This is a genomic window from Thermoleptolyngbya sp. PKUAC-SCTB121, assembly GCF_016919485.1.
Lineage (GTDB): Bacteria > Cyanobacteriota > Cyanobacteriia > Elainellales > Elainellaceae > Thermoleptolyngbya > Thermoleptolyngbya sichuanensis.
The window spans coordinates 5,258,044-5,315,179 of sequence record NZ_CP070366.1; the positions used below are offsets into that span (position 1 = coordinate 5,258,044).

Sequence of the window (57,136 nt, forward strand, 5' to 3'; positions counted from 1 at the left end):
TTTCCGCCGCTGCAATGGAAGCCTGGAGCCGCCGCTTGCGTCGTCCTCGCCGCCGGAGGTTATCCTGGCAGCTACGAAAAGGGGAAACCCATTAGCGGCCTCGCCCAAGCCGCCGACACGGGCGCGATGGTCTTCCATGCAGGCACTCGACTGATCGGCGACACGATTCTCACCGACGGCGGCCGAGTGCTGGGCATCACTGCGCTGGGGGAAACGGTGAGAGAGGCGATCGCCCTCGCCTACGAAGCCGTAGATTGCATCCAGTTTGAGGGTGCTTACTGTCGGCGGGATATTGGGCATCGGGTGCTGACTTGAACGGCGCTATCTGGACACCATCTTATCTTAGCTATCTTATCTAGAGTGGCGCGGGTCGCGTTTTGGTCACACTTTTTGGTCACACCTTGGAAGTTGCTAAAGTTACCGCTGGTCGAGATGGCTGGCGTTGCTAAACGCAGATATGAACGACGCATCCCCAACCCTTCTTCTCGTGTCCCCTCTCCTTTGGGAGAGGTCTAAGGTGAGGGCTGCAAGACGCTCAGGCACGAGAATCACACTTCTCTTCAGCAAAGCCCAATGGCTTATCTGATTCTCAATTTTGGATGGGCGATTTTGGGCAGGCTGTCAAGGATCTGTCGGTCTTCCAGCCATTCCAGTCGTAACGTGCCTTAGAGAATGTTTGAAAAGTCCTACTGTTTGTAGCAAAGCGTGCAAGATCCCCCTAAATCCCCCTTAAAAAGGGGGACTTTAAGGCGGTTTCCCCCCTTAAAAAGGGGGGCTAGGGGGGATCTCTGAGAGAATGTTTGAAAAGTCCTACTGTTTGTAGCAAAGCGTGCAAGATCCCCCTAAATCCCCCTTAAAAAGGGGGACTTTAAGGCGGTTTCCCCCCTTAAAAAGGGGGGCTAGGGGGGATCTCTGAGTGCTTAACATTACAGGCGATACCTTTTCAAACACCCTCTTAGAAGCATTGACAGTAGAGGTAAAAATTTTCGGTCGCTCGCTCAGCGGCTTCTGGAATTGCTGCCTGAGACGGTGTGGATCGTAGTGTGTAGGAGTGAATCGTAGATCTGTGGCAGGGTTGCTCATTTCGGTTAATTTTTGTCTCGATATTCTCCAGGCAAGCCGAAATTTCCGGTATCAAACATATAAGACAGCTTGAGCATTTCCACTTGCTTCAAAAGGTAGGCTCAGATGCGATGAAAATAGCCAAACAGCACGGTGTGCCCTTGAGTGTCGCCTATCAGGATTCCGAGCAACTCATCTTGAAGACTCGTTCGTTTCGGAGCCTTCGAACAGTGGGGTTCTTGATTATGTCAGGCGTATTACTTCCTTTTTTATCCGTCCTTATACCTTCAATTCCAAGCAATACGGAACTAGCGTGCATCGCCCGACTTTGGAGACTACGCGCTGCCAGAAAACCCAATTCATTGGCTCCCTCCCAATTTTTTATCGACATTCTGTTGAACTTCAGTCCTCGAATCAGCTAGAAGCCCAGATTACTGTTTTGCAACTATCGGACAACTTTAACTTGGAAATGCTAAGCGACTTCTATGAAGTCCGGATTTCGATAGGGGAGATGAGTTCAGGCACAGAAACCCGGGTTGATTTAGAAACTTCACCAGCCTTGAAACTCACTGACTCCCATATAGAAATGCGAGTTGGACTTTGGAAAAATCCTGACGAAGCAAGAGCGATCGCTGACAAGATTCAGCGATTTCTCAAAAATCCCGCTCAATCATCCCTACGTGATGTCCATCCTCCCATATCTTGGATGGAGCGAGATATCGAATACTTGCAACTTGCATTACTTTTCCTGTATCACCTCTTCTATCCTGTTTGGGGAATTCTAATATGTGCTTCAACACTACTCCTTAGCCTTCGTCAGGGATATTGTAAATTCGATCGATTGACAGGTAAGTTATCTTTCCGACCCTTATTTGGAAAAGCTACTAAAACCGTACCTCTGTCAGATATTGAATCAATCGCCATTGAAGAGTTTCAATGGGTCTCATCCAGCAGGGGTTATCGTTATCGAATTGTTGCCCTGACCAAAACAGGCAAACGGCTGCCAATAGAATTGGCTTTTGTAGATTCAAATCTTTCGAGCAGACAGGAAACGACTAAGGCAATTCGAGATTTTTTAGCCCTGCCTCCTGTTCAGATTATAGCCCCAGGAAGTAATTCACTTTATGTAGGGCAATAGGAAGGGCTTAACGCCAGAAGTGTTGAACGCAATGTTAGCAGGGCAAGTTCATAGCTGAATCCAGTACAAAAGATCTATAATTCTGCCTGTAATGACCTACTTATTGCTTCCATTCTCAATAATCCGCCTCTTGAGAGTGCTTTTTGTAAAGTTTTACCATCAAGATTCAACACTTCTGGCTTAACGCGAATTGATCGATGTAAGCTCTTGCAGTCCTGCTTAATTTTTCTTTCCAATTTCTAATATAGACTCAAAGATCTCTTCAGAGAACTCAGAATTGCCAATGGGCACCTCGAAAAATTCAGATCCTCTTGAGAATGGTTGCGAGAAAACAAGGGTTTCAGGCTCCTAAGATTCTCAATAAGGCAATTAATCGAGGTGCCCCAATATAAAAAGCACAAGAAATCTCGATCATTCTCGTTTGCTTCAAAAGGTAGGCTTAGATGTAATGACAGCAACTAAAAAACAAGACGGTCTGCTAAAAGTGACTCGCAAGAATTCCCAGCGACTAGTCCTGAAAACGCAGCCATTGCCGCTTCTGCGGATATTAGGATTCTTGCTTTTCTCAGGTGGAATTCTGCTGGGTTTATCCACCGTGATGTCTCCGAACTTAGGTAAAACCGAGCTGACGTGCGATCGCCCAAACTTAGAAACGACCCGCTGTCAGAAAACTCAATCTATCGGCTCATTTCCGATTTATCAGCATTCTGTTGAGATTCAATCCATGAGTGTGTCGGGGATTGACATCGCGATTTTAACAACATGGGATTCTCTCTACAAGACTCACATTTGGCTGTCCGGTCGTCATTCTAGTAAAACAACTTGGCTTGGCATAGAAAGTATGCCAACCTTAGGCTCTGATGGCTCTAGTCTGGAAATGCAAATCGGATTCTGGAGAGATTTCTATGAGGCTGAGGCGATCGCCAACGAAATTCAGCGTTTTTTAGGAAACCCGGCTCAGCCCTCTCTTAGAGTCATTTCTCCCTCTATATCTTGGATGCAAGCATATAATCAACGCTTACGTAGCCTAGCATTTGCCCTGCAACCAGCATTGATCGTCCTATTCAGCACTATTGGACTGGCATTCATGAGTTTTCGCCAGGGGTATTGTAAGTTTGATCGATTGACCGGTCAGCTATCTTATCAATCAGTGTTTGTGTGGCAAAAAGAAAAAACGCTCCCGCTGGCAGAGATTAAATCAGTTGCCATTGAGGAATCTACTGCACCATCGGCAGATGGTACTTTTAGAAAGAAATCGTTGTAACATCGATTGGTATTATCGAATCGTCATTCCGACCAAAACGGGTAAGCGATTGCCAATAGAATCCGCAGGGCTAAACCTTGAGCAAAGGCAGGAAACGGCTGAAGCTATCCGAGAGTTTCTGGCCTTGCCTCCAGTCCAGAGCTTGCCTCGGATCAGATCAGGAAATATTCGCAACACCTGAAGCTTTTTGCCAGTAGAACGCTGCACGTATTCAGTTAGGTTTAAGCAGTTCTACGCCATCGCGCCCGTCAATTTCTTGCAGAAAGACCTTCACTTTTTCATCCTTTGCAGTGGGCAATTCCTTCCCTGTGAAATCGGGGTGAATTGGCAAATCTCGATGGCCCCGATCGACCAGCACGGCCAGCAGGATCTTCTCAGGGCGGCCATATTCCGTTACGGCATTTAGCGCGGCGCGAATCGTGCGTCCCCGATAGATCACGTCGTCTACTAGCACGATGACCTTATCCGTCAGGTCGAAAGGAATGTCGGTCTTTTCTGGCGTTCGCAGGTCGATCTGGTCGAGGTCGTCGCGCCAGAAGGTGATGTCCAGATGTCCTACGGGAATCTTCACGCCCTCCAGGGCCTCGATTTGTCGGCCCAGCAGTTCCGCTAGCGGCACGCCCCGCGTAAAAATGCCCACCAGCACCAGCTTCGACAGGTCGCCAGCCCGCTCTACAATCTGCGAAGCAAGGCGGTTGACCGTGCGGCGAACTTCATCGGGCGAGAGGATTTCGATGACTTCGGGGGGCATGGGCTGGAGAGTGAGAAAGAGTGGACAGGGGTTAGACGATAACTTAAACGATTCACTTAAACGATTACACGGCTAAAGCCTAACTTCTGAACCCTAACCCTTGTTCTCTGAAGAGGCAAGCGGGCAACAGGCGATCGCCCAAAAATCGCCCCACATCGAACACATCGAGCCTCAGCCCAGCCTGCAACCGTGACACCGTGACCTGAATGTGACCTGAATGTGACCTGAAGTGACCTAACCGCTAGCGGCTGTCGATCTTTGCTTCCAGAAATTCCTCGATTTCGTCGGGCAAGACGGAGAGAAAATCATAGCCCGTAATATTTTCAATCGTGTCTACCGATTCGCGATAGTCGCGCCAATTGTTGTCCTTAATGCCCATGTCATTGGGCATGATGACCGTGATGACGCGAGTATCTGTGCCGATGTCTTCGAGGGTTTGCCCTGGATTCAGCACTACGGCAATTTTCCAGGTGGCGGCGGGGACGGAGATGGGGTTGCTGCTCCGGCCAATGGTGTTGCGGGGGCCGTTGCGGGCTGTGCCGCCTTCGCCTGCGCCGCCTGCGATAATGTAGAGCGTGTGTCCCCGGCGGGCCAGGGTGCGGCAATAGCTTTCCAGTCCTTCCCAGGGGCCCTGGTTGTTGTCGGGGGATTGGGGGATGATGTTGGTCATCCAGAAGACAGACTGGCTATCTTCGGGGCGGGCGTTGCGGTCGGCGGCGGGCAACAGGTGTCCCCGGTCAAACCCGCTGCCGGTGTAGTCGTTGGTGGTGACGCGATACCAGCCTTGGGGCAAAGAGGGATCGGGCATGAAGGGCGATCGCGGCAATCGGCCCAGCCAGCTTGCGTCAAGCTGCCAGCTCACCCAATTGGCGATATTTTTGCCCCGGTTGTAGGACAGGGCGTATTGCGGCCGCACGATCAGGTAATTATTTTCATTCCGAGTTTCGGCGGTCGCTTCGCTGGGGTTCCCCAGCGCCAAGTGTACCGAGTCGATGGTGGGAGCGGGCAGCAACACCTGCGCCGCCAGTTGGGCACAGCCCGCCGCCAGAGAACCTGCCAGCAACAATCCCAGTCCGGCACTCACGGCTCGTTTAAGTCGTTTTCGAGGCTTGAAGATTGTGTTCCAATTCAGCATGGCGTTTCCCCCTTGGTTGCCCTGGTTCTGCATCCCGCCTGTATCCGCCTGTATCCGCGTCCTGTTTGTTTCCCTGGCTTCACAGTCCAGAATACCCAGGGCAGACGGCGGGCTAGCGCCGGGGTGGGTCTGGAGACGAAGCCGGAGCCGTGGCAGTTTCCAAAGCCGTCAGGTAGGCGATCGCCTCTTCTCGGCAGGTGCCACACATCTCCTCTAATGGCTGCAAGTGGTTGCAAAAGGCAGGGCGCTCTGGCTTGCCAAACAGCTTGCAGCGGTTATCTTCGGTCAACTGTACACAGCGTACTCCGGCGGGTTTGCCGTTTGGCATACCCGGCAGGGGACTATTGATCGAAGGCGCGATGCAGCAGGCACCGCAGTCGGGGCGGCAGTTCATGGTGTCGAGCTTGGCGGCAAGGGCTAAACGGTCCTCAGCGCAGCAAGGGGCGGGTCGGGGGCGTCGGGCGGTGGGGCAGTGGGGGGGCAAATCGGAATTTCGAGGATGAACGTGGTGCCTTTGCCCAGCGTCGAGTGGCACTCCAGCGTTCCCTGGTGCTGCTGCACGATGGTCTGATAGGCAATGGAAAGCCCCAGCCCGTAGCCCTGGCCAACGCTTTTGGTGGTGAAGAAGGGGTCAAAAATCTTGGGCTGGAGGTGGGCAGGGATGCCGGGGCCCGTGTCGGCGATCGCCACGCGCACCCAGGGCTGCTCTAGGGGCGAGTGCCAGAAGGATTCGGTGGTGAGGGTGATGATCCGAGGGCGATCGCCAACGGATTCCATCGCCTCCAGCGCGTTTTTAATAATGTGGAAAAAGACCTGATTCAGCCGACTAGGAAAGCATTCCACAGGCGGCAAATCGCCATAGCAACGGCAAATTTCCACATCTGCGGGAATGGAATGCTGTAGGAGCTTAAGCGTACTTTCCAGACCCTCTTGCAGATCCACCACCTTGCGGTTTGCCTCATGCACCCGCGAGAAATTGCGAAGCGACAGCACAATTTCCCGAATTCGACTGGCTCCCGCCCGCATGGAGTCGAGAATTCGGGGCAAGTCTTCTAGCACAAAGTCTGGCTCGATTTCCTCCAGCAAGTCTCGCAGCTTTTCGGTGCTTTGGGGATAGCTGGCTTGATAAGCCGTCAGCAGCCGCAGCAGGTCTTTGACGTAGCGCTCCACGAAGGGGATATTGCCGTAGATGAAGCTGATGGGGTTGTTGATTTCGTGGGCGATCCCCGATACCAGTTGCCCCAAGCTGGACATTTTCTCGCTCTGGATCAGGTGTGCCTGGGTTTGCTGGAGATTCAGCAGGGCCTCGCTGAGGCGCTCGGCCTGGGCGGCGCTTTCCTGGGCCTGCTGGCGGGTTTTGGCGTAGAGGTGGGCCTGCTGGATCGAGATCGCAAGCTGGTCGGCCACGGCCTGGGCAAGCTTTTGGTCGTCTCGCGTCCAGTAGCGGATATGCGAACACTGGTTCAAATACAGGATGGCCTGAAGCGTGCCGTTTGCCTGGACGGGCACCACCAGCGACGACTGAATCTGGGCTAGGCGATATTCCTGATTGTCGGTTCCGATGCGGGGGTCTTGGGTAATGTCGGAAATGACGACCTGCTGACGGTTTTCGATGACCCAGCGAGTAATCGGGCCGTCGGTGTCAAAGTCTGCAATGGTAGACGGGAAGGGTTCGCGGCAGACCTCAAAGAGATGCTTGCGGCGAAACCTGTTGTAGCCTTCCCCGCGATCGCCCAAGGAGTCGCCCAGAGCATCAGGATGGGAATTCCCCAACTCCTCTGCAACATCGGTTAGCTCATCGGGCGCTTCCACCAGATGCACCAGACAGCGATCCACCTCCAGCGCGTTTAGCAGTTGGGCGATCGCCCGTTTCAGGATCTTTTGGACATCTAAACTCTGGCGCGTTTGTGCGGTAATCTGGTTCACCAGTCGCTCGCGCCGCGCCTGCTTTTGTAAGCGGTCGTATAGCTGCGCTTGGCGGATTGCCATCTCAAGCGGCTGGGCGATCGCCTGCATCAGTTCTACAGTGTTTGGCGACCAGTGCCGACGGGTCGAGTCTAGGCAAACTAGGTAGCCCCGCGAGTGTTCCAGCCCTTTGACAGGGATCATTAGCACTGCCGAATCGCCAAACAGAGGCCCGGGGGGGTCGATAGGGCAGCTTTGCATTCCGGGTTGCAGACCCAGCAATCCATTGGGTCGATTGCTGGCTTTGCCGGGTCGCAGGATTAGCTCACCGTGGTCGATGGCGCTGACCAGGTCGCCAAACTTCGTCAGGGGAAAATGCCCGATACCGCCGGATGGCGTGCCGTTGGATAGCGTGCTGCTAGACAGCGTGCGATCGCCCGCTTCACAGACGACCTGTACCCGCTGAATGTCTTGAAAGTACCAGAGGAACAGACAGCACTCGACGGGCAATTGCGCCACCACTTCTTCCACTGCGGTTTGCAGCACCACAGACAGTTCCAGAGAACTGCGGATGCGATCGCCGATCTGGCGTACCAGAGTGGTCTGCTGAATAAACGATGAATCGTAATGAGAAGCCTGTGGACGAAAATAGCGCAACCAGACCACGGTTTTTCAGGGAATACAATAATTAGGGTTTAGAAAAAAGCACCCAGAAATTCCAAGCGCTGCATGGATTTCAGCAAAAACCTGGAATCGACCGTCTATAAACAAAAACCCTATCCATACTAAAGGGTTCAATCTATGCGCCAGAACCGTGTTTCTACGTCTTGTCTACGGCTCTGACTGACAAAGCCAAGATGAGCCTTGGGTCGGCACCGCCTTCCTGCGCGAAAGTTTGGAAGCGGCTACCATCTTCTTAATAGCCGTCACAATACTTTCACAATGCTTTCCAGATGTGGCTAAGACACACGCTCTTGAAACTCAGATTGGAAACCAATGACAAGTTTCTGTGCGACGGCTTGCCATACAAAAAGCTGACAGGCGCTTCCGCAAAACTCAACTTCCTGGAAACGCATCGGAGAAAGATTGTTGAGAATTTTCCAGCGTAAATTCTGTGAAAGCACAGGCAAAGCTAAATCCAAATCGAATCCAAAATTCTGGATTATGCCAGGTAGGCGTTACCAGAAATTGCCTACTAATCAAGCCGGAACCCAACCGGAGCCTTCCTGCGATCGCCGGATAGTGCAAGCCCTGATGTCTTTAATGTATCGCAGGGGGCGATCGCCTCTGTGTATCTAATGTGGCAAAATTCACAAGATTTGTTGATCTGGATCACCGCGACTCAGGACTTAGATCAGTGCTACGCGATGGCAGCGTCACCCCAGACCTTTCGCAAAATCACGCAAAACTGCCCGGACTATCACCGTAAAAACCAGGGATTCAACTGATATTTAGAAGAGTAGATGTTCCCCGCTGCCTCATATGAAATCGTCCACCCCTGCACCCGACCTTTCCTCTAACCTGCTTGAGCAAATCGTAGACCACATCTTTGCCACCCGCTGTATTTCTCGGCGAGATCAGCAGAGCTTCATGCGCGTGGCGCTGGGAGAAACGATGCTCAATCCCAAGGATCGGGCCCTGGTAGATCGGGTGTTTGAGGCGCTGCGTCGGGGAATGCTGCGAGTGGTCGATTAGCTCTGGCAGGTTTGACCCAGGCGTGTCCGCTCTTGTCAGCAGCTTGGCAATTCTGGTGAATCGCCCAGAGTAGACTGGGGAAAGTTTCGCCACATGACTTTCCTGCTATGCCTGAATCTGCTTCTGCGTTGCTGTTGCGCCGGGGTCGGTTGCTGCATCCCGATCGCCCCGCTGAATTGGTCGATATTGCTATCGAAGACGGCACCATCACGGCGATCGCCCCACAACTCCCGCCCGCCGCTCCGCATCAGACCGAGCTAGCGCTACAGGAACAAATTGTCAGTCCACCCTTTGTGGAGTCGCACATTCACCTGGATTCGGCCATGACGGTGGGCGATCCCCGCTGGAACCAGAGCGGTACGCTGTTCGAGGGGATTGAAATTTGGCGGGAGCGCAAGCAATCGCTGACGCTGGAAGACGTGACCGAGCGGGCGATCGCCACCCTGAAGCAGCAGGCTCAGCAGGGCGTGCTGTTTGTCCGCAGCCATGCCGACGTGAGCGAACCCACGCTGACGGCACTCAAGGGGCTACTGGCGGCCCGCGAGGCCGTGAAAGACTGGATGACGCTGCAAGTGGTTGCCTTTCCGCAGGATGGCGTGTATGGTAGCCCGAAAAACGAGACGCTACTGGAAGAGGCGCTGCTGATGGGGGCCGATGTGGTCGGCGGCATTCCCCACTACGAGCTAACGCGAGAAGACGGCGTGCAGTCGATTCACAAGATTTTTGAACTGGCCGTCCAATATGACCGCCTGATCGACGTGCATTGCGACGAAATTGACGATGAGCAGTCCCGGTTTCTGGAAGTGATTGTGGCCAATGCAATTCGCACGGGCATGGGCGATCGCGTCACCGCTAGCCACACCACCGCGTTCCATTCCTATAACAATGCCTATGCCTTCAAGCTGATGGGCTTTTTGCAGCGAACCTGCATCAACTTCGTCGCCAATCCGCTGATTAACATCACCTTGCAAGGACGCGCCGACACCTATCCCAAGCGGCGCGGCGTGACGCGGGTCAAAGAACTGTGGCAGCAGGGGCAAAACGTCAGCCTCGGCCATGACTGTGTGCAAGATCCGTGGTATCCCCTGGGCACGGGCAATATGCTCGATGTGGCCAGCATGGCGGTTCACATTTGCCAGATGACGGGCGTTCCAGAGATCGACGCTTGCTACAACATGGTGACGTGGAACGGCGCAAAGACACTCCACCTCGAAGATCAGTACGGCATTGCGGTGGGCAAACCCGCGAATTTGATTGTGCTAGATGCGGGCGATCGCTACGATGCCATTCGCCGCCGCGCCACGATTCGCTACGTCATCTCACGGGGCAGGCTCATCGCCCAGACAGAACCGCCGCAACCGCAGTGGAAACTTTAGGGGCAACTTTAGGGACAACTTTCGCCTGGATTCACCAAATCACCAAATTTGTAAGAATTGCTCTCGTCGAACTGAGTTTGGGGTGTCAAGATCGTAGAGCAGGATGGATTGTGGAACGCTACGGTGGAACTCATGCCAGATCAACGCCGCTCGATCGCCCAGCACTTTCACGATCGCACCAAATATGATCCCACGACGCTGGCCAGCAAGACCCAGCAGCTTGACTGGCGCAACCAGCCTATTCCCTTTAAGGAATACAAAATCGGCACAGCCTATGACCTGAAACCCTACCTCAACGCCGAACCCGCCCTAGACAAGGGCGACAAGCAGTGGCATCGGATTGCTCGCTTCCTGTTTTGCAGCTACGGGCTAACGGTGAAAATGACCATGCTGAACGGGGAAGCGGTCTATCTGCGGGCGGCTCCATCGGCGGGCGGGCTATACCCGGCCGAGGTCTACCTGATTTCGCGGGGCACGCCCCAGCTTCCAGTAGGGCTGTATCATTACCAGACCCAGACCAATTCGCTGCTGCACTTTTGGGAAACGGAAGCCTGGAAGCCGCTTCAGGAAGCCTGTTTCTGGCATCCGGCGCTGGACGCGACCCAGATGGCGCTGGTGGTGACGGTGGTGTTTGGACGATCGGCCTGGCGCTATCAAGACCGGGCCTATCGCCGAATTTTTTTGGATGCTGGGCATTTGTTGGGCAATATTGAACTGGCAGGGGCCATCAACGACTATCGCCCCCACCTGATTGGCGGCTTTCGCGATGAGGCGGTGAACCAGTTGATGTATCTGGACGCGGCGCAGGAAGGGGCGATCGCCATTGTTCCCCTAGCCGACCTGTGGGATATCGACCAAAACTTGCCGCCCACCTCGACGGCGCTCCCTTCCGCCATCCAGACCGACTATCCCGACATTCCCGACGGCAGGCTGCTGAGCTACATGCACCAGATGACACAGATCAGCGGCGATCCGATCCCCGATCGCCTGCCCGCCGCCCGCGCCGACAGCGAGCCGGATCAATACAACTTTCCGTTTTGCCTGAAGGTGTCAATGGAAAGCGGGGCGATCGCCTGGGGCGACCATCTGGCAGAGCTAGAAAAGACCATGCTCAAGCGTCGCTCCACCCGCGCCTACAGCGGGACCGACCTGACGCTGGAAGAACTGCGTCTGCTGCTCGATTTTACCTACCAGCCCGCTCACTATCTAGATCAGGGACTCGACCGATCGCCCGACTATTTCGACCTCAGCCTGATCGAAACCTTCATCGCCATTTCCGGCGTGGAGGGGCTGGAAGAAGGCTGCTACTACTACGCACCCAGGGCCCAAGAACTCCGCCAGATTCGCTTCAAAAACTTTCGGCGAGAGCTGCACACCCTCTGCCTAGGGCAAGACCTGGGCCGCGATGCGGCGGCGGTGCTGTTTCACACGGCAGATTTGCAGCGGGCGGTGGCCCAGTATGGCGATCGCGCCTATCGCTACCTGCATATGGATGCGGGACATTTGGGCCAGCGCCTCAATTTGGCGGCCGTGCGACTAGGGCTAGGAGTCAGCGGCATCGGCGGATTTTTTGACGACCAGGTGAATGAAGTGCTGGGCATTCCCCCCGATGAGGCCGTGCTGTACATTACGACACTCGGCCGGGGTCGGGCCAGCGAGTAATCCAAAGAGGAATCCAAGAGAGGAATCCAAGTTGGTCGCAAAGGCTATCACAAAATGCTTTTGCACAGCGAGCCTTGGCATAGTAGAATAAGAGACTGGACTGCGGCAAGTTTTTGTGAATTACCCCAGGAGCAAATAGTTCAAGCATGGTTAAGCTGCGTTTAAAGCGGTACGGCAAAAAGTTTGAGGCAAGCTACCGGATCGTTGCGGTGAAGAGTACCTCTCGTCGCGATGGTCGTCCGCTAGAAGAGTTGGGCTTCTACAATCCCCGGAGCGATGAAGTAAAGCTCAATGTGCCTGCTATCATCAAGCGCCTGAAAGAGGGCGCTCAGCCGACGGATACCGTCCGCCATATCCTCGAAAAGCAAAACGTTTTTGAACAGCTTAAGGCTCAGTGAGGTCGTGTCCGACGCAACTGCTCCCGATTTGCCAGATTCTGCTGCGACTCCTGATTACGTAGGAGTCGTGAAGTTTTTGCTGGAGCCATTCTTGGAATCGCCAGCATCGCTAAAGGTCGATTGTGAGGTGCTGCCTCGCAACTCTAGAGTCTTGGTGCGTGTCGCGTTTGACGGCGAAGATCGGGGGCGGGTGTACGGTCGTGGCGGACGGAATATTCAAGCCATTCGCACCGTGTTGCAGGGAATTGCACGAGCCTCTGGCTACTCTCTTCATCTAGATGTGTTTGGTGGGCAACCTGCTGGACGAGACGAAGGTGGGCGGGAAGCTCCAGTTGACCGTCGTTCTGGCTCTGCCAAGCCGATGCCCCGTCGATCGCGCCCTCGATAATGCCCAATAATTGTCCGAAATTGCCTGACAATGTCCGACGCTGCGCCTTCAAATTTCTTCAAATTTTGAGGCGCGTTTTGAGTTTTGAGCCTAACTTCAATCCTCTCGCTTTCGCCTATGCCCTTCTATCCTGACCCGCTGCATGGGTAACTCTGCCATCGTTCCGTTTCCCAGCCCCGAAAGCGCGATCGCCCTTGCGGGCTACCAGGAAGAAAACCTGAAGCTGCTGGCTCGTCAGACGGGGGCAACGGTTGTGATGCGGGGACAGGAGCTCCTGATTTCAGGAACCGAGAGCCAGGTTGAACTGTGTGAGAAACTGGTGCGATCGCTCGAGCCCTACTGGGGAGTAGGGAAAGCCGTCACCCTGGCAGACATTTTCACCGCGCGTCAGGCGCTCGACACTCGTCGGCAGGGGGATCTAGAGGAACTCCAGCGAGACGTGCTGGCCCGCACGCGCCGGGGTGACGAGATTCGCGCCAAAACGTTTCGCCAGCGGCAATATGTCCAGGCTATTCGCACCCATGACCTGACCTTTTGCATTGGCCCGGCGGGAACCGGGAAGACGTTTCTGGCGGCAGTGCTAGCGGTGCAGGCGCTGCTGTCTAGCCAGGTGGAGCGGCTGATTCTCACCCGCCCAGCAGTAGAAGCCGGAGAGCGGCTCGGCTTTTTGCCGGGCGATTTGCAGCAAAAAATTGACCCATACCTGCGTCCGCTTTACGACGCGCTGTATGAACTCATCGACCCCGAAAAAATTGCCGGACTGATGGAGCGCGGCGTGATCGAGGTTGCGCCCCTGGCCTACATGCGCGGACGCACGCTAAACAATGCTTTTATCATCCTCGACGAAGCGCAAAATACCACGCCTGCCCAGATGAAAATGGTGCTGACCCGGCTGGGCTTTCGTTCCAAGATGGTGGTCACGGGCGACGTGACGCAGACCGACTTGCCCATGAATCAGCAGTCTGGATTGGCGATCGCCGAAAAGATTCTGCGCCATGTCGAGGGCATCGCCTTTTGCAATCTTTCCAAGGCGGACGTGGTGCGCCATCCCCTAGTGCAGCGGATTGTGGCAGCTTACGAGCAGCATGAAGCGTAGTGGAGCGTAATGGAGCGTTGAGGTCGTTAAGGTCGTTGAAGTAATCGAGGATTGGCATCATCCCCCTACACCCTACAACTCCGTTTCCTTTCGCGCCCGCTTCGCCTGAATCTTCCGCAGTTCTGCCAGGGTAGACGCTGGATCTGGCAAGGACTCTGCCTGGGACTGGGGCGGCTGGCTCAGGTTGAGCGGCGGCTGGGTGGCAGCGGGCAGTGTGGGCTGGGCAATGGGAGCAGGCAAAAAGGCGTTTTCTGGCAAAGAATGTGCTGAAGGCAAGAGAAACGCGACGGGCAAAGCCGGGTTGGGCGCGTAGGGGGCAATGGTGTGCGGGCTGGCAGGGTCATTCTGGGGTCTGGAGTTTTGGGGACGAGAGGGCGATCGCCCTTCGGTTCGAGCGAGCCGCTGGCTCTGCGCCCTGGACTGGGCATGAACGCGCAGATAGCTCAGGTAATCCTGCGATTGGGGCGCTTGCAGGACTTGCGGTAATTGAGAACCCAGAGAACCCAGAGAACCCGGAGAACCCAGAGAACCCGAAGCGTGGCTAGTAGGGGGCACGGGCGCAGACTCGGCGTTTGCAGCGGAGAGGGCTGCGTCCATCCAGGGCTGGCGGCTGGGCAGGGGTGGCAAACGCTCTGGGTCTTGGATAGAGTCAGAAGCGAGGGTGGCGATCGCCTCCAGTTCTGCGGCGATGGTGCTTCTGGCAGGCGATCGCAGTTTTCTGCGGCCCATTGGCTGAGCAAGCGACTGGGGCTGCTGAAACCGCCGCGACAGCAGCAAACAGCATCCCGCACAACTCACCGCCAGCAGCCCAAAGGAGACGGACGGAGACGCAGATCTTTGCCGATCGAGCCGGGTCGCCCGCAGCACGGCTTCTACCCCGGTCGGGTCGGGCTGCTCCTGCTGGGACGACAGTTCTGGATTCATCAGGCCCGTGACGGCAATGCCTGCACAGAGCAGCGTGATCACCCAGACCCCGCTCCAGAAGATCGTGGGATGCTGATTTAACAACTTCCCCAAAAACCGGACAGGGAGTAGCGCAAGCACCGCAGAATTTCCTGAAAGGGACGCTGGGGGGAATAGCGGCAAGGTCGGGTCGGGCGGCTGCACTGCACTCGCGTCTTTGGTGTTCGGGCCTTCGGACGGGGGTGGGTCAATCGCCGCAGCGCCAGCAGACCACCCGACCGCAGACCACTCTGGAGCCGAGGAATTCAGAAACCCTGAATCTGCGGTTTGTCCGTTGCCGATTTGCACGTCATGACCTTCTTCAGGCTGTTCTGCAAATTGTGCCTCGAATTGTGCCTCAAATTGTGCTTCAGGTTGTGCTGCAAACTCTGGCGCTGCTGAGCCGTGCGGAACCCTATTCATAGCTGTTGCGGAGCGCTACCGCTCTGTGGGGGAAATCTGCCTGCGGCAAACGCTATACAGGCGTATTGATTACCCGCTATTTTAAGCGCATCCCGCAAATCTCAGCAGCAATTTTGCTCTGGCTTCTGCGTTTGCGATAGGGAGCCAGCAGGGGGACGAGAGGCGCAACACTCGTTCAAACCCAGACACGTTAGGCAATAAAACTTAAACCTTGATCTCGCCAGATGGCTACGTGGGAGTAGTACGCTGAAAATCAAACTATGAAAAGTCATTTCTCCTGCGCCCAAAAGGGTCGGCCCTGACCGCTCACGCTGGGACTGCATCTGTAGAGATGGCCTCCAGGATGATTAATCAGCTAAGGAAAAGCACTCATGGTTGAACGCGGTTCAAAAGTTCGGATTCTCCGCAAAGAATCTTATTGGTACAACGATGTCGGCACGGTTGCTTCGGTCGATCAAAGCGGCATCAAGTACCCGGTGATCGTCCGGTTTGACAAGGTGAATTACAACGGCTTCAGCGGCAGCGCTTCTGGTGTGAACACCAATAACTTCGCCCTCAGCGAACTAGAAGAAGTTGCGCCTGCACCCAAGTCTGCCAAAGCAAAGACGGCTGCGGTGCCTCCCAAAGCGCCTGAGCCGACCGATGCGCCCCACAAGGCCGAAGGCGAAGGCATGTCCTGATTACCAGGCACGGCCTGAAATTACACAAGTCCTGAATTACCCTAAATTACCAGGGCAGTTTCGGGTTTCCGAGAGGGGTTAGGTCGCTAATCTGTCTGGGAAACCCGAATTTTTAGCAGGACTCGGCAGCAGCAGGACTCGGTAGCAGCAGGACTCGGCAGCAGCAGGATTCGACAGGAAAAGATCTCAGGATTCGGCAGGAAAGGATCTGTGAGTAGGACACCTCGCTTTTTTGCCCCGCTTTTTCGTCAGAGTTCGCTAGAGTTTGAGAACTAGGCGCGATCGCCCTCCTCCCGTTTTCTACTGGGCATCGCAACGGTTCTCCCCCATGCCCGAACTTCCCGAAGTAGAGACAGTCCGCCGAGGGCTAAACCAAACGACGCTCAGCCAGCCCATTGTCGGGGCGGATGTGCTGCTCGATCGCACGATCGCCCATCCCGCTTTACCCACTGAGTTCGTTGCAGGGCTACGGGGGCTGGCGATCGCCCAGTGGCGGCGGCGCGGCAAGTATTTGCTAGCAGAATTGGTGGACGCAGCCAACCAGCCCGCTGGCTATCTCGGTGTGCATCTGCGGATGACGGGGCAGTTGCTCTGGGTGGCGCAGGATGCTCCATTGCAAAAGCACTGTCGAGTGCGGCTGTTTTTTCCAGAGAACCGAGAACTGCGGTTTGTGGATCAGCGCACCTTTGGGCAACTGTGGTGGGTTCCGGGCGATCGCCCGCCGGAATCCGTCATCACCGGACTGCAAGCCCTTGGCCCAGAGCCGCTTTCCGACGATTTTTCGGTAGACTATTTTGCCCGGTGGCTACGCGGCCGCCAGCGCCCCATTAAGAATGCCTTACTAGACCAATCCCTCGTCGCAGGCATTGGCAACATCTACGCCGACGAGGCCCTGTTTCTCAGCGGTATTCGCCCGCAGACCCTCTGCGCCCGACTGAAGCCGAAGCAAATTCAGCGGCTCCACCACGCCATTCGAGACGTGCTGCAAACGGCGATCGCCAACAAGGGCACCACCTTTAGCGACTTTCGTGACGTGCAGGGCATCAATGGCAACTACGGCGGCGTGGCCTGGGTTTACAACCGCGACGGCGAACCCTGCCGCGTATGCAACGCCCCGATCCTGCGGCTCAAGATGGCCGGGCGATCGGCGCACTATTGCAAGGCGTGTCAGCGGTGATGGTCGAGTCTGGCTTGTTAAACGGGCGATTCGCTCAGCGTCTCAAACAAATCCGACAGCACGACATTGGAGAATAGGAAGCCCTCTGGGTCGGTCAGGCGAATACGGGAGGGCGTTTGATCGACCCAGCCGCGCTGAACGTAGGGTTGCAGGCAAGTGAGAATGCGGGCGATCGCCCCCTTGCCAAACTCCAGTTCTAGCCTAAGCAGATCCAGCCCGTCGGCCAGGCGCAGCCCCAGCATCAGCGTATCGAGTAGCCGTTCTTGGGGGGGCGTGGTGGGATGCGCCAGCCTGCCGCCTGCGGCCTCTAGCGTTTCCACCCACTGGAAATATTCGCGGCGGGTGCGGGGACGGCTAAAGCGCTGATGGTTCACGTAGCTGGCCGCGCCCATGCCAAAGCCGTAGTAGGGGCGATTTTCCCAGTAAACCCGGTTGTGGCGACACGAGTAGCCGGGGCGGGCGTAGTTCGAGATTTCGTAGTGCTGGAAGCCGCGCTGGGTCAACACCTGCTGGGCGAGGCGATACATCTGGGCGGTGGCTTCGTCGGTGGGGAGGGGCGCTTCGCCGGGCCGATAGCGCTGGGCAAAGGCCGTGCCCGGTTCCACCGTGAGGTCATAGATAGACAGGTGGGCGGGATCGAGGGCGATCGCCCGATCTAGGTCTTCCTGCCAGCGCTCCAGCGTCAGGTGCGGCAATCCCGAAATCAAGTCCAGGCTGTAGTTATCTAGCCCAGCGCGACGAATCAGGTCTACCGCCAGGGGAATGTCTTCTGGCCTGTGGGTGCGGCCGCAGGCTTGCAGCGAGTCTGCCTGAAACGACTGCACGCCCAGGCTGATGCGATTGACCCCAGCGGCCCTATAGCCCTGGACATAGCTCAGGTCAAAGGTTCCAGGGTCCATTTCCACTGAAATTTCTGCCTGCGTCGCAATGCCGAAGTGCTGATCGAGCCTCGTCAGCAGCCGATCGACCTGCGCCACCGACAGCAGCGAGGGCGTGCCACCCCCAAAGAAGACGGTTTCCAGCGGCGATCGCCCGTCTTGCCCAGTGATCAGGATTTCTCGCTCCAGCACCTCGACATACTGGGCGATGGTTCCCGATGTTTCGCCACGAGCGCGATCGCCCACCACCGAAATCGGGAAGTCGCAATAGAAACAGCGGCGACGGCAAAAGGGAATATGGAGATAGGCCGCCGTTGGAACTTCGTCTTGAGGTTTGGCTTTAGAAGCAGCAGGCGAAACTGTTGCGATCTGTTGGGCTGCCATTGCTAGAGGAATCTTCCGGTGTAAAATCGGGCGATATAATGGGCCTGTGAATGGGCCTGCGCGTGACGTGCTAACCCGCTGCATCGAGCTTACGACAACTTCCAGGCTGGCTATCCTGACGAGTCTCTCATCTGGCGACCGCCCCTCCGTGCGCCCCTCCGTCCGCTCGTCCTCTTCACTCTCCCCTCACCCGCAGTTCTCTCGTAACTTCGTGACCGCGACCTCTGACCGCGCCGCCTTTTCTCCAGCGTTTCACTGGAACCTATGCTTGACGCAATCATCATTCTTTCATTCATTGTAGCGGGCGCAGGGATCGGCTATTTCAGCGTCGATTTGCTGCCGATGGACGCGCTCGACCAGGTGACGAACCGCGAGGGACTGGGCTTGGTGACGGGTGGCTTTGGCGGGCTGCTGGGGCTGGCACTGGGGCTGGTGGCGCAGACATCCTATCGGCGCGTCGAGCGGCAGGTGCGCGAAATGCCGGTGGATATGCTGCTCAGCCGTTCAGTGGGGCTGGTGCTGGGGCTACTGGTGGCGAACCTGCTGCTGGCTCCGATTTTTCTGCTGCCCATTCCCACAGAATTTGCCTTTATCAAGCCACTGGCCGCGATTTTGGGCAGCGTAATTTTTGCCTTTTCGGGGGTAAATCTGGCGGATGCTCACGGGCGATCGCTCCTGCGCCTGATCAACCCCAACAGTGTTGAAACGCTGCTAGTGGCTGAGGGTACGCTCAAGCCCGCTGCGGCAAAAGTGCTAGACACAAGCTGCATCATCGACGGACGCATCGAAGACATCCTGGCGACAGGCTTTATTGAAGGGCAAATTCTAGTACCGCAGTTTGTGCTGCAAGAGCTTCAGCAGGTGGCAGATGCCTCCAGCGACCAGAAGCGGGTGCGCGGGCGGCGCGGGCTGGATATCCTCAACCGCATCAAGGAAGCCTATCCCGACCGCATCGCCATCCACCCGGCCGACTATGACGACATTCCCACCGTTGATGCCAAGCTAGTGCGGCTGGCGCAAGATATCAACGGAATGCTGCTGACCAATGACTACAACCTCAACAAGGTCGCCAGTTTGCAGCAGGTGCCCGTGCTGAATATCAATGACCTGGCCCAAGCGATCCGCCCGACCTATCTGCCCGGAGACACCTTCGACCTAAAGATTTTGAAGCAGGGCAAGGAACCCGCGCAGGGCGTGGGCTATCTCAACGACGGCACGATGGTCGTGGTGGAGGAAGGGGGCGACTATATTGGCGATGAAATCTGCGTACTGGTGACGGGGGCGCTGCAAACGTCGGCGGGGCGCATGATCTTTGCCCGCCCGGAGCAGTCTTCGGCGGTGCCACGCGGATAGCACAGGACGAAAGTTTCGCTGCAAGTCTCGCTGTCAAAGGTTGATCGAGTGAGTGAATAATGGCAAAAGATCGAGCGGCTGGGTCATCGCCAAAGGGCCCGTCAGGAAACAGTCTGGCGAGCTTTTTGGGCGATCGCGCTGACGAATGGCAGCCCCAGCTTGCGGCTGTTGCCCGCCGATTCAACCAGGAATATCAGCGAGAGCCGTTTGACCTGCCCGCCGAAGTGACCGAAATGCCCATTTACCAGGAGTGGCAGGCGGGTCTGCTCACTGCAAAAATCGCCTCGCCCTTTTGGGACGTTGCCCAGCCCAAAAAGCAGCAGCGCTGTCTGGACATTGGCTGCGGCGTGAGCTTTCTGATCTATCCCTGGCGCGACTGGGAGGCTGTGTTCTATGGGCAGGAAATCAGCCAGGTGGCGCGAGACACGCTCAACGCCCGCGGTCCCCAGCTCAACTCCAAGCTGTTCAAAGGCGTGCAGCCTGGCCCGGCGCATCAGCTTCAGTACGAAGCGGATCAGTTTGACCTGGCGATCGCCACTGGGTTTAGCTGCTACTACCCGCTGGACTATTGGAAAGCCGTCCTGACCGAGGTGCAGCGCGTCCTCAAACCCGGCGGCATGTTTGTGTTCGATGTTATTGATCCCGATTCACCCCTGGCCGAAAACTGGGCCATTTTGGAAACTTATCTGGGAGCAGAGGTGTTTCTGGAACCCCTCAGCACGTGGCAGGACTTGCTGAAGACCCACAAGGCACAGGTGATGAAAAAACAGCCCGGTGAACTCTTTTATCTCTATCGGGTCAAGTTTAGCTAAGGGTTTTTGATCAGCAGGTGCAAAAACAGAGGAGTTTGCGTATGATAGCAGTGATTGATACACTAACATTTGATTTGCATATTAAAAAGACTGACTACCATAACTTATGCCAATGAATAAACGAAGAAACTTTATTTAGGGGGTGACACCCCTCATCCCTGAGATGGCATAATGTGATAAGTAGATGCACCCTGATGGTTGGGAGGGCTACCCGTAGTCCCTCCCTTTTTTTGCGTTTTTTGCATTTTTTGTGTTTTTTGCGTTTTTGCCCTTGAAGCCCCTTGCCGCAAAGCCCTGACCCGGTCAGCAAAGCATACTCATACCGAGTTCGATTTAGCTAGAATAGAGGCAAGTCGATACAGAGGTTAAAAAGGTTAACGCAATGGTCAAAATCGTGGGGATTGCTGGGAGTTTGCGTCCAGGTTCCTATAGTCACAAAGCACTGGCGATCGCCGCCGAGCGAGTCCGGGCGTTAGGAGCCGAGGTAGAAATTCTGGATCTGCGATCGCTCCATCTCCCTTTTTGCGATGGCGGCGACGACTATTCCGACTATCCCGATGTAGCCCGCTTACAGCAAGCGTTTCGTCAGGCAGACGGCATCATTCTGGCAACCCCGGAATATCACGGCAGCGTCAGCGGCGTGCTGAAAAATGCCCTCGATTTGATGGGCTTTGAAGAATTTACCGACAAGGTAGTGGGCAACATCAGCGTCCTGGGTGGACAGCCCAATAGCAACGCGCTCAACGACCTGCGAACCATCCTGCGCTGGGTTCACGCCTGGGTGATTCCAGAGCAAGTGGCGATCGGGCAAGCCTGGAAAGCGTTTGATGCTGAGGGCAACCTGAGTGATGAAGCCCTCTCCAAGCGCTTTGATGCCTTTGCTAAAAGCCTGGTCGAAAACACCCGAAAGCTCCGCTCCGTCGCTGTATCGGCTTGAGCCAGTCCCTCAGCAAGTTTCTGAGCCAGTTTCTGAGCCAGTTCGAGATGGGGGGTCAGGTTCTGGAGCAACGTCTCACTCCTCACCCCGGCCCCCTTGGCATCGGTCTAAGAGGATGTTTGAAAAGTCCTACTGTTTGTAGCAAAGCGTGCAAGATCCCCCTAAATCCCCCTTCAAAAGGGGGACTTTAAGGCGGTTTCCCCCCTTGTTAAGGGGGGCTAGGGGGGACCTCTGAGTGCTTAACATTACAGTCGATACCTTTTCAAACACCCTCTAAGCCTCACTGCTATTGGAGAAGTATTCCGACACTCTGAAGGTCGGCGTGGCTTCCAACTGCTTCATCATGGAGCGAGTAATCAGCTTGCCCTCTTCCACCAGCACTTGACCCGTAATCGGGTGCAGCAGGTTTTGCTCTGCCCGTCGCCCGATCAGCACCTCAATGTCTTGCAGCGAGTTGATATACATCCCGGCCGGTAGCTCGACGGTGACCCCGTTGCCCTGGACGCGGGCCTGGCAGGCAAGGCGGGAGTTTGGGCGGCAGGTGGTAATGACTTCCAGGGTCCGCTGTTCTCGGCGGTTGATCGGCGAGAGCTGGTTCATGCCTTCAGTGACATAGACATGGCAGGTGGCGCACATGCCCCGTCCGCCGCATTCACGTAAGACATCCAGATCTTTGTTAATTAAAACAGAGAGCAAGTTGCCGTTGGTTTCGACTGAGGTTTCTTGAGCAATCGGTTCCAGGCGGACAGTTTTAGCCATGACGGGGTCTCCAGAGGTTAGCGATCAAAACGGAAAGCAGAGGAAAAAAGTACACAGAAAGTCCGCAGAAAGTCCGCAGAAAGTACACAGAGCTAACACAAGGTTAAAGGGGCTATGCTGAGGCAGGCATCGCTCTGAGTCAGGGAAATTAAGGGCGATCGCCCTTCAGGAATATCGCATCTCTCCAGCGAAAAGAACCTAGAGGGATGACAGCGCCAGAAACGCCTTTTGGCGATTGTCCAGCACGCCCTGATCCAGCAGCGTCGAAAAGTCCCGCATCACGCGAGAACACCGCTGGATAAAGGCGCGAGTCCAGTCTTGAACTCCCTGCTGCTGCTCATCGCTGAGGGTCTGCAACAGGGCGGGCACGTCGCCTGTGTAGGTGATCCGGGCAGTGCGATCGATTTCAAAATTGCCAAGCCACTCCATCGCCGGACGGCTCGATCGCCAGTAGTTGGCCACGACCGTCGGCCCCAGATAGTGCGTGGTGAACTGGCTGATTTGATTCACCGCAGTCAGCAGTTCCTTGAGCGTGGGCGCAGGCGCATCGGGGAGCAACGCCGCAGCACCCGCAGCATCTTCAGAAACAGGCGACGACAAAACCGGATCGCGGGCAATAGACTCTGAAGAAACAGGTGGGGGCGCGGGAACTCTCTCAGGCTGAACAGGGGACGAAGGGGGACTGTGCCACGGGGCAGCAGGAAGGGGAGCGGAGGGAGCGGAGGGGCCGGTTGGGCCAGTGGGCTGCCAGTAATTTTGGTTCGACAGAGAGAGGTTGCCTGCGAGTAGGCGAAAGGTGGCGATCGCATTGGTCAGATCATGCTTTAGCTCTGCCCGCAGTTGATGAATGAGCGGCGCATAGGTTGCCAAGACTAGCTCACCAGTCGCCAGCACCAGCAAAATCATGCCGTGATCAAATTTGTAGATATAGGCACGATGCCCGCTAAACTGAAATTCAAAATACTCAAATCCAGGGGGTGTCGTTTGCACGACTTGCTGAATCCCCTGGGCTAGCGCCTCTTTCTGCTGAAAGTTGAGGGTTTGATCAACCCCAAAAAAGTAGGGTCGCGATCGCCCATCCATCAGGGCAATCCCAGCGACACCGGGTTGATTCAAAAACTCTTGGACGACCTCCCGCTTCATAAGTTGCTCTAATGCTGCTCTAATACTAAAGGATTCCTAAAGTGGCGCTCTCAGGCAGCGCAGGTCATCAAATCGATACGTTAAGGTTCATTAAAAAATCTAGCCTGATTTAGCTTGCCTCAATTTGCCCAACTTTTTCGCCTTTTTCTCACAGGATGTTGTTTACTGAATGTTTATCTACGCCGATGCACTAGAAAGGGACATTCTGTAGTCCAATGATGTCAGGTGTGGTCAAACGCACAAGACCCACGCTCCACGCTCAGGCTATCTGGCTGCGGACTAGCGCTCAAGCGTTTGTCACCCCAAGAGCCAGACGCGCCGCCAAAATCAGGATTTCGGAGAATGCTGTCGGTTTGATCACGTTGCAGAATTGACCCATAAGTAAGGCAATGCTGCACCGCTGAGAGGTTGATATTTGAAAGGGTTGATCATTTTTTCATGCTTCAGGTTCAGACTCCCGGTTCATTCTTTTGTTAGGCTTAGCAGTCATGGCTGACCTTCCTTTCACACTGGATCAGTTACGGATTCTCAAGGCGATCGCCGCCGAGGGAAGCTTCAAGCGAGCGGCCGACAGCCTCTATGTGTCGCAGCCTGCCGTCAGCTTGCAGGTGCAAAACCTGGAGCGCCAGCTAGATGTACCGCTGTTTGACCGGGGCGGTCGGCGGGCCCAGCTCACAGAAGCGGGGCATCTGCTGCTCAGCTATGGCGATCGCATTTTGTCCCTTTGTGAAGAAACCTGCCGCGCCATCGAAGACCTGCAAAACCTCCAGGGCGGGACGCTGATCGTAGGGGCCAGCCAGACCACCGGAACTTACCTGCTGCCTCGCATGATCGGCGTGTTTCGCAAGCAGTATCCCGAAGTCGCCGTCCAGCTTCACGTCCACTCCACCCGACGCACGGCCTGGAGCGTCGCCAACGGGCAGATCGACCTAGCGATTATCGGCGGAGAAGTGCCTCCCGAATTACAGGAATCTTTAGAAATTATTCCCTATGCCGAAGACGAACTAGCACTCATCCTGCCTGCCTATCACCCGCTGGCTCGCCAAGGCATGGTGCAAAAAGACGACCTCTACAAGCTCCAGTTCATCACCCTCGATTCGCAGTCCACAATTCGCAAAGTGATTGATCAGGTTCTCACGCGCAGCGGCATTGAAACGCGCCGCCTGAAGGTGGAAATGGAGCTAAACTCTATCGAGGCCATCAAAAACGCGGTGCAGTCGGGGCTAGGCGCTGCCTTTGTCTCGATTTCAGCGATTGAGAAAGAGCTACAAATGGATGTGCTAAAGCGCACCCGCATCGAAGATGTGGTGGTCAATCGGATGCTGTCGGTGATTGTGAACCCCAACCGCTATCGCTCCAAGGCGGCCCAGGCCTTTATTGAAGAAGTGTTGCCCCAGTTTTCCACCCATGTCCCCAGTCCTGCCCATGACGGTCATGGATCGATGGCAGCAGCGGTGTTGCCCGTCGAAACCTGAGCGTGGGCTGAGGGCGCAGGACAAGAGCCTGCTTTGCCGATTGGACAGGCTGGCAAGTATTCTGCAAATATTCCGCAAATATTCTGGCGGCAGTTTGGCAGGCTGCTTGTCAAGGTTCGGTTTTACCTATCCGGGTTAACCTATAGCTGTAGGGTTCGCGTGTGTTCACCCCTGTCAGCTAGCCGCGCCGTATGGAAGTTTATTGCACCCGTTTTGGCTGTCCCCGCCCGCAAAATCACTTTATGGATCTGGACGATTCAGCAACCCTGCGGACGGTGCAGCAGAAGTTTTGCACCACTTGCGGGATGCCACTGCTGTTGCAGGGGAGATACATCCCGCAAAAGCTGCTGGGCAAGGGCGGCTTTGGGGCAGCATTTTTGGCGCGCGATCGCTACACGCCCGCTATGCGCCAGTGTGTGGTGAAACAGTTTCAGCCGTCGGGCGACCTCAGCCCCAACCAGCTCCAAGTCGCGCAGACGCTATTCCAGCGTGAGGCGGAGGTGCTGGAGCAGCTAGGCAGCAACCATCCCCAAATTCCCAACTTGCTCGCTTTTTTTGAACTGGAAGTGCCCAGCCTAGTGCCAGGAAGGACGGATCGGTTCTTCTATCTGGTGCAGGAATTTATCGATGGCAAAGATTTAGAGCAAGAACTGGAACAACGGGGGGCATTTTCGGAGTCTGAAGTGCTGGAGGTGTTAGAGGAAGTCCTCAAGGTGCTTGACTACGTTCATGCCAACGGCTCAATCCACCGCGATATCAAGCTGTCGAACATCATGCGGCGGCGGGATGGGCGGCTGTTTTTGTTGGACTTTGGCGCAGTGAAGCAGGTGACAGCGGCCGCAGCCAGTACAGGCGGAAAGGCTTCTACAGGGATTTACTCGATGGGGTTTGCGCCGCCGGAGCAGATGCGGGGCGACCAGGTGTATCCGGCGACGGATTTGTATGCGCTGGCGGTGACCTGTATTACGCTGCTGACGGGCAAACAGCCCAACGAACTCTACGATGCCTACAGCAATAACTGGAACTGGCGATCGCACTTGTCCACACCAGTGAGCGATCGCCTAGCCGACGTACTGAACAAAATGCTGCTGCCCACGCCCAGCCAGCGGTTTCAGTCGGCCCAGGAGGTGCAGGATGCACTGGGAGCCGCGTCGCTGGCGCACCATCCCGTGCAGATTACGCAACCCAGCCAGGGCTTCCCGGTTACCGCTGCGCCGCCAGCTACGGGGCAAACGTCTCTGCAATCGGCTCCGTCTACCCCGCCTGCGCCCGTTTCTCCGCCCTCTGCCTCACCTGCGCCCGCTTCTCCGCCCCAGCCTGCTGCCGCCCCGCCCCCCGCGCCGACGGTTGCGCCGTTTTCGCTCATGGAGTTTTTGGGTGGGGCGCTGTTCACGGGTTTTGAGGGCGGGCTAGTGGCGATCGCCCTGCTCAGCCTGCTGGGGACGACGATTGTCAGTCCGGTATTTTGGGTGCCGCTGCTGGGAATCGTGGTGGGGCTGATTTTTGCCCAATCGCGCCGCTGGATCGAGCGCAACGATCTGCTCATCATTGCAGGGATCACGCTGGCGCTGGTGGCGTTTACGCCGCTTAGAAGAGGGCTAGCGATTATTGCTGCGCCGTCGCTACCCAATATTTTCATGTTGGCCATTTTTGCCGGACTGCTGGCCGTTTTCGTCGGAATTATATTCAGACTGGTTTATCTGGCGCTGTCGCGAGTCTTGTAGCGGCGGGTGCATCGCCCTTGTGAAAAAGTATGTCTAGCCAACGGGAAACGGAAACACCGGCATTTGTCCTTTCACTGTTAATCACGCTGGGCGTGGTGATGATGGGGCTGTGGTGGTCGGCAGATCATCTGAAAACGGCGCATTTGCTGTCGGTTAGCACTCGGCCGCGTCCTACAGAGCCAGACGGACTCTCGCCCAACGAGGTGCTAGGGCGCATCAGCAGCGGCGAGCGGCTGTTGATTCAGGCGGGCGCGTCGCCAGAGAAGCATCAGGGCGTGCAGGCGATCGCCGCTGGAAATTCTCGCCAGGCCGCTGCCTACTTTGCCGCCGCGCTCCAATCCACGCCCAACGACCCAGAGGCGCTGATTTACCTGAACAACGCCCAGATTGGCGCAAACCCGGCCTATGTGATCGCCGTCTCCGTGCCCCTCAGCCAGGACTTGAACAGTTCGCTGGAGGTGCTGCGGGGTGTGGCCCAGGCGCAGCAGGAAGTTAACCAGCGGGGCGGCATTGGCGGCGTGCTGCTGCGGGTGATCATTGCCAATGACGAAAACCGTCCTGCTGTGGCAAGGGCGATCGCCCAGGCCTTGGCTGCCAATCCTGCCGTGTTGGGTGTGGTTGGCCACGCCAGCGCCGAGGCAACTCTGGCGGCTGCGGAGATTTACGAAGCGGAGCAACTGGTTGCCATTTCGCCCCTCAGCACCGCCGTTGAACTAGCCCATGCTGGAGCCTATACCTATCGCACCGTGCCCAGCGATTTTGTGACCGCCCGCGCCCTGGCCGATCACTTACTCAACCAAATGAGGCAGCAAAAAGCCGCCGTCTTTTTCGACTCGCGCAGCCGCTACAGCCAGTCGCTCAAGGCAGAATTTGGGACGGCACTCTCTCTCGGCGGGGGGCTAGTGGTGCGAGAAATCGACGTGTCGCAGTCTACCTTTAGCGCCGCAGACAGCATTCAGCAGGCAACGTCCCAAGGCGCGACGGCGCTGGTGCTGCTGACCGATGGCGACCAGCTTGACCGGACGCTGCAAGTGGTGCGGACGAATGGCGGGCGGCTGCCTCTGCTGGCGGGCGGCGATGTATACGCGCCAAAGACGCTGGAGGTGGGCGGGCCGGAGTCTGTGGGCATGGTGGTGGCAGTGCCGTGGCATATTCTGTCTGCGTCGCAGGCGGCGTTTGTGGAGCGATCGCGCCAGCTTTGGCGAGGCGACGTGAACTGGCGCACCGCCACGGCCTACGATGCGGCCCAAACGCTGATTGCTGCGCTGGAGCAGGCCCCGAACCGCGCGGGTGTGCAGCAGGCGCTCCGATCCCCTGACTTTTTTGCTAGTGGCGCGACAGGAACGGTGCGATTTTTGCCAACGGGCGATCGCAACCAGGGCGTGCAGTTGGTGACAGTGCAGCCTGGCCTGCGATCGGGCTTTGGGTTTGACTTTGTGCCACTGGGCCACGCCCTGCCTGCTGCCCTGCCTGCGCCAGTCCCCCAACCAGTTCCCCAACTAGCCCCCGACTCTATTCCCGTCTCAGCGCCCAGCCCAGCACCGCAACCTTTCCCTGTACCCGCGCCGCCGTCCAATCCTGTAGAAACGCCCGCCTCCGATGCGCCTCCAGCGCCCAATGCCGTCGGTTAGGATACTTCCACACCAATCCCTATGCCTTGGCATGGCATGATGGTGGCATGATAAAGGAGGGGCAGGGCGGCTGTGTCCGCTGGGATGCCCTACTGTGATCCAATAAAGTGATCCAAGAAGATCTTAATGAGTTGGAGCGTTTAGCCTTGCCTACGCTGGGTGTCAATATTGATCACGTCGCCACAATTCGGCAGGCGCGGCGCACGGTGGAACCCGATCCGGTAGCGGCGGCCGTGCTGGCAGAGCTAGCCGGGGCCGATGGCATTACGGTTCACCTGCGGGAAGATCGGCGGCATATTCAAGACCGGGATGTGCGGCTGCTGCGGCAGACGGTGCGGACGCATCTGAACCTAGAGATGGCAGCCACAGACGAGATGGTGGCGATCGCCCTCGACATTCGTCCCGATTACGTAACACTCGTACCAGAACGCCGCGAGGAAGTGACCACCGAAGGCGGCCTCGACATCGCCGGACAAAAAGACCGGATGCTGCACGTCGTCAGCACGCTGCAATCGGCGGGCATTCCCGTCAGCCTGTTCATCGATGCCGATGCAGCCCAGATCGACGCTTCCGCTGCTGTGGGGGCGCAGTTTATCGAACTGCACACAGGCCGCTATGCGGAAGCCCATGACGAGCAAAGCCACGCCCACGAACTGGCGATGCTGGCGCGGGGCTGTGAACGGGCGATCGCCGCTGGGCTGCGGGTCAATGCAGGGCATGGACTCACCTACTGGAACGTGCGCCCCATTGCCCAGTTTTCCGGCATGGAAGAACTCAACATCGGCCATAGCATCATTAGCCGTGCTGTCCTTGTGGGTATGGATCGGGCCATCCGCGAGATGAAACAGGCCATGCTGGGGCTGCCGGGATGAGAAAATGAGCGATGGAGAACAAAGCTACAAGTGCCAGTTTCCTTCTCTTAACCCAATCCCAACCCTTGCTCCAACCCTTTATTCTTCAAATATCCCAATACCTCTCATGACCACCTATCACTTCATCCTGGCCAGTGAAAAATTTTTGCTCCAAGAGGAGCCGCTCGATGAGTCGCTGCGCGAGCGCACTCGCCACTATGCCGAAACGGGCAAAGAAATTGATTTTTGGCTGGTGCGTGAGCCTGCGTTTCTAGAAGCACCGGAGATGAGCGAATTCAAGGCAAAGTGTCCCCGCCCTGCGGTGGCGGTGATTTCGACGAACCCGCAGATGATTACCTGGCTCAAGCTGCGCCATGAATATGTGCTGGTTGGCCAGTTCGAGGCTCCTTCGGCGACGATTCCCGATCCGCTGGCATCGCTGTCGGCGGTCTAGAAGCCGTCTAGAGAACGTTCAAAATTCGATATGAAAAGCACAAAAAACCCCGGATTTCTTTGAAGAATCCGGGGCGATTCACCGTTTTGGAAGGGAACGGATTTCTGTAAAACGCTGTGAATAAACCGCGAATAAACCGCTATGAAGAATAAACCGCTATGAAATAGAGCGATGGCTCAGTCCCTTGGGATAGCTGCTGACCGTGCTCACTGCCATCCGCAACGCATCTGTGCGGTCGGTAAACAGGTGATCGTGGGGCAACAGGTTAAAAACACCGAGCTTTTCCAGACGGCGCTTGACCTTCCCTGCTGCGCCGACCAGATAGACCTGCCGACCCTTATCCACTGCGTCGCGAATCGCATTTTCAATTTCCAGCGAGGCAGTCACGCCCATGTGAGGCACATCGCTCAAATCCATCACCAGCGCGTCGCAGTCTCCCAGAGCGTTGTGCTGGCGGGCGATCGCCTTCGACACCCCAAAGATCATCGGCCCGCTCAGGTAGAACAACTGAACTCGACCGTTTGCCTCGTCCAGCAAGCGCTTTTCTTCATCATTCAGCACCACATCATCATCCGTGTCGCTGATAACCTTGACTTCCTGAGAATGCAGCTCGCTAAGACGCTCGATCGTCAGGATATTCGCAATAAACACACCCACGCCAACCGCCACAATCAAATCCACAAACACGGTCAGCAGCAGCACACCATACATGATGATGGAGCCGCGGGTCGAAACCTTGTGCGATCGCTTCAAAAAGCTCCAGTCCAGAATATCAAGACCGACCTTGAGGGCGATCCCTGCCAACACAGCCATCGGGATTGCGCGAGTGTACTGTGCTGCCCAAAGAACCACGATCAGCAAAATTGCCGCTCGCGTCAGTCCCGACAAGGCCGTTCTTGCGCCCGTTTGAATATTGACCACCGTGCCCATCGTCGCGCCCGCACCCGGCAGCCCGCCGCACAGGCCCGACACCAAGTTGCCAATGCCCTGACCAATCAACTCCTTGTTAGAATCATGCTCGGTACGGGTGAGGCTGTCGGCGATCACCGCCGTCAGCAGCGTGTCAATGCAGCCCAGCATTCCCAGCATGGCTGCGTCCACAATCATCGTGGTGATCAGCCCAGGGGTAAACGTCGGCATCCGCAGGGTAGGCAGACCCATAGGGATCTCACCGATGCGGGGAATGTCGGCATCTGGAAACAGCATCAGCGATGCCAGTGTGCCCACAATCAGCGCTACAAGCTGTGGCGGGGCATAGCGCTTGAGCTTGCGCGGCCATAGAAAAATGATTGCCAGAGTCAATCCACCCAGAATGGCCGCTGCGGGGTTGATGTTGGCCAGCAGTGTTGGCAGACTTGTGACCGTACCCAGCACCCCTCCTTTGGGGGCACGTTGCCCCAGAAATGGCGCAATTTGCAGAATCACTAGAATTACGCCAATGCCCGACATAAACCCCGAAATGACGCTGTAGGGCATGAGCGTAACATACTTGCCCAGCTTGAATATGCCAAACAGGATCTGAAAAATGCCTGCCAACATGACCACCGTAAAGGCCATCGCCAGTCCGTTGTCTGGGTCAGTAGCTACCAGCGAGGCGATCACGGATGTCGTAATCACGGTCATGGGGCCGGTAGGTTCTGAAATCAGCGTCGGCGTGCCACCAAACAGCGCTGCGAAAAAACCCACACAGACTGCGCCGTAGAGTCCGGCAACGGGGCCAGCACCAGAGGCCACGCCGAACGCCAGCGCCAGAGGCAAAGAGACGATAGCGGTAGTCAAGCCGCCAAAGAGGTCACCCTGCAAGTTCCTGAAGTGGATGTGATTGATAATTTGCATAGGGATAAAAATGAGGTAGCTGAAGCAGCAGTTGCAAATTCAATTAATAACATAGCCTCTAGTCTATACTACATATTTCGTTCATAGACTTTGGACTATGAATCAAGCGTATAGCGTTCAATGCTCAACGTAAAGCGCTGACCGATAAAAATTCTTGAGTGTCTCTGAGGCAATGAATTAATAAACAAGATAGACCTAAGTCTATGAACTGAGACTTTTTAATAGAATTAGAACTATGAGTATAAGCGTATAGTGTTCGCTGGATAACGTAAAGCACTGATTGATAAGAATTCCTGAGCATTTCTAAAGTGGTGGGTGAATTCACCAAATCTCTGTCCCTCCAACATCTCTGTCCCTCTAACATCTCTGTCCCTCTAAGCTGGCAACTTATCCTGAGTCGTCGCTGCCCCTTTTATGGTGAAAACGACTATAATTAATTCATGCCTGCTATCCAATGACTACCTGGAAAGTCCGTAAACTGTGCTACAAACTGTTTTTTCTTACCAAAATTCTGAGACTCTGCCCAGGGATTTGTTTGGGGCGATCGCCAATCTCAAGCGCGAACTCAATGCGGTCATCCTGGCGCACTACTATCAAGATCCCGATATTCAAGACATTGCCGACTATATTGGCGACTCGCTGGGGCTGTCGCAGCAGGCCGCTAGCACCGATGCAAACGTGATCGTGTTTGCAGGGGTGCATTTCATGGCAGAAACGGCGAAGATTTTGAATCCGCACAAGCTGGTGCTGCTGCCCGACCTAGAGGCAGGCTGTTCCCTGGCGGATAGCTGCCCGGCCGATGCCTTTGCGGCGTTCAAAGCGGCGCATCCGGATCACCTTGTCGTGTCCTATATCAACTGCACCGCAGACATCAAAGCCCTCAGCGACATTATCTGCACCAGTTCCAATGCGGTGAAGATCGTGCAGCAGATTCCCCCAGATCAGCCCATTCTCTTTGCCCCCGATCGCAACCTGGGGCGCTATGTCATGCAGCAGACCGGGCGCGAGATGCTGCTGTGGCAGGGAAGCTGCATGGTGCATGAAACCTTTTCGGAACGCAAGATTGTGCAGTTGCAAATCGAGCATCCCGAAGCAGAAGTCATCGCCCATCCCGAATGCGAACCCGCCGTCCTGCGCCATGCCCACTACATCGGCTCGACTACTGCGCTGCTCAGCTATTGCCAGAAAAGCAAGAGCCGCGCTTTCATCGTGGCGACGGAACCGGGCATTATTCATCAGATGCAAAAGGCGGAACCCGGCAAGACCTTCATCCCTGCACCGCCGCTGAACCAGTGCGCCTGCAACGAGTGTCCGCACATGCGGCTGAATACGCTGGAAAAGCTGTATCTCTGCATGAAAAACCGCCGACCTGAAATTACTCTATCCAAGGAGATTCAGGCGGCGGCGCTCAGACCGATTCAGCGCATGTTGGAGATGAGCTAGAGATGATGGGCTGGGAGATGATGAGCTAGGGTCGGTGGACAAGGACGCTTAGTGACCAATGAAGTCGCCCAAGTGGCGGGTGAGGCGTTCGATCAGCCCTTCGCTTTGCGACAGGTCGGCGATCGCCTCTTCTTCCACACGCTTCACCGTTTCTGGCGCAAAGCCCAGGAGGTTAACAAGCCGCTGGTAGGCTTCGGCTTCTTCAGCGTTGACGAGTTCTTCATCGGGCGTGCGGGCGCTGGAGTTGATCACGGCATAGCCCAGGCGCAGCACCAGTTCCCGCTCCTCAATCGTTTGCAGCTTGGGAATGAGTTCCTCTAGCGGAATATTTTGCATGACATAATCCCGCAACTCCTTCCGCAGTTCTTCTTTTTGGGGCGCATCGGCTGCAAAGAGTCCGCTAAAGCTGTCGAGCATCACGTCTACTTCTTCTTCGGCGAGGTTGCCATCGGCCCAGGCCATCGCCGCAACGACGCGGAGCAGATTCATTTGACTGGGGCTGATGGACGGTGGCGGCGGTGTCTGTAGCGGCATAGAGATCTCCTCAAGTGTGATGGAGGAATTTTTTCAGACAGTACCACACCCCATTCAGAGAGCCTTGGAGCTTAAGCTTCTTGTCCAGAGTTGGTTACATGGCGTTACACAGCGTTTCCCAGTCGATACTCAACCAGCCCCGCAGAAGTGCCTTTTGAGCATCGTTAGCAGACGGCAAGGGCGTGAGCTTGAAATTGCTGGGGGAGGGCGGGTCGAGAGTGACGGGAAGGGTGCGGAGTTCGTCTTGATGAAAGACCGTGACCTGCACCGTATCGCCGGGTCGGTAGTTTTGCAGGCGATCGCCCAACTGCTCCGCCGACACCCGCAGCCCGTCCAGCGCCAGTAGCTCGTCACCAATGTCGAGGCCGGCTTGCTGGGCAGGAGCGCCCATTTCGATGAACTGAATCATGGTTTTGCCATTTTCGGCGCGGGCAGTGATGCCCAGACTGGGCGGGGCGCTGCTCACGTCGTCGGGTTGCAGACATAGCCCAAACGGATGCAGGTATTCGTCAAAGGGCAATTCTTCGGTGGTGTGCAGCGCGTGGTGGAAAAAGTCGGTGAGGTCAGTTTCGGCAACAGCGGCGATCGCCCCTTCTAGCTCCTCCGGCGTAAAGCCAATTTCATCCTGCCCAAACCGCTGCCACATCAGCCGCATAACATCATCAAGCGATCGCCCGTTTTGGTGCTTGGCGCGAATCTGCAAATCCAGCAGCAGCGACACCATTTCGCCCTTGAGGTAGTAGGAGATCTGGTTGTTGTTGCTATTTGCATCGCGGCGATAGAGCTTGATCCACGCATCAAAACTAGATTCACTCAGCGGCTGCACTTTGCGTCCAGGAATCGTGAGAAACTGCGTGATCTCCTTGCTCAATTCTTTGAGATAGGTCTTTGCATCATACAGTCCCGCCCGAAAGGGGATTGCCAGATCATAAAAGCTGGTCGTCCCTTCGCAAAACCAAAGCGACGACGTGTAATTTTCCGATTCATAATCAAAGACTTCCAGCGCCTTCGGACGAATCCGCTTCACGTTCCAGAGGTGAAAAAATTCATGTGCCACCAACTGCATAAAGCGATTGTATTTCTCCCTGGCTCGAAAGCTGAAACGTCCGTAGTTCAGGGTACAGGAGTCTTTATGCTCCAGCCCGCCATAGCCCTGAGACGACAAATGCAGCAAAAACAGATAGCGCTCATAGGGCAGCCCGCCGAATAGCGCCGCTTCTACTTCCACAATTCGCGTGGTGTCCTGAATTAAATCTGCCGCGTCGTAGTTGCCCGTTCCCCAGATCACCCACTCGTGAGGCTTACCCAGCACGCTAAATGCGTGGCGATCGTGGATGCCCACCTCCACAGGTGTATCCACCAGCGTATCAAAGTCAGCAGCTTCAAAGGTGTTTGCCTCACCCGACACGGCTGGCAGCGTGGTTGCAATTTTCCACGATGGCTTGGGCGGCACGATCGTCACTCGAATGGGCTGACGCTCAAACCCTGGCACAAAGAAGAACAGCGCTGCGCCGTTGAAGTATCCGTGGGTCGTATCGAGATGGTTCGTGCGGACGGTCAGTTCATTGGCAAACACGCGATACTTCAGCGTGATCTCTGACAGGCCGTTTGCGTGAACTCGCCAGTGGTTTTTGCTAATCTTCTCCCGTGTCAGTCCAGAGTCTACAGAAAAATCCTGCACATGCCGTGAGTATTCCCGAATCAGGTAGGAGCCGGGGGTCCACACGGGCATTTTGAGATCGAGCGTGGTCTGTTGCCAGCCAGAAACCCGCAGCGTCACCTCGAACAGGTGCGTCTCTGGCTGGGACATGGCGACGGTGTAGTGAAGCTGGACTGTGGTGGCGCTGGCGGTGTAGGGCTGAACTTGAGTAGCGGTCATGGGCAAAATTGGGTTGAAAACGATTGAAGCCGTCAGTGGCTAGACGGGTTGCTGGGCTAGAACGAGCGGCCGGGGTCGCAGATCGCTGCCAGCGAGTTGCTGAGAGCTTTGGCTGAGAGCTTGTTGAGAGCTTGTTGAGAGCTTGTTGAGAGCTTGTTGAGAGCTTGTTGAGAGCTTTGTTAGTGTGTCTGGGATAGTGTGTCTGGTGATTGTGTCTAGTCTAGGCGATCGCCCTCCAAAGTCACCGAAAATTCTCTCAGTCCTAACTCTGAAACCCACCCTCTGCCATGCGCTACCCCTTTTGGCTCCCGTTCCTGCAACTGGCCGGTGTGAACATGGTCTCGAATCTGCTGGTACCGCTGGCGGGGCTGCTGGATCTGGCGTTTTTGGGCAACTTGGCAGAGATTCGGCATCTGGCGGGCGTGGCGATCGCCACCGTTTTATTCAACTATCTATACTGGACCTTTGGCTTTTTGCGGATGGGCACAACGGGCACCACCGCGCAGGCAGTAGGCCGGGGCGACGCGGACGAAGTGCTGGTGACGGGGCTGCGGGGTGGGGCGATCGCCCTGACCGTAGGGCTGGGGATTGTGCTGCTGCAACTGCCGCTGCGAGAAATTGGCTTTACGCTGCTGAGCGCCGCACCGGAGGTAAAACAGGCCGGGCGAGCCTATTACAACGCGATGATTTGGGGGGCACCCGCGACGCTGCTCAATCTGGTGTGGATGGGCTGGTATTTGGGGCGGGGTAAGGGGCGGGCGGTGCTGCTGCTGTCGGCGGTCAGCAATGGCGTGAACGTTGTGCTGAACTACTGGCTGATTGTGCGATGGGGCTGGGCCAGCGCAGGGGCGGGCGCGGCCACGGCCCTGAGCCAGTACGCCATGCTGGGGGTGGCGCTGGGGCTGCTGGGCTGCGAGGTGTCCGGGGCGCAGGTGCGGGCAGTGTTTCCCAAGATCTGGAACGCGGCAGCGCTGAAGTCCCTGGTTCTGCTGAACGGCAATATTGTGATTCGCACCTTTGCCCTGATTACCACGTTTGCAGTGTTTACTAACCTCAGCGCTGCGGTGGGAACGACCGTGCTGGCGGCAAATACGCTGCTGCTTCAGGTGGTGACGCTGGCGGCCTACTTCATCGATGGCCTCGCCTTTGCCACCGAAACCTACGCGGGCCAATTTCACGGCGGCGGTCAGCGCGATCGCCTGCGGGCCTTGGCAGAACTCTCTGGAGCGCTGAGCCTGGGACTCGGACTGGCGATCGCCCTCCTGTTTGCCCTGCTGCCCCAACCGCTGTTTCGCTTGCTCACGCACCATGCTGACGTGCTGGAGGGCGTGCGCCAGTCGGTCTGGTGGCTGCTGCCGCTGCTGGGCTTCGGCTCCCTGGCGTATATGCTCGACGGCTATTTTCTCGGCATCACGGCGGGAAACGTGCTGCGAAAGTCGGCCCTTGCCTCATCGCTGCTGGGCTTTGCTCCCATCGCGGCGATCGCCTGGCAAACTCAGAGCAACGCGCTGCTGTGGCTGGCGCTCACTTGTTTCATGGCAACCCGCACAGTGACGCTGGGCTGGGCGCTGCGGCAATCTTACCTAGAGCGCTGCTAGAGATTAGCGGGGTAAGATTAGCAGGGAACTGGCTCGAATTTGTCAATGCTGCCATCTGCAATCTACTCGAGTTTCTGGCGATCGCCCACCCAGTCGTGCAAGTTCCGAATCGTGATTTAGCATCCGGCTAGCGTGCTGCAAGCTGAGCAATTTGCGTGCGAGCATTTGCGATTGACTCAGCCAAGCTACGTTCTCCAGACTCTTCATTTTCAACGGCAATAAACGTAATATCGGTGATGCCGATAAATCCGAAAACTCCCCGCAAATAAGGGTCTTGATAGTTCAGCATCTCGTACTTCTCGCCTGGGCCATAGCCCGATATTCCGCGTGACGTGATGATGAACATTTTCTTGCCCAAAACGAGCGGCTTGTAGGGATTTTCTGCCTCCTCTGGAACAAACTCAAACGTGCGCCCGATGCGTACAATCTGGTCAATATACGCTTTCATCCCGCTGGGCACGCTGAAGTTATACATTGGCACGCCGATGACGCAGATATCCGCAGACAGCAGCTCATCCACCAGACGATCGCTCAGATGAATGGCATTCCACAACTCTGGCGATCGCTGCTCTGGCGGCGTGTAGGCCGCTGCAATCCACGCCTTGCTGACATGCGGGAGCGGATCGCGGCCGATGTCTCGATAGGTAACAGTATCGGCAGGATGAGCCTGCTTCCAGGCTTCGACAAATTCGCGGGTCAATTGGCGAGAGCGCGATCGCGCATCACGCGGACTAGAATCAAGATGCAGCAGATGAGCCATAGTCCCTCCGGGATTCAGTAACTTCCTCAGCGTAGAGAAGCGAGTCATTTGGGACTATTTGATTCCTGCGGTTCTGTCAAAATCTTGCGGTGATTTTTTGGCGGGCAATCGCCTCCGATCTGCCCGTCCAGCCCAAAACGATCAATGTGGCATTATGCCTACAATACGAAGTAATTGAGTGAATCTGACCCGATGACATCTGCCGACCTGCGTCCCGCTCAAATGGATCACGCGCCTGTCTTGTCGAGCGACAATTTAGGCTGGGAAAATATCCTGGTTAAGCAGTTTCAGCCGCCCGCAGGCGAGGCATTTTGCCACTTTCCTGAGGAACACACCATTTGTCTATCGCTGTCTCCCCGCCCGGTTCAGTTTCTCCAGATCAAAGGCAGTAAAAGATTTACCGGGCTGTATGGCAAAGGTGATATTTCGATTACGCCGGCAGGAGTGCCAGTGTTTGCTCGTTGGCAGCAAGCCGACCACTTTTTGGAAATTCGGCTGCCGTCTCAGTTTTTGCAAACGGTGGCTCATGAAACGCTGGGTAACGCCGCAGTCCGGCTAGAACTGGTTGACGACTTTCGGATTCGGGATGCCCAACTGGAGGCGATCGCCCAACTCCTGCTCACCGATTTGCAACAGCAAAATCTGGGCGGCAAACTCTACATCGACTCGTTGACCAACGTTTTGGCAGCGCATTTGATTCGGCATTATGCCGCTACAACCGCTCAAATTTCGGAGTACGAAGGTGGGCTAAACCAACAACAATTGCTCCAGGTTTTGGACTATCTCAATGACCATTTAGATCCATTTAGATCAGGAGATTAAGCTGGCGGATCTGGCAAATCTGCTAGGCATTAGCCAGTTTCACTTTAGTCGTTTGTTCAGACAATCGGTCGGACTTTCTCCCTATCAATACTTGCTTCAGCAGCGCATCGAAACGGCAAAACGACTGCTCAAACAAACCGATGATTCAATTATGGAAATTGCGCTCCGCTGCGGATTTAATAGCCACAGCCACCTGGCCCAGCAGTTTCGTAAATTGACAGGAACCACCCCCAGTCGCTATCACAGCGATCGCTAGGAAATCGCACCCGCAGAATTGCCCGAGCACAACATCTGCACTGAGATAGAGGGGCGATCGCCCGCGATCCCATCACGGGGTTGCCTGTCCCTAGGGCGCTTCTTCCGCAGGCGAGGCCTGCACCTGGCAGGGCTGGGTCTGGCAATTCTGGATATAAAGCTGCTCGACGTAGGACTTTTGCCAGCTTAGGGGAATTTCTAGCAGGTCGCGGGGGCCAGTCAGGGCCTGACCCACAAAAAACAGCAGGGCAATGGTATTGAGCGCGGTGTGGACTCTACGCCAGGTCAGGGCTTTTTCCTTGTCGCGGCTGTAGATGTCAGGGGCGATCGCCAGCGAAAAAATCATCAGCATGGCGGCGATCATGCCGTAGTAGAAATGCGACACCTGCCACTCAAAATCGCGCCGAAAAACAAGATCGTACAAATTTCCGTCGCCAGCCTGAAACTTTTGGAAGCCGATAATCCACATCCCTAGCCCCGTGAGCATAGCAAACAGGGCCCGCCAGAACCAGGCAGTTTGCGGATTCAGCGAGGCAGCGCGATAGAGAAACACCAGTGCGGCGATAGTGGCGATAAAGAATCCCAGAATTAGGTAAAACCGGGTGGAATTTGCCGCCCAACTGCCGCTGTCTAGCACGAGCTTTTTGTAAATCGGCTGCGCCATGCCCAGCAGCGTGATGCCCACGACAGAAGCGCTCAGCCATTTGCCCAGCTTGAAATGGTCGGGGCCGACGATGGGCGGAATCTTGCTCTTGTCTCCGGCAACAAGCTGTAAGCGGCGCTGACGGGTTTGCCAGGCAAAGTACACCACCGCACCAATCAGGGGGAACACAAAGAAAACGGCGATCGCCGGATGCAGCAGTGTAGCGATATCTTCAACACTCATGGCAGGTTAGATCCGCATTAGGTCAGCAGCCTGAATCCTTCAATCCTGAAGCAACTACGTGCAACAGCCCCGCTTGGATCTCCAGATTCAGGATTAGCTTAGGGAAACTGCCTGCATTCTAAATGAATTTTGACTGAGAAAATAGCGGCTGCGTGGGAGTTGAGCGCTTTTCAAAAAACCGTTTCTGAAAAACTAAAAGCCCGCTTGATTGAAAGGCCCACTTTATTGAACGCATTCCTGAAGAAGGGCGATCGCCCTTAGCCAGGATTCACCCGCATCAACACCTGCCCAAATTCTACCGAGTCACCGTTTTTCACTAAAATTTCGACGATTTCGCCGTTTACCTCGGCCTCGATTTCGTTCATGATTTTCATCGCCTCGATGATGCATACTGTCTGCCCATTGCGAATGCGATCGCCCACATTCACAAACGGCGGCTCATCCGGCGCAGGGGCGCTATAAAACGTGCCCACAATTGGCGAGGTAATCTCCACCAGCTTTTCGGTGGCCAGGGGGGATGGGGGCGAGGGGATGGGAGCAGCCGGGGGCGCAGCGGGCGCAATGGGCGCGACCGGGGCAACCGGGGGCGGCATGAAGCGGGCCGGATCGACGGATTCGACAACCGTTGGGCGATCGCTCTCTTTGCCCTGCTTCCGCAAAATCAGCTCAAAATCGCTGCTTTTCAACGTAAACTCTGCCAAATCGGTCTGGTTTAGCAGAGACAGAAGCTCAAGAATCTCATTAAAGTTTAATTCCACGGTTTTTATCGCCCCACGTCACCAGCGGTCACAGCAAGCCAGCCAAAACTCACGAGGTTTCGCGCCCCAGATAAGTATCGGTGCGGGTGTCAATCTTGATGCGCTCGCCCTTGGCAATGAACAGCGGCACCATCACCTGAGCGCCCGTCTCCACAATGGCGGGCTTGGTGCCACCCGTCGCTGTATCGCCCTTCACGCCGGGGTCTGTTTCAATAATTTCCAAAACGACGGAGTTGGGCAGTTCCACTTCCATCACCTGGTCGCCCCAGCGGACGACGTTCACTTCCATGCCCTCTTTCAAATATTTGACGCGATCGCCAATTTGCGCCGCCGTTAGCCGCCCTTCTTCGTAGCTCTCCATATCCATAAAGACGTAATCATCACCCTCTTTATAGGTGTGCTGCATCACGCTTTTTTCCAAGATCGCCTGGGGGACGGTTTCTCCGGCGCGGAAGGTGCGTTCCACCACGTTGCCTGTTTGGGCATTTTTCAGCTTCGTCCGCACAAACGCCGACCCCTTACCAGGCTTGACATGGAGAAATTCCACCACGCGCCATACAGAACCATCGAGGACAATGCTCACGCCCGGACGAAAGTCGTTGCTGGAAATCATGAATCGAGGTGATGAGAGAAGAACAACCGACGATACATTGTACCGCTTGAGGGGGACGCAGTGGACAGCGGGCTAAAAACGCCGCCTCACAAACGCCACCGCACAAACGCCACCGCACAAACGCCACCGCACAAACGCCGCCATGCAAACGCCGCCATGCAAACCTGGGAACAGCTAGCCTCCCTGCCCTAGAGACTGGCTACACCAGAGAGGCTTGCCGCTCCGCCCGCACCACCTGCGTTTCGTAGCGTCCGTCCGGATACAGCGTGATTTCTCGAAACCCTGGCTGACGGGTCAAATCAATCGAAAATTCGTCGATATTTGGCGAAAACTGGACACAGGTAGACGGTGTGCCCAAATAGCGCACGCCCTGCCGCATCTGGTCAAATTCCTGGTGAATATGCCCAAACACCACCAGCTTTACCTGGGGATGCTGATCCAGCACCGCAAACAAATCCTCCCGATTTTGCAGCCCGATAGCATCCATCCAGGCGGAACCAACGGCCAGCGGGGGATGGTGCAGCGCCACGAGCGTCGGCAGATGGGCAAACTGGCGCAACTGAGTATCAAGCCAGCGCAGGCTATCGTCGGAGAGCCGCCCAGATACTTCGTTCCACTGGCTGGAATTCAGCAAAATCAGGTTCCAGCCGCCTTGTTGCAGGCACTTTTGGGGCGAGGCGGGAAAGACCGAAAGCACCTGCTCCATCAGGGCGATCGCCTGATCGTGATTTCCGGGTAGCCACAGTGCCGGAACGCCCAGCGGCGAAATCAGACGCAGCAAAACTCGGTAGGATTCCTCAGTTTCATCTTGCGACAAGTCGCCTGTCAGCAGCAGCAAGTCGGGCCGGGGCTGGCGCTGGGCCACCGCCTGAAGCACGGTTTGGAGCGATCGCCCCGTTTGGCAGCCCTTCATCTCGCCCTGCTCGTCGGCAAACAGGTGCGTATCGGTCAGTTGAACAATCTTCAAGCCCGCAGAGGGCGAACCCGCAGAGGATGGCATGGGAACCCGCCAGAAATCTTTCAGATGAGAATTATCGCAACTTCCTCGGATGATATACTAGATCCTCGTGGGACGAAGAACCTGTTCGCAGGGAGCGATCGCCCCTGACAAGCCCTTCACAAGTCCCTCACACACAAGTCGGCTGTCAAGACTGTCAAGACAGCAAGCTCGGCGGCATAGCCAAGTGGTAAGGCAGAGGTCTGCAAAACCTTCACCCCCAGTTCGAATCTGGGTGCCGCCTTAATTTTTATGTGAATACGATGCATCTGGAACGAAGTGCCAAGTGTCTATAGCGCAGGGTTGGATGTCACAGCGCCACGGGGATACCCCCTTTGCTCCTCTATGGGAACGCATCAAGGACTGAACCTATTACTTTAGACCTGCTAAAGCACGCGATTGATTTGCTACTTCATTACCTCAAGTTCGGTGAGTTGCCCATCCCAACAAATGCCCAATCAAGCGCTCAATTTTTATGCCTCTTGCAGCGATGTCTTCAGGCTGCGGCAAAAGGTTTCAACTGATTCCAAGGCCTGATGCGGTTCGCCCTCTGCCAAGCGTTTGACAAAGGCGCTGCCGACGATGACGGCATCTGCACCCCACTCCATGACTTGCCGCGCCTGACTCGGCTCTGAAATACCAAAGCCAACGCCGATGGGCTTATCTGTGACGCTGCGTAGCTCTAGCAGCAGATCTTGCACGCGATCGCCCACCTGCGATCGCATTCCCGTCACCCCCGTCACGCTGACCAGATAGATGAAGCCCTGGGCCTGTTGGGCGATCGCCTGGATGCGCTCTTTAGGACTGGTCGGCGCAACCAGCAGCGTCACCTCAATGCCAATGTCTGCCGCAGGTTTCAGCACACTGTCCATCTCTTCTAGGGGCAAATCTGGCACCACCAGACCCCGCGCACCGGCCTCGTAGGCCCGTTTCAGGAAAGACTCAATACCCCGGTTCAAAATCGGGTTGTAGTAAGTGAAGAGAATAATCGGCGCTCGTAATGTCGGGCTGACGGTTTTGACCAGTTCCAGCACGTCTTCTAGCTTCACACCGCGCTGGAGCGCCCGCGAGGCAGCTGCTTGGATAACCGGGCCATCCGCCAGCGGATCGGAGTAGGGCACGCCGAGTTCGATCAGATCTGCACCGCTGCGATCCAGGGCTTGCAGCGCCTTGGCTGTGGTGTCCAAATCAGGATCGCCCGCTGTAATAAATGGAATGAGCGCACACTGAGCGCGATCGCGCAATGCCCCCATGCAATCTGAAACCGACTTCATGCTGTGTCCTGTAGATTTATTTATAAGCCTGGGCCGTTGTCTAGAATTTGTTGCCCAGAGTTTGCTGCCCAGAGCTTATTACCCAGAGCTTGCTACCCAGAATTTTTCACCTAGAATTTATCACCTAGAGCCATGAGCGGCGATCGCCGCGCCTAAGGATCACCAGATACCTTACCATCCAGCGCTGCGTTTTCGTCAGCCGCCTTTTCCTGCTCTAGCTCTGCCTGAAGCGCCGCCAGTTCCTCCGGGGTCATCGCATCCAGTCGCTTTTGCAGCACGGCATCTTCATAGTCCTTGAGCTGCTGGTTATAGGTCATGTTCTGGGTGACTGCGCGAAACAGATACGTCACCAGCCAGCCCAATAGCCCGATGGTCAGCACCGCCTGCGTCCAGATGCCCGCATCGAGGTCGGTTAATCCCAGGCGAGTCAACACGACATAGACGATGCCACCCGCCGCAAACACACCCACCCCAATCAAGATCACGTCAATTCGCCGCATTCAGACCAGCGTTCCAGGCTTAGAGGTTTTTGAAAAAGCTAGAGGTAAACCGTCTAGATTATAGATATCCTAAAACGGTTTAGGACTTACGCACTTACGATAAGGTTTCTGGGTCTTGAAGGATTTCTCGCAAGTGCGCCCGCGAGAAATTCTCCAACTGTGTAAGCCCTAACGGTTTTTGAAACTGAAGACGGCTGCGCTGGAGAGAAATCATGGCCACGTCCGCTTCCAAAAAACATAAAAAAAGAGGGAGCCGAGGGGCCCTGCTTTGATGCCGAAAAAGCTTTCGTGCAGGACAACCGACTCCCTGAGCATTCATTCACCTGTGATTTCAAGTTATCAACCAGGTTTGTCGCTGTCGTGAAAGGGGGATGAACTTTGCATGACAAACCTGGTTGCCTGACACAAGTCCCGAAAGCCCAGAAAATTCGTTGTCTTGGGATCGAAGCCCATAGCTCCTGAGTTGGAGCCGGAGGGCTTGGTCAGAGGAGCTTTTGGGCCAGCGTCCCCTACGAGAAATCAGGGGTTTCCAGAGATGTGTCAGGCAGTCAGATGACAAACTCCAGAGTCAGTCTACGTCTAAAGGCAGGCTCAAGGCTGAGTTGCATCTTTTCATAAGGTTGTGACAGCCTTGTCATTCGATTGACAAATTTCCCGATTAAATTATGAAGAGAATGATGCTTAATGACCTCACCCGGCAATCTAACCTGATGATCTAGAGCAGTTGCCTAATCATTGTCTACCAATAGCTGTCTAAACGTATCGCAGCATTCATATTTCAGCACTAGGGCAGTGTGTGTTGGGGGCGATTTTGTGGTCATGCCTCAGCGCCACTGCCTCAAACCAAAGACACTTTCCTGAATCTACAAAAATTTTGGGAACAATTGGATATAGCGAGGAATCTGACACCGTGACGACCTCTAGAAAGCCTGAGCGCAAATCTTCCATGAAACAGTCTTTGATCTATCTAGCTCTGACAATGGTGGGAGCTGGAGCGGTAGTAGCGGGCGATCGCCTCTTGGCCAATCAAGCGCTGGCTCCTATTGCTTCTACACCAATGCCCGCAGAATCCGTGGTTAGCCAGGTGCAGGCTCCGGCGGCGGTTTCTGCGCCCTCCGCAGCGGCGGCGTTTGCCTCTGGTGGGTCAAACTTTATTGCCAACGCAGCCGAGCGAGTTGGCCCGGCCGTGGTGCGGATTGACTCTTCACGAACCGTGACCCGGCGCGTTCCTGAGGCGTTTAACGATCCCTTCTTCCGACGCTTCTTTGGCGAAGAAGGGATGCCGCCATCGTCTCGCATACAGCAAGGCATTGGCTCTGGCGTAATCATCGACGCTAGCGGGCTGATTATCACCAATGCCCATGTGGTGGATGGGGCCGACCGGGTGACGGTGACCCTGAGCGACGGACGAACCTTTGAGGGACGGGTGCTAGGGGGCGATCGCGTCACCGATGTTGCCGTCATCAAGATTGAGGGCGATCGCCTGCCGACGGCAACACTGGGCAACTCCGACTTGCTGCGTCCGGGAGAGTGGGCGATCGCCATTGGCAACCCGCTGGGGCTGAATAGCACCGTCACCGCAGGCATCATCAGCGCCACAGGCCGCAGCAGCGCCCAAGTCGGCATTCCCGATCAGCGGGCCAGCTTTATTCAGACCGACGCAGCCATCAACCCCGGCAACTCTGGCGGGCCCCTGCTCAACGAGCGCGGCGAGGTCATCGGCATTAACACCGCCATCCGCGCCAACGCCCAGGGCCTCGGCTTCGCGATCCCGATTAACACTGCCAAGCGCATTGCCGACCAGCTCATTGCTACGGGTCGGGTCGATCACCCCTATCTGGGTGTGCAAATGGTCAACTTGACCCCTGAACTGAAGCAAAACATCAACGACGACCCCAATAGCCCGATTCGGGTTCAGGAAGACCGGGGTGTGCTGGTGGTGCGCGTGCAAAACAACTCCCCCGCTGCTCGTGCAGGGGTTCGCGCTGGCGATGTAATTACCAAAGTGGGTCAGCAGCCCGTCACCGCTTCGGAACAGGTGCAGCAGGTGGTCGAAAACAGCCGCATTGGTAGCCCGCTGCCGGTCGAAGTTCGCCGCAATGGGCAGACCATTAGCCTGAATATCACGCCAGAACCGCTGCCTAATCAAGCCAGGAACTAGGGAAGAGGAGTGAGGGGTTGAGGGGCGATCGCCCCGCCGCGAAGGCCGCTGGCTATTGGGGCATCCGACCAAGAGTCAGGCGAACCGTGCTAGAGTTTCGCTAACGTTTCGGTGCATTCCCGACTCCGGAACCGCACTCCTCAACCCTCCCCTCAACCTCCCCCCATCTCCTGCGAACATTTGAACAATGTGACCCTTGAAACGCTCATTCCCAAGGCAAATTTTCCGGTCTTTCGCTGTGAAGAATGCATCCGGATCAACAGCCAGTGGGTGCATCTGCGAATTTGCCAGACCTGTGGCAAGATGCTGTGCTGCGATTCGTCAAAACATCAGCACGCCCGCCGCCATTACGAAGAAACGGGGCATCCGGTCATGAGTTCGGCAGAATTGGGCGAAGGCTGGCTCTGGTGCTTTGTAGACGAAGCCGCAAAAGAGTATTGAGTCTGCGCCCGCAGCCATCGCAACAGACGCACTGCGCCAGACTTGTGTCAGATTTGCGCCAGACTTTTGAGCCGCGCTGAACCGAACCTTAACCCCAAACTCGACAAACCCCGCTAGGCTGTAGAGGTGGCGGGGCTTTTTTGTAAACGCCAACGGCAGTCCAGGGAAGTGTATCGATGCTCTCTCAACTTGTCCAGACCAGTTCCCGTCAAGGCGAAATCGCTGAGGTTGTGCTGCGGCACGGGTGGGACTATATGCGGCGGCTGCTGTCGGGCGGCAAGCTGGACGAGCCGAAGCTGCCCACGCCTGCGGTGCTGCGAAATATTCTGGTAGACCTGGGGCCGGTGTATGTCAAGCTGGGGCAACTGCTGAGTACGCGCCCTGACCTGTTGCCGCCAGACTATATCGAGGCGCTCAGCACGCTCCAGGCAAAGGTTCCGCCTGTAGAGTGGGCAGAAATTGAAGCTGTGATTCGAGAATCGGTTTCGCGCCCTGTGGAAGATGTCTTTCTGGCGATTAACCCGGAACCTGTGGCAGCGGGGTCGATTGCTCAAACCCATCGGGCCACGCTCAAGGACGGCCGCGAGGTGGCGCTGAAGGTGCAGCGGCCGGGGCTGCTGCCTGTAGTGGAGCAGGATATTGCCCTGATTCGGGCGATCGCCAGCCTAGTGGCCCAAACCGAATTTGGCAAGCTCTACGACGTGGTGACCCTGGCAGAAGAATTTTCCCAGGCGTTGCGGGCGGAACTGCGCTTTACCCAGGAGGCAACCTATACCGACCAACTCCGCAGCAATCTGGGCCGCAGCCGCTGGTTTGACCCGGCCCAACTGGTGGTGCCGCAGATTATCTGGGAGCATACGACAGACCAACTGCTGGTGATGGAGTGGCTGGACGGCAAGCCGCTGCTGCTGGCAGAGTTTGCCCCCGCAGAAGACGAGCGATCCGAGAAACGGGCGATCGCCAACCTGTTGCTCCGAGCCTTTTTCCAGCAGGTTTGTTTAGACGGTTTCTTCCATGCCGATCCACACCCCGGCAACCTGTTTTATCTCAGCGATGGGCGCGTGGCCCTGCTGGACTGTGGCATGGTAGGGCGGCTCGACCCCCGCACGCAGGACATCTTGCTGGAGCTAATCTTGGCCATTGTCAGCCTGGATGCTCAGCGCTGCGCTCAGCTCACGCTGCAACTGGCGCCCTCGGAGGAACCCATTAACCTGACGCGGCTAGAAACAGACTATGAGCGGCTGCTGCGGCAGTATTACAGCCTCAACCTGGGGCAGATTAACTTCAGCCTGCTGTTTTATGAGGTGCTGCAAGCGGCACGAAAGAACAAGATTCGCGTGCCAGGAAACCTGGGGCTATGTGCAAAGGCGATCGCCAATCTAGAAGGCGTTGCCCGCACGCTCGACCCCGAATTCAACTTTTCAGAGCAAATTCGCCCGCTGATGACCGATTTGTTTCGCCGCAAGCTGGTGGGCGATGCGCCGCTGCCTGCCTTCTTGCGGACGCTGCTGGATGTGAAAAATCTGTCGCTGCAATCGCCCCGCCAAGTTGAACTGCTGCTCGACCGCGTCACCTCTGAAACGCTGAACTGGAACCTGACCGTGCGCGAACTGGACACCTTGCGCCGCACCGTGGATTCTTCTGCCAATCGGCTCTCCTTCAGCATTGTGGTGGGAGCGCTAATCATGGGCGCGGCGATTATCACCGCAAACGCCCCCGTCAGCCGCGTGGTGTGGATCAGCGAGGCGCTGTTTGCCGCCGCCAGCATCCTGGGGCTATGGCTAATTATCAGCATCCTGCGATCGGGGCGGCTGCGCTAAACTCAGTTCATTAGCTCATTAGCGGCCTCTAGCTCTAGCATGGCTTTGCATGGTTTTAGAGGGCGAGCACGATGCAGATTGGTCAATACCTAACACTGGAGGAGTTTTGCACCTGCACGCAAACCTACCAGAAGTATGCGGATCAGATTGCCCCATACCCCGAAAACCTGGAAGAAACCATCCCAGCTTTAGAGGCGCTGTGCCAGCATATCCTTGACCCTGTGATTGCTCACTTCGGCAGGGAGCGGTTTCAGTTGACCTATGGCTTTTGTTCAAAGGATCTGAAGCGGTTTCTGGCTCAGAAAGACCCAAAGACAGGGGTGAAGAATGGGCGGGTTGACCCAAGCCGGGATCAGCACATGGCACATGAGAAGAACCGAAATGGCAAGTATTACTGTTCACGCCTCGGTGCTGCCTGTGATTTTCGGATTGTGGGGTTGGAGAGCGGTGTTGATAGTCTGAGCGATAGCACGGATCGCCTTGTAGAGTGGATTCTAGAGCAGCGATTGCCGTTTGACTCGCTGTACTACTATGGGGGCAATCGGCCCATTCACATTAGTTACGCTCCTCAGCCCAGGCAGAATATTTGGACATTTACAGATGGCGGGGTACCTACCAGGAAAGGACTTGAAAAAATTGGAATGCCTAGAAAAGACGCGGAAACCGATCAAAAGTTCGGCGTGTAGTCGCTTTGATTGAACTTTTATATAGTACAATTGAATTGATTTCTTAAACGGACATTCGTTCTTTATTTCAAGAATGTGCGGTTTTAGGTGCAAACCGGGAATCTTAAAGGTTGCCGAATGCCCCAAACAACCTTCTAAACGACTATTTTTCACCCTATCAGTCTTCATCAATTACCCACACGGGGGATGACGATTTGATAGAAAATTCTTAATTCAGCGGTTTTATTCTGATGTACGATGTTGGCGGTTGTAAGGCATAGGAAACCGAACTGGACTTGTACCTATTTCCGTCATGAGAGAAGTTTCAAACAACTTAGGAAAATTTCTGCTAACCGCTGGCATTGCCCTCTCTCTGCTCGTCGTAGTAGAAGCCCATCAAAAAATGAGCGAAGCCCGCTCTCTCAATGCCTTAGCAACCCAGAACGCGATCCGCACTACGCCCGGTGCTGTGCCTGCCGACCGCTTCATGCCCCAGGTGACCGACCCTTCTACCCGTGACCTGGCTCCTGCGGACTCCACTCGGTCAATTTTTCCCAGACTGCGGCGATCGCCCCAGCCCGCTTCCACCACCTCAACTCCCACGCTCAACCCCAACGCTACGGGAACGATCCAGCCCATCAGACCCAGCGCCAATCCCACAGCGATCAGCGTAGGCGAACCGGGCGCACAGGCTCAGAACATATCCTCCGTTGACGTTGCCCAGGTGGTCGCCCGCAACGAGTGGAGCAATGTTTCCTTCCCGCTAGAGCAGTTCCAGGCATACACCTCGCCCTTTGGCTATCGCCGCTCCATTGAAGGCTATAACTACAACGAGTTTCACTACGGTCTGGATATGGCCGCACCCCAGGGCAGCTACATCCGCACCTGGACAACGGGCGTAGTGGTAGAAGTCACGGACGACTCAAACTGCGGCACTTCGGTTGTGGTGGAGGCTGGGCGCTGGCTCAGCATCTACTGCCACATGGAAGGGCGAGTCGATCGCACAGGCGGTCGCCGCTCTATGCTCGATCGCGCAGGCGGCATCCAAATTTACGAGGGGCAGACGGTTTACGCCGGCCAGCGAGTGGGGCGTGTCGGCATGACGGGTCGCACCACTGGGCCCCATCTGCACTGGGGTTTGAAGTATGACAACAACTGGGTAGACCCGGCACTAGTGCTGCGAGCCATGTACAGCGGCCAGCAAACTGCCCAGGGGCTACCGCAAATGCCTACGCAAATTGCCCGCACGGAAGAAGCAGAAGAGTAGACAGCCGCTACAGTTTAAACTCTTCTGAAGCTCTTCTGAATTCTTCAATAGCGTAGGCTTCTTGCCCGCGCTATTTTTTCACGCTATTTTTTGGGGTGGTTTCTGGGCAAGATACCAGCGGCTCTGCGCCAATGTCGGCCAGCAGTTGGCGATCGCGCTCTTCTGCGGGATTGCCCGTCGTCAGCAGCGTATCGCCATAGAAAATTGAGTTTGCCCCTGCCAAAAAGCACAGGACCTGGGCTTCGCGGCTGAGCTGGCTGCGTCCGGCACTGAGGCGCACCCTCGCCCTGGGCATGGCGATACGGGCAGCGGCGCACATCCGCACCAGTTCCAGCGGGTCGATGGGTGGTTGAGCTTCTAGCGCCGTGCCCGCCACGGCCACCAGCGCGTTGATGGGTACGCTTTCGGGATGCGGATTCAGGCTAGCCAGGATACTCAGCATCCGAGCGCGATCGCCCAGCCCCTCACCCATGCCGATGATGCCGCCGCAGCAGACCGAAATGCCCGCCTGCCGAACCCGTTCCAGCGTTTGCAGGCGATCGCCATAGGTGCGCGTGGTGATGATCTGCCCATAAAATTCGGGGCTGGTGTCGAGGTTGTGATTATAGGCAGTCAGCCCCGCCGCAGCCAGTTTTTCCGCCTGGGTGTCAGTCAGCATTCCCGCTGTCACGCAGGCCTCCATGCCGAGCGATCGCACGCCCCGCACCATCTCCAGCATTTGATCAAACGCTTTGCCATCCCGGATTTCGCGCCACGCCCAGCCCATACAAAAGCGCGATGCCCCAGCCGCCTTCGCCCGTTCCGCCGCCGCCAGCACTGTTTCTACCGAGTGAATTGGCTGTGGCTCGACGGTGGTGCTGTAATGGGCCGATTGTGGGCAGTAGGCGCAGTCTTCCGAACATCCGCCCGTCTTCACGCTCAGCAGCGTCGCCAGTTGAATCTGGTTTGGCGGATTGAACTGACGGTGGATCGTTTGGGCACGATGCACCAGATCCATCAGCGGCTGTTGCAGCAAATCGAGAACTTCTTCAGTTGTCCAGTCGTGGCGCAGTACAGGGATAGAAGACGCAGCCATAGGTCTTGACGCAAACATCAGGGCAGGTTCTCATCATATCCCTAGCGGGTGACCCTCTAGCGGGTAGAAGCTTTCAGGAATCTAATTGTGGGTGCTGATTGTGGGTGCTGATTGTGGGTGCTGATTGTGGGTGCTGATTGTGGGTGCTGATTGTGGGTGCTGATTGTGGGTGCTGATTGTGGGTGCTGAAAATTGGGCGTGAAGCCTGAATCTTCAGGTGACTTCAAATTAGAAAATCTTTGGACAAATCCGTCAAGATTTCTCCAATTCCCTGATAGATTTGGGCCAACTCTGTATCACAGATACAATAGGGCGGCAGAATATACAGAACGTTTCCAAGTGGACGTAGCAGCAGACCTTTGGCGATCGCCCGCTGACGAATTTCCAGCGAAATTGTGTTGAGGTATCCCGATCGTTCTTGGGTCACCAGATCCATCGCTGCAATCGTGCCCGTAACGCGCAATTTTTCAACAGCAGGATGGTCTTTCAACTGAGCCAACTGTGCATGATGTTTTGCTTCCATACTGCGAAACTGCGGCTCGTATTCAGTCATTAGCTCTAGCCCTGCCAGCGCCGCCGCACAGCCCAGCGGGTTGGCCGTATAGCTATGTCCGTGATACAGCGTTTTCAGCGGCTCGTCATCATAGAATGCATGGTAAATTTCTTCTGAGCAGACTGTTACAGCAAACGGCAAAAAGCCGCCCGTAATTCCTTTAGAAAGACAGAGAATATCAGGCGAAACGCCTGCTTTATGACAGGCAAACCAATCCCCCGTGCGCCCAAAGCCCGTCATCACTTCATCAAAGATCAGCAGTGTGTTAAAAGACTGGGCGATCGCCCTCAGTTTTTGCAAGAACTGGGGTCTACACATCCGCATTCCACCCGCTCCCTGCACCAGCGGCTCAATCATCACTCCTGCAATGCGATCGCCCCGTTCATCTAGCGCTTTCTCAAGGATTGAAAGCACCTTTGCTTCTGTTTCTTCAGCCGTGCGATCGCCCCAATAGGTTGAGGGAAATGGAACAAACTCCACGTTAAATAGCAAGTTGGAAAACACCGCCGAAAATAAGGAACGCGCACCCACTGACATTGCGCCAAAGGTGTCCCCATGATAGGCTCCATCAAATGCTAGAAATGTGCTTCTTGCCTGCCCCTGATTCACCCAGTATTGATACGCCATCTTTAGCCCGACTTCGACCGCCGTTGAGCCATTGTCAGAAAAGAAGACCCGATTAAACGGAGCGCCCAGTTTTGCGACTAGTTTTTCCGCCAGTTGCTCTGCGGGGTCATGGGTAAACCCAGCAAAAATGACTTGCTCGAGCTGCTGCGCCTGCTGATAGATTGCCTCAGCAATTTTAGGATGGCAATGTCCATAAGTGTTGACCCACCAGCTTGAGATGCAGTCAATCATTTTGTGCCCATTCTCTAGCTCTAGCCAAACACCCTGCGCGGATTTGACCTTTAGCGGTTCCAGCGCCGTTTTCGCTTGGGTGAATGGATACCAAATGTGAGGATGCATGGCTTTAAAAAGGTATTTAAGCTCGAAAAAGCTGATCAAATGCTTGCTTGAGTGTAGCGGGATTGACCTCGGCCAGTGGCTCCAGTTCTGCAAGAATGGGCACGTTGCCGTAGTGGGCGATCGCCGCTCGATTTCCCTCATTTTTGGGGCCGTTCACAATCACACCCAAGATAGGAATTTCCATCCGCCGCAGTTGAGCCAGCGACAGCAGGGTATGGTTAATCGTACCCAACGTGCTGCGAGCCACCAGACAAACCGGAAGCTGAAACTGTCGGATTAAATCAATCACAAAATCCTCTTCATTGAGCGGCACCATTAGCCCACCTGCCCCTTCAATAATGAGAGGTTTATATGGCAGTTGAGAGGGTAGCTGAAAATCGGAAAGATAGATCTGAACGCCATCAATCTCAGCGGCGGCATGGGGAGAGAGGGGCTGCGTTAGCGTGAACCTTTCTGGCAGGAAATGGGAGTCATCTAAACCAGTGACTTTCCGCACGTAATCCGTATCGCTGATCGGATCAAGCCCCGACTGAATCGGCTTCCAATAGGACGCATTCAGCCCAAGAGTTAGCAAGGCAGAGACGACCGTTTTTCCTACGTTAGTATCGGTTCCTGTAATGAAGAATTTTTCTGGAAACATGACGGCATCTTTGGTTAAAGTTTATTGCGAGAAATAGTGAAATAGGCTACGTCATAGTGAATTCCTCCGGAAAGACTTGCAAATTCATCGAGTGCGCTAACCAACTGTTTAAAGTCTGAAATGGAAAGCTTGGTTTGGGAAAGGCTAGTTCCCGCACCAATTTGCTTTAAGCTTCGGAAGAAATCGCGTGAAGACGTGAAGGAAATGCCGATGGATTGTTGCCAATATCGAGTTTGAACAGGCCGAGATGCGAGGAATTGGGCGATCGCCCCCGGATCAGGCAGGGGATTTCCGGTAAAGGGTAAGTCCAGGCTTCGACAGGCTGCTTTCCACTCTGGAAAACTGTGATAGGTCGGAAACGAGATGAGAATTTTGCCGCCCGGTTTGAGGGCAGAAATCCAGCGATCTAGCGCAGGCTCAAGCTGCTGAAACCACTGCACGACGAAGCTGCTAATAATCAACGCATAGCTCCTGGAAATGGGTTGCCAAAGTTCGCCGTCAAGGGTTCTGAAGGTCATTTCAGAGGAATGGCTGATCTGAGAAACTTTCTGCTGGCACACGGTGAGCATTGATTGGGATAAGTCAGTAATTTCCAGAGGGCGATCGCCCATCTTCTTTACTAATCCTTGAGTCAAAAAACCCGTACCGCAGCCAAGCTCAATCACATTTCCAGAAGTCAGTTCAGGACGCACTCGATCGAGTTCCTCTAGCAACCAGGCCGCGCATTCTTTTTGCACCAAAGCTGCCTGATCATATTGCTTTGCAGCTTGTCCAAAGGCTTCTTCAATCTGGCATTTTGCATGGGTTTTCTCTAAAGCATTAGCGCTGTTTTCTAAAATCATGCGGGAGGTAGAGAATGAATAGCGGCGATCGCTCGTTCCCAGCAGCGCTCAAAATGCGTTAAATGCAGCAGATGTCCGGCATCGGGAATCGAGATAAACTCCGCCCTCGCCAGCAGATGCGTGGCTTGCTCAGGGGTATCTGGAAATGGAACAATGCGATCGCTCTGTCCATGAAAGGCAATGGCATAAGATGTTTGCGGCAAGTGGTCGAGATTCTGAATCGACTCATCTAACCGTTGCAAATCTTGCAGCAAGAGTGCAGAATTGAGCCGATTTTCGCGAACCCGAAAACTTTCAGAAGGTTCACACCAGGCTGGATCAATCTCGACGGGTGAGAAACACTTTTTGTAGAAGTTTTGCAAGACCAGGCTCGGTGTTTTTTCAAACTGCTGAATCATGATTTGTAGAATGCTTTTTGAGCGATCGCGCGATCGCCCCGACAGCGGATGAAACGATGAAAATCCGCTGAAGACTAGCACTAGATCGGCCTGATGCATCTGCTCAACTGGACAGAGATGCAGCCCATAGGAATGAGCCAGAATCACTTTACGGGAAGGCTGTTGGCTAAAACCGGGCTGATTGGGCAAGCCAAAATAGCCCCGGTCGAATAGTTGCACCTCAACGCCCGCAGTTTTCAACGCCGCCGCCCACGGCTGCCACAGGTCTGCGTCAAACCCCCAGCCGTGATAGGCGATCGCCTCAATGCCGCTGCCCATGCCCGTTCCTCAACGCGCCAATTAATGATCCTAAATGCTGTCTGGTGTGCTGGCTAGAGAGTGCGAGCCGCAGTCGTGCCGTCCCCTGGGGAACCGTTGGTGGGCGAATGGCCGCAGCAAGGATGCCCTGGGTTTCTAGCCATTGAGCCAGGGACAGCGCCCGTTCCGCCTCGCCCAGCATGATAGGAATAATGTGCGTGGAGGATGGCCCGGTGTCGAATCCTGCCGCCCGAAGCTGGTTTCGCAACGTCTCTGCGTGCCGGGTCAACCTCTGGCGATCGCCCTCCAGACTGGGCATCAGCTTCAGCGCAGCGGCGATCGCCCCAATCACGCCAGGGGGCAACGCCGTGGTGTAAATAAAGCCGGGGCAGGCGTTGATCAAATAGTCCCGCAGTCGCGCCGAGCAAACCAGGAACGCACCAAACGCACCAAAGGCTTTGCCCAGCGTGCCCATCGCCAGATCTACGCCAGGATTGCCCATCGCCAGCCCCATTCCCCCTGCACCCAGCACCCCGATCGCGTGGGCCTCGTCCAGATACAAAATCGCGCCGTAGGTCTGCGCCAGGTGAACAAGCCGATCGACATCCGCGCGATCGCCATCCATGCTGAACACCGTTTCCGACACAATCACGACACGACTGTAGCGCTGATTCACCGCCTGTCGCAGCAGCGATTCCAGATGCTCGTGGTCGTTGTGCCGATAGCGGGTTAGCGTGGCGCGGCTGGCTAGTGCGCCGTTGAGCAAGCTGCTGTGAACTAGGCGATCGCACAAGACCAGCGCATGTCGGTCGAGCAGCGCCCCCAAAACCGTTACATTTGCCTGAAACCCAGAATTGAACAATAGCGCCGCTTCGCGTCCGCAGTCCGCCGCCAACGCCGCCTCTAGCTGCTGGTGAATGTCGAAACTGCCCGTCACCAGCCGCGACGCAGTTGCACCCGTGCCGTAGCGCTGCGTATAGTCCTGGGCAGCGGCAATCAGCACCGGATGTTTGGACAATCCCAAATAGTCATTGGCGCTAAAGTTCACCAAGGTCTTGCCCTGCTTTTGCACATGGACGGCATCGAGCGGCACAACCCCTTGGAGCGATCGCCTCGTTTGCTGGCGCGATCGCCCCTCCAAAAACGCCTCAACAAACGCAAACTTGTCCTCTTGCCCCATTCCCGCCAATCGCCAATATCGTCATGCCTGCCGATTTCAAAGCAGCTCCGTTCTTCGTTCTTCCCTCTTCGTTCTTCCCTCTTCCCTCTTCCTCCTTCCCTCTTCCCCAGAAACTTTGTAGAGTAAAGCAGTAGCCCCAACTGATCGCAGCTTCTCATTCTCCCATCATGGCCGACTGGTTAGATCACACCGTTCAAGTCGAAGTCGAAGCGCCCATCGAGCGGGTGTGGGGACTCTGGTCTGACCTAGAGCAAATGCCCAAGTGGATGAAGTGGATCGACTCAGTGACAATTCAGCCAGATAACCCGGACCTGTCGCGCTGGAAGCTGGCCTCTAGTGGGTTCGAGTTTAGCTGGCAGTCCCGTATCACCAAGCTGGTGCAACACCAGATCATGCAGTGGGAATCGGTGGACGGACTGCCCAACCGGGGCGCAATCCGGTTTTACGATCGGGGCGATCGCAGCGTAGTAAAGCTCACGGTGTCTTACGCGATCCCCGGTATTTTGGGCAAAGTGATGGACAACCTGTTTCTGGGTCGCCTGGTGGAATCGACGCTGCAAGCCGATCTCAACCGATTCCGCGACTACGCGCTACGGGCAGAGTTGTCGAGCTAATCGAAAAAATCTCTGGCGCTAGGCGATATAAGAATTTCGGCGCAAAATCTGCGACGCAAGGTTAGTTCCTAATTCACAAGGACAGAGGGCGGGCAGAGAGCGATCGCGCAAGGTCTGAGCAATGCCTGCTCTGGTTCTTCAAGCAACTCCCTACCAAGCCATCTCTCGTATTAGCTTGCAGGCTCCTGATCCAGCCTCCAGCCGGGAGGGTGCATTTTGAGCAGAAAAAATTTAGAATTGCTCGTATATTTTGTTTAAGTTCTACAAATGTTTGAACGGCTTTGTAGCTTTTGTTATTGATCCGTTATAAAAACAATAGATTCCATAGAATTTCTAAACGTTAAACCCAGTTTTTAATGATGCCTCGGATACTTGTAATCGACGACGACGTTTCCATCTCAGAGCTAGTAGCCGTCAATCTAGAAATGGCTGGATATGACGTGAGCCAGGCCGCAGACGGGGTCAAAGGTCAGGCGTTGGCACTGCAACTGTTGCCCGACCTGATTATGCTCGATCTGATGTTGCCCAAGGTAGACGGCTTTACCGTGTGCCAGCGGCTTCGGCGAGAC

Annotated in this window: 54 protein-coding genes, 1 tRNA gene and 1 pseudogene (2 of these 56 running past the window's edge); 32 read left to right on the forward strand and 24 right to left on the reverse strand. The window is 55.7% G+C overall.

Translation table 11 applies throughout. The features are described from left to right. The 3 genes from purD to JTM80_RS21485 all read left to right on the forward strand — a co-directional run. Positions 1-315 carry the 3' portion of a phosphoribosylamine--glycine ligase gene (purD, locus tag JTM80_RS21475; RefSeq protein ID WP_172353420.1) on the forward strand. 963 nt of this gene lie to the left of the window's left edge, so the window shows 315 of its 1,278 coding nt (coding positions 964-1,278); the start codon falls outside the window, past its left edge; its stop codon occupies positions 313-315. A gap of 1,075 nt (positions 316-1,390) precedes the next feature. After that, positions 1,391-2,200 carry a hypothetical protein gene (locus JTM80_RS21480; protein WP_205370269.1) on the forward strand — a complete coding sequence of 270 codons (810 nt, stop codon included), beginning with the start codon at positions 1,391-1,393 and terminating at the stop codon, positions 2,198-2,200. Positions 2,201-2,648: 448 nt separating this feature from the next. After that, positions 2,649-3,464, forward strand: a complete 816-nt coding sequence (locus JTM80_RS21485) for a hypothetical protein (protein WP_205370270.1) — start codon at positions 2,649-2,651, stop codon at positions 3,462-3,464. Between the two features lie 211 nt (positions 3,465-3,675). Here JTM80_RS21485 and pyrR read toward each other — a convergent pair whose 3' ends face one another. From pyrR to JTM80_RS21505, 4 genes are all read right to left on the reverse strand, one after another. Beyond that, positions 3,676-4,215, reverse strand: a complete 540-nt coding sequence (gene pyrR, locus JTM80_RS21490; protein WP_172353423.1) for a bifunctional pyr operon transcriptional regulator/uracil phosphoribosyltransferase PyrR — start codon at positions 4,213-4,215, stop codon at positions 3,676-3,678. 241 nt (positions 4,216-4,456) lie between these two features. Next, the gene (locus JTM80_RS21495) at positions 4,457-5,299 is read right to left on the reverse strand and encodes a DNA/RNA non-specific endonuclease (protein ID WP_225906704.1); all 843 of its coding nucleotides are present in this window, start codon (positions 5,297-5,299) and stop codon (positions 4,457-4,459) included. Between the two features lie 163 nt (positions 5,300-5,462). After that, entirely contained in the window at positions 5,463-5,744 is a 282-nt protein-coding gene (locus JTM80_RS21500) for a YkgJ family cysteine cluster protein (protein ID WP_225906705.1), read from the reverse strand. A 23-nt stretch (positions 5,745-5,767) separates the two neighbouring features. Beyond that, a complete protein-coding gene (locus JTM80_RS21505) occupies positions 5,768-7,921 on the reverse strand; it encodes a GAF domain-containing protein (protein ID WP_172353426.1) in 2,154 nt (717 codons plus the stop codon). A gap of 816 nt (positions 7,922-8,737) precedes the next feature. On the opposite strand from JTM80_RS21505, the gene JTM80_RS21510 reads away from it, so the two are divergent. The 6 genes from JTM80_RS21510 to JTM80_RS21535 all read left to right on the forward strand — a co-directional run bounded on the left by JTM80_RS21510 (position 8,738) and on the right by JTM80_RS21535 (position 13,870). After that, a complete protein-coding gene (locus JTM80_RS21510; protein WP_172353427.1) occupies positions 8,738-8,950 on the forward strand; it encodes a hypothetical protein in 213 nt (70 codons plus the stop codon). 107 nt (positions 8,951-9,057) lie between these two features. Next, positions 9,058-10,326: a cytosine deaminase gene (gene codA / locus JTM80_RS21515; protein ID WP_172353428.1), complete on the forward strand. Its 1,269-nt coding sequence runs from the start codon at positions 9,058-9,060 to the stop codon at positions 10,324-10,326. 132 nt (positions 10,327-10,458) lie between these two features. After that, positions 10,459-11,988 (forward strand): SagB/ThcOx family dehydrogenase, encoded by a 1,530-nt coding sequence (locus JTM80_RS21520; protein ID WP_205370272.1) that lies wholly within the window; start codon positions 10,459-10,461, stop codon positions 11,986-11,988. Positions 11,989-12,134: 146 nt separating this feature from the next. After that, complete coding sequence (rpsP, locus tag JTM80_RS21525) at positions 12,135-12,386, forward strand: 30S ribosomal protein S16 (RefSeq protein ID WP_068510770.1); 252 nt, start codon at positions 12,135-12,137, stop codon at positions 12,384-12,386. Between the two features lie 4 nt (positions 12,387-12,390). Next, complete coding sequence (locus tag JTM80_RS21530; RefSeq protein WP_172353430.1) at positions 12,391-12,774, forward strand: KH domain-containing protein; 384 nt, start codon at positions 12,391-12,393, stop codon at positions 12,772-12,774. A 142-nt stretch (positions 12,775-12,916) separates the two neighbouring features. Then, the gene (locus JTM80_RS21535) at positions 12,917-13,870 is read left to right on the forward strand and encodes a PhoH family protein (RefSeq protein WP_172353431.1); all 954 of its coding nucleotides are present in this window, start codon (positions 12,917-12,919) and stop codon (positions 13,868-13,870) included. Positions 13,871-13,942: 72 nt separating this feature from the next. On the opposite strand, the gene JTM80_RS21540 is transcribed toward JTM80_RS21535, so the two are convergent. Then, positions 13,943-15,235, reverse strand: coding sequence for a hypothetical protein (locus JTM80_RS21540; RefSeq protein WP_205370273.1), 1,293 nt, complete (start codon positions 15,233-15,235; stop codon positions 13,943-13,945). Positions 15,236-15,606: 371 nt separating this feature from the next. On the opposite strand from JTM80_RS21540, the pseudogene JTM80_RS21545 reads away from it, so the two are divergent. Further along, positions 15,607-15,834, forward strand: a pseudogene (locus JTM80_RS21545) (photosystem I reaction center subunit IV); the annotation flags it as partial. Between the two features lie 409 nt (positions 15,835-16,243). Continuing rightward, positions 16,244-17,092 (forward strand): DNA-formamidopyrimidine glycosylase, encoded by an 849-nt coding sequence (locus JTM80_RS21550; RefSeq protein WP_172353434.1) that lies wholly within the window; start codon positions 16,244-16,246, stop codon positions 17,090-17,092. A 17-nt stretch (positions 17,093-17,109) separates the two neighbouring features. Here the strand turns inward: JTM80_RS21550 and hemW are convergent, their stop codons facing one another. Next, entirely contained in the window at positions 17,110-18,354 is a 1,245-nt protein-coding gene (gene hemW / locus JTM80_RS21555; RefSeq protein ID WP_172353435.1) for a radical SAM family heme chaperone HemW, read from the reverse strand. 264 nt (positions 18,355-18,618) lie between these two features. Between hemW and JTM80_RS21560 the strand changes: the two genes are divergently transcribed. The 3 genes from JTM80_RS21560 (at position 18,619) to JTM80_RS21570 (ending at position 21,456) form a co-directional block, all read left to right on the forward strand. Continuing rightward, positions 18,619-19,707 (forward strand): PIN/TRAM domain-containing protein, encoded by a 1,089-nt coding sequence (locus JTM80_RS21560; protein WP_172353436.1) that lies wholly within the window; start codon positions 18,619-18,621, stop codon positions 19,705-19,707. A gap of 59 nt (positions 19,708-19,766) precedes the next feature. Continuing rightward, positions 19,767-20,519: a class I SAM-dependent methyltransferase gene (locus tag JTM80_RS21565; protein ID WP_172353437.1), complete on the forward strand. Its 753-nt coding sequence runs from the start codon at positions 19,767-19,769 to the stop codon at positions 20,517-20,519. A 382-nt stretch (positions 20,520-20,901) separates the two neighbouring features. Further along, a complete protein-coding gene (locus tag JTM80_RS21570; protein ID WP_172353438.1) occupies positions 20,902-21,456 on the forward strand; it encodes an NADPH-dependent FMN reductase in 555 nt (184 codons plus the stop codon). Between the two features lie 273 nt (positions 21,457-21,729). Here JTM80_RS21570 and JTM80_RS21575 read toward each other — a convergent pair whose 3' ends face one another. Continuing rightward, positions 21,730-22,215 (reverse strand): 2Fe-2S iron-sulfur cluster-binding protein, encoded by a 486-nt coding sequence (locus JTM80_RS21575; RefSeq protein WP_068510758.1) that lies wholly within the window; start codon positions 22,213-22,215, stop codon positions 21,730-21,732. Positions 22,216-22,413: 198 nt separating this feature from the next. After that, complete coding sequence (locus tag JTM80_RS21580) at positions 22,414-23,358, reverse strand: hypothetical protein (RefSeq protein ID WP_172353439.1); 945 nt, start codon at positions 23,356-23,358, stop codon at positions 22,414-22,416. A 488-nt stretch (positions 23,359-23,846) separates the two neighbouring features. On the opposite strand from JTM80_RS21580, the gene JTM80_RS21585 reads away from it, so the two are divergent. The 5 genes from JTM80_RS21585 to JTM80_RS21605 all read left to right on the forward strand — a co-directional run bounded on the left by JTM80_RS21585 (position 23,847) and on the right by JTM80_RS21605 (position 29,493). After that, on the forward strand, positions 23,847-24,833 hold the full coding sequence (locus tag JTM80_RS21585; protein ID WP_172353440.1) for a LysR family transcriptional regulator: 987 nt from the start codon (positions 23,847-23,849) through the stop codon (positions 24,831-24,833). 191 nt (positions 24,834-25,024) lie between these two features. After that, entirely contained in the window at positions 25,025-26,557 is a 1,533-nt protein-coding gene (locus tag JTM80_RS21590) for a serine/threonine-protein kinase (RefSeq protein ID WP_172353441.1), read from the forward strand. 29 nt (positions 26,558-26,586) lie between these two features. Further along, a complete protein-coding gene (locus tag JTM80_RS21595) occupies positions 26,587-28,188 on the forward strand; it encodes an ABC transporter substrate-binding protein (protein ID WP_205370275.1) in 1,602 nt (533 codons plus the stop codon). A 146-nt stretch (positions 28,189-28,334) separates the two neighbouring features. Next, the gene (locus tag JTM80_RS21600; protein ID WP_172353442.1) at positions 28,335-29,060 is read left to right on the forward strand and encodes a pyridoxine 5'-phosphate synthase; all 726 of its coding nucleotides are present in this window, start codon (positions 28,335-28,337) and stop codon (positions 29,058-29,060) included. A 106-nt stretch (positions 29,061-29,166) separates the two neighbouring features. Next, the gene (locus tag JTM80_RS21605; protein WP_172353443.1) at positions 29,167-29,493 is read left to right on the forward strand and encodes an MgPME-cyclase complex family protein; all 327 of its coding nucleotides are present in this window, start codon (positions 29,167-29,169) and stop codon (positions 29,491-29,493) included. Positions 29,494-29,649: 156 nt separating this feature from the next. On the opposite strand, the gene JTM80_RS21610 is transcribed toward JTM80_RS21605, so the two are convergent. Further along, positions 29,650-31,329 (reverse strand): SulP family inorganic anion transporter, encoded by a 1,680-nt coding sequence (locus tag JTM80_RS21610; RefSeq protein ID WP_172353444.1) that lies wholly within the window; start codon positions 31,327-31,329, stop codon positions 29,650-29,652. Between the two features lie 480 nt (positions 31,330-31,809). Here JTM80_RS21610 and nadA point away from each other — a divergent pair, with 480 nt between their 5' ends. After that, on the forward strand, positions 31,810-32,772 hold the full coding sequence (gene nadA / locus JTM80_RS21615) for a quinolinate synthase NadA (RefSeq protein ID WP_172353445.1): 963 nt from the start codon (positions 31,810-31,812) through the stop codon (positions 32,770-32,772). A 48-nt stretch (positions 32,773-32,820) separates the two neighbouring features. Here nadA and JTM80_RS21620 read toward each other — a convergent pair whose 3' ends face one another. Beyond that, positions 32,821-33,306, reverse strand: a complete 486-nt coding sequence (locus tag JTM80_RS21620) for a TerB family tellurite resistance protein (protein WP_172353446.1) — start codon at positions 33,304-33,306, stop codon at positions 32,821-32,823. Between the two features lie 94 nt (positions 33,307-33,400). Then, positions 33,401-35,185 carry a M61 family metallopeptidase gene (locus tag JTM80_RS21625; RefSeq protein WP_205370277.1) on the reverse strand — a complete coding sequence of 595 codons (1,785 nt, stop codon included), beginning with the start codon at positions 35,183-35,185 and terminating at the stop codon, positions 33,401-33,403. A 287-nt stretch (positions 35,186-35,472) separates the two neighbouring features. Here JTM80_RS21625 and JTM80_RS21630 point away from each other — a divergent pair, with 287 nt between their 5' ends. Further along, positions 35,473-36,783 (forward strand): MATE family efflux transporter, encoded by a 1,311-nt coding sequence (locus tag JTM80_RS21630; RefSeq protein ID WP_172353448.1) that lies wholly within the window; start codon positions 35,473-35,475, stop codon positions 36,781-36,783. 127 nt (positions 36,784-36,910) lie between these two features. Here JTM80_RS21630 and JTM80_RS21635 read toward each other — a convergent pair whose 3' ends face one another. Beyond that, positions 36,911-37,543 (reverse strand): FMN-dependent NADH-azoreductase, encoded by a 633-nt coding sequence (locus JTM80_RS21635; RefSeq protein ID WP_205370280.1) that lies wholly within the window; start codon positions 37,541-37,543, stop codon positions 36,911-36,913. Between the two features lie 192 nt (positions 37,544-37,735). On the opposite strand from JTM80_RS21635, the gene JTM80_RS21640 reads away from it, so the two are divergent. Together JTM80_RS21640 and JTM80_RS23635 are read left to right on the forward strand one after the other, a co-directional pair. Continuing rightward, positions 37,736-38,365, forward strand: a complete 630-nt coding sequence (locus JTM80_RS21640; protein ID WP_255548840.1) for an AraC family transcriptional regulator — start codon at positions 37,736-37,738, stop codon at positions 38,363-38,365. Positions 38,366-38,417: 52 nt separating this feature from the next. Next, entirely contained in the window at positions 38,418-38,621 is a 204-nt protein-coding gene (locus tag JTM80_RS23635; RefSeq protein WP_255548841.1) for a helix-turn-helix transcriptional regulator, read from the forward strand. A 90-nt stretch (positions 38,622-38,711) separates the two neighbouring features. On the opposite strand, the gene JTM80_RS21645 is transcribed toward JTM80_RS23635, so the two are convergent. From JTM80_RS21645 to efp, 3 genes are all read right to left on the reverse strand, one after another. Continuing rightward, positions 38,712-39,506, reverse strand: a complete 795-nt coding sequence (locus JTM80_RS21645) for a DUF4079 domain-containing protein (RefSeq protein WP_205370281.1) — start codon at positions 39,504-39,506, stop codon at positions 38,712-38,714. A gap of 257 nt (positions 39,507-39,763) precedes the next feature. Beyond that, positions 39,764-40,264 carry an acetyl-CoA carboxylase biotin carboxyl carrier protein gene (gene accB, locus JTM80_RS21650; protein WP_172353452.1) on the reverse strand — a complete coding sequence of 167 codons (501 nt, stop codon included), beginning with the start codon at positions 40,262-40,264 and terminating at the stop codon, positions 39,764-39,766. 49 nt (positions 40,265-40,313) lie between these two features. After that, complete coding sequence (efp, locus tag JTM80_RS21655) at positions 40,314-40,877, reverse strand: elongation factor P (RefSeq protein WP_068510736.1); 564 nt, start codon at positions 40,875-40,877, stop codon at positions 40,314-40,316. Between the two features lie 60 nt (positions 40,878-40,937). On the opposite strand from efp, the gene JTM80_RS23280 reads away from it, so the two are divergent. After that, positions 40,938-41,069, forward strand: coding sequence for a hypothetical protein (locus tag JTM80_RS23280; RefSeq protein WP_255548842.1), 132 nt, complete (start codon positions 40,938-40,940; stop codon positions 41,067-41,069). A 7-nt stretch (positions 41,070-41,076) separates the two neighbouring features. On the opposite strand, the gene cpdA is transcribed toward JTM80_RS23280, so the two are convergent. Then, complete coding sequence (gene cpdA / locus JTM80_RS21660) at positions 41,077-41,877, reverse strand: 3',5'-cyclic-AMP phosphodiesterase (RefSeq protein WP_172353453.1); 801 nt, start codon at positions 41,875-41,877, stop codon at positions 41,077-41,079. A 170-nt stretch (positions 41,878-42,047) separates the two neighbouring features. On the opposite strand from cpdA, the gene JTM80_RS21665 reads away from it, so the two are divergent. After that, a tRNA-Cys gene (locus JTM80_RS21665) sits at positions 42,048-42,118 on the forward strand. Positions 42,119-42,347: 229 nt separating this feature from the next. Here the strand turns inward: JTM80_RS21665 and trpA are convergent. After that, positions 42,348-43,148 (reverse strand): tryptophan synthase subunit alpha, encoded by an 801-nt coding sequence (trpA, locus tag JTM80_RS21670; RefSeq protein WP_172353454.1) that lies wholly within the window; start codon positions 43,146-43,148, stop codon positions 42,348-42,350. Between the two features lie 152 nt (positions 43,149-43,300). After that, positions 43,301-43,648: a DUF3007 family protein gene (locus tag JTM80_RS21675; RefSeq protein ID WP_172353455.1), complete on the reverse strand. Its 348-nt coding sequence runs from the start codon at positions 43,646-43,648 to the stop codon at positions 43,301-43,303. Positions 43,649-44,594: 946 nt separating this feature from the next. On the opposite strand from JTM80_RS21675, the gene JTM80_RS21680 reads away from it, so the two are divergent. The 5 genes from JTM80_RS21680 to JTM80_RS23640 all read left to right on the forward strand — a co-directional run bounded on the left by JTM80_RS21680 (position 44,595) and on the right by JTM80_RS23640 (position 50,002). Continuing rightward, positions 44,595-45,809, forward strand: coding sequence for an HhoA/HhoB/HtrA family serine endopeptidase (locus JTM80_RS21680; protein ID WP_172353456.1), 1,215 nt, complete (start codon positions 44,595-44,597; stop codon positions 45,807-45,809). A 165-nt stretch (positions 45,810-45,974) separates the two neighbouring features. Then, positions 45,975-46,250 carry a UBP-type zinc finger domain-containing protein gene (locus JTM80_RS21685; protein ID WP_172358716.1) on the forward strand — a complete coding sequence of 92 codons (276 nt, stop codon included), beginning with the start codon at positions 45,975-45,977 and terminating at the stop codon, positions 46,248-46,250. A gap of 176 nt (positions 46,251-46,426) precedes the next feature. Then, the gene (locus JTM80_RS21690) at positions 46,427-48,070 is read left to right on the forward strand and encodes an AarF/ABC1/UbiB kinase family protein (protein ID WP_172353457.1); all 1,644 of its coding nucleotides are present in this window, start codon (positions 46,427-46,429) and stop codon (positions 48,068-48,070) included. Between the two features lie 71 nt (positions 48,071-48,141). Further along, entirely contained in the window at positions 48,142-48,756 is a 615-nt protein-coding gene (locus JTM80_RS21695) for a hypothetical protein (protein ID WP_172353458.1), read from the forward strand. Positions 48,757-49,048: 292 nt separating this feature from the next. Continuing rightward, positions 49,049-50,002 (forward strand): M23 family metallopeptidase, encoded by a 954-nt coding sequence (locus JTM80_RS23640; protein WP_290427108.1) that lies wholly within the window; start codon positions 49,049-49,051, stop codon positions 50,000-50,002. 70 nt (positions 50,003-50,072) lie between these two features. Here the strand turns inward: JTM80_RS23640 and bioB are convergent, their stop codons facing one another. The 6 genes from bioB to JTM80_RS21730 form a co-directional block, all read right to left on the reverse strand. Next, a complete protein-coding gene (gene bioB / locus JTM80_RS21705; RefSeq protein WP_172358718.1) occupies positions 50,073-51,062 on the reverse strand; it encodes a biotin synthase BioB in 990 nt (329 codons plus the stop codon). A 238-nt stretch (positions 51,063-51,300) separates the two neighbouring features. Then, positions 51,301-52,596, reverse strand: coding sequence for an adenosylmethionine--8-amino-7-oxononanoate transaminase (gene bioA, locus JTM80_RS21710; protein ID WP_205370283.1), 1,296 nt, complete (start codon positions 52,594-52,596; stop codon positions 51,301-51,303). Between the two features lie 16 nt (positions 52,597-52,612). Beyond that, positions 52,613-53,236, reverse strand: a complete 624-nt coding sequence (gene bioD, locus JTM80_RS21715) for a dethiobiotin synthase (protein ID WP_172353460.1) — start codon at positions 53,234-53,236, stop codon at positions 52,613-52,615. A 14-nt stretch (positions 53,237-53,250) separates the two neighbouring features. Continuing rightward, positions 53,251-54,078 (reverse strand): methyltransferase domain-containing protein, encoded by an 828-nt coding sequence (locus JTM80_RS21720; RefSeq protein ID WP_172353461.1) that lies wholly within the window; start codon positions 54,076-54,078, stop codon positions 53,251-53,253. Then, positions 54,075-54,794 carry an alpha/beta fold hydrolase gene (locus tag JTM80_RS21725; RefSeq protein WP_172353462.1) on the reverse strand — a complete coding sequence of 240 codons (720 nt, stop codon included), beginning with the start codon at positions 54,792-54,794 and terminating at the stop codon, positions 54,075-54,077. The genes JTM80_RS21720 and JTM80_RS21725 overlap by 4 nt, the downstream gene beginning before the upstream one ends. Further along, positions 54,778-55,953 carry an 8-amino-7-oxononanoate synthase gene (locus tag JTM80_RS21730; protein ID WP_205370286.1) on the reverse strand — a complete coding sequence of 392 codons (1,176 nt, stop codon included), beginning with the start codon at positions 55,951-55,953 and terminating at the stop codon, positions 54,778-54,780. Before JTM80_RS21730 ends, JTM80_RS21725 begins: the two co-directional genes overlap by 17 nt. Positions 55,954-56,120: 167 nt before the next feature. Between JTM80_RS21730 and JTM80_RS21735 the strand changes: the two genes are divergently transcribed. Continuing rightward, positions 56,121-56,567 carry an SRPBCC family protein gene (locus JTM80_RS21735; protein ID WP_172353464.1) on the forward strand — a complete coding sequence of 149 codons (447 nt, stop codon included), beginning with the start codon at positions 56,121-56,123 and terminating at the stop codon, positions 56,565-56,567. Positions 56,568-56,926: 359 nt separating this feature from the next. Beyond that, positions 56,927-57,136 carry the start of a response regulator transcription factor gene (locus tag JTM80_RS21740; protein ID WP_172358719.1) on the forward strand. The gene runs 522 nt beyond the window's last position, so 210 of the gene's 732 nt are visible here — the first part of the coding sequence; the start codon lies at positions 56,927-56,929; the stop codon falls past the right edge of the window.

Bases quoted from the DNA above. Each gene is read 5' to 3' on its own strand.
- JTM80_RS21610 (WP_172353444.1), bottom strand. From the start codon at position 31,329: ATGCAAATTATCAATCACATCCACTTCAGGAACTTGCAGGGTGACCTC.
- codA (WP_172353428.1), top strand. From the start codon at position 9,058: ATGCCTGAATCTGCTTCTGCGTTGCTGTTGCGCCGGGGTCGGTTGCTG.
- JTM80_RS21630 (WP_172353448.1), top strand. From the start codon at position 35,473: ATGCGCTACCCCTTTTGGCTCCCGTTCCTGCAACTGGCCGGTGTGAAC.
- JTM80_RS21720 (WP_172353461.1), bottom strand. From the start codon at position 54,078: ATGATTTTAGAAAACAGCGCTAATGCTTTAGAGAAAACCCATGCAAAA.
- JTM80_RS21570 (WP_172353438.1), top strand. From the start codon at position 20,902: ATGGTCAAAATCGTGGGGATTGCTGGGAGTTTGCGTCCAGGTTCCTAT.
- pyrR (WP_172353423.1), bottom strand. From the start codon at position 4,215: ATGCCCCCCGAAGTCATCGAAATCCTCTCGCCCGATGAAGTTCGCCGC.
- JTM80_RS21620 (WP_172353446.1), bottom strand. From the start codon at position 33,306: ATGCCGCTACAGACACCGCCGCCACCGTCCATCAGCCCCAGTCAAATG.
- JTM80_RS21560 (WP_172353436.1), top strand. From the start codon at position 18,619: ATGCTTGACGCAATCATCATTCTTTCATTCATTGTAGCGGGCGCAGGG.
- JTM80_RS21680 (WP_172353456.1), top strand. From the start codon at position 44,595: ATGAAACAGTCTTTGATCTATCTAGCTCTGACAATGGTGGGAGCTGGA.
- JTM80_RS23640 (WP_290427108.1), top strand. From the start codon at position 49,049: ATGAGAGAAGTTTCAAACAACTTAGGAAAATTTCTGCTAACCGCTGGC.
- JTM80_RS21675 (WP_172353455.1), bottom strand. From the start codon at position 43,648: ATGCGGCGAATTGACGTGATCTTGATTGGGGTGGGTGTGTTTGCGGCG.
- JTM80_RS21550 (WP_172353434.1), top strand. From the start codon at position 16,244: ATGCCCGAACTTCCCGAAGTAGAGACAGTCCGCCGAGGGCTAAACCAA.
- JTM80_RS21640 (WP_255548840.1), top strand. From the start codon at position 37,736: ATGACATCTGCCGACCTGCGTCCCGCTCAAATGGATCACGCGCCTGTC.
- trpA (WP_172353454.1), bottom strand. From the start codon at position 43,148: ATGAAGTCGGTTTCAGATTGCATGGGGGCATTGCGCGATCGCGCTCAG.
- JTM80_RS21735 (WP_172353464.1), top strand. From the start codon at position 56,121: ATGGCCGACTGGTTAGATCACACCGTTCAAGTCGAAGTCGAAGCGCCC.
- JTM80_RS21510 (WP_172353427.1), top strand. From the start codon at position 8,738: ATGAAATCGTCCACCCCTGCACCCGACCTTTCCTCTAACCTGCTTGAG.
- cpdA (WP_172353453.1), bottom strand. From the start codon at position 41,877: ATGCCATCCTCTGCGGGTTCGCCCTCTGCGGGCTTGAAGATTGTTCAA.
- JTM80_RS21635 (WP_205370280.1), bottom strand. From the start codon at position 37,543: ATGGCTCATCTGCTGCATCTTGATTCTAGTCCGCGTGATGCGCGATCG.
- JTM80_RS21485 (WP_205370270.1), top strand. From the start codon at position 2,649: ATGACAGCAACTAAAAAACAAGACGGTCTGCTAAAAGTGACTCGCAAG.
- bioD (WP_172353460.1), bottom strand. From the start codon at position 53,236: ATGTTTCCAGAAAAATTCTTCATTACAGGAACCGATACTAACGTAGGA.
- JTM80_RS21690 (WP_172353457.1), top strand. From the start codon at position 46,427: ATGCTCTCTCAACTTGTCCAGACCAGTTCCCGTCAAGGCGAAATCGCT.
- JTM80_RS21590 (WP_172353441.1), top strand. From the start codon at position 25,025: ATGGAAGTTTATTGCACCCGTTTTGGCTGTCCCCGCCCGCAAAATCAC.
- JTM80_RS21540 (WP_205370273.1), bottom strand. From the start codon at position 15,235: ATGAATAGGGTTCCGCACGGCTCAGCAGCGCCAGAGTTTGCAGCACAA.
- JTM80_RS21565 (WP_172353437.1), top strand. From the start codon at position 19,767: ATGGCAAAAGATCGAGCGGCTGGGTCATCGCCAAAGGGCCCGTCAGGA.
- JTM80_RS21725 (WP_172353462.1), bottom strand. From the start codon at position 54,794: ATGGGCAGCGGCATTGAGGCGATCGCCTATCACGGCTGGGGGTTTGAC.
- JTM80_RS21645 (WP_205370281.1), bottom strand. From the start codon at position 39,506: ATGAGTGTTGAAGATATCGCTACACTGCTGCATCCGGCGATCGCCGTT.
- JTM80_RS21605 (WP_172353443.1), top strand. From the start codon at position 29,167: ATGACCACCTATCACTTCATCCTGGCCAGTGAAAAATTTTTGCTCCAA.
- JTM80_RS21585 (WP_172353440.1), top strand. From the start codon at position 23,847: ATGGCTGACCTTCCTTTCACACTGGATCAGTTACGGATTCTCAAGGCG.
- JTM80_RS21695 (WP_172353458.1), top strand. From the start codon at position 48,142: ATGCAGATTGGTCAATACCTAACACTGGAGGAGTTTTGCACCTGCACG.
- hemW (WP_172353435.1), bottom strand. From the start codon at position 18,354: ATGGCAGCCCAACAGATCGCAACAGTTTCGCCTGCTGCTTCTAAAGCC.
- JTM80_RS21625 (WP_205370277.1), bottom strand. From the start codon at position 35,185: ATGACCGCTACTCAAGTTCAGCCCTACACCGCCAGCGCCACCACAGTC.
- efp (WP_068510736.1), bottom strand. From the start codon at position 40,877: ATGATTTCCAGCAACGACTTTCGTCCGGGCGTGAGCATTGTCCTCGAT.
- JTM80_RS21730 (WP_205370286.1), bottom strand. From the start codon at position 55,953: ATGGGGCAAGAGGACAAGTTTGCGTTTGTTGAGGCGTTTTTGGAGGGG.
- rpsP (WP_068510770.1), top strand. From the start codon at position 12,135: ATGGTTAAGCTGCGTTTAAAGCGGTACGGCAAAAAGTTTGAGGCAAGC.
- JTM80_RS21535 (WP_172353431.1), top strand. From the start codon at position 12,917: ATGGGTAACTCTGCCATCGTTCCGTTTCCCAGCCCCGAAAGCGCGATC.
- bioA (WP_205370283.1), bottom strand. From the start codon at position 52,596: ATGCATCCTCACATTTGGTATCCATTCACCCAAGCGAAAACGGCGCTG.
- JTM80_RS21520 (WP_205370272.1), top strand. From the start codon at position 10,459: ATGCCAGATCAACGCCGCTCGATCGCCCAGCACTTTCACGATCGCACC.
- JTM80_RS21595 (WP_205370275.1), top strand. From the start codon at position 26,587: ATGTCTAGCCAACGGGAAACGGAAACACCGGCATTTGTCCTTTCACTG.
- JTM80_RS21500 (WP_225906705.1), bottom strand. From the start codon at position 5,744: ATGAACTGCCGCCCCGACTGCGGTGCCTGCTGCATCGCGCCTTCGATC.
- JTM80_RS21575 (WP_068510758.1), bottom strand. From the start codon at position 22,215: ATGGCTAAAACTGTCCGCCTGGAACCGATTGCTCAAGAAACCTCAGTC.
- JTM80_RS21580 (WP_172353439.1), bottom strand. From the start codon at position 23,358: ATGAAGCGGGAGGTCGTCCAAGAGTTTTTGAATCAACCCGGTGTCGCT.